The organism is Roseiarcus fermentans, assembly GCF_003315135.1.
GTDB lineage: Bacteria > Pseudomonadota > Alphaproteobacteria > Rhizobiales > Beijerinckiaceae > Roseiarcus > Roseiarcus fermentans.
In genome coordinates this window covers 69,328-126,998 of sequence record NZ_QNRK01000019.1, presented here as the reverse complement: position 1 = coordinate 126,998, position 57,671 = coordinate 69,328, and the positions used below count along the sequence as shown (strand labels likewise).

Below are 57,671 nucleotides of genomic sequence, written 5' to 3'. Positions count from 1 at the left end.
CGGCGTCGGTGACGGCTTTCCAGCCGCGGACCTGATCGTCGGTATAGCAGCCCGGCGTATTCGCGTAGCCCTGCGCCTGGGCCGAGATCTGGGTGGCTTCGGCGATGATCAGGCCGGCCGTGGCGCGTTGTGCGTAATATTCAACGGCAAAGGGACCCGGCACCAGGCCCGGACCGGCGCGATTTCTCGTTAGAGGCGCCATCACGATGCGGTTGGCGAGTTTCATTACGCCGGCTTCGGCGGGTTGGAAAAGAGCCCGGGCCGTGCGGGTCTCGTAAGATTTCTTCATCGTCTCTTGTCCTCGATCAATGGTCGCCGCAACGGATATCAACGGTTAGCGCGGACGGCGTTTTGCAACTGCCCGCCCGTCCAGGAACCCGTCCGCGATCGTAATGCGTCATGTTCAAGAGCCTCCAGAAACGGACGGTTTGATAGCCTCGGAAACTACTCATCCCCCACCCGACGAAGGCGATGACGATTGGCGCCGAGACGACAGGCGCGGCGACGCGACGGAAGCGCCACGGGCGCCGCTATCCTCTGAGTAGATTCCGAACCTTATGTTCCGCGCGCCTTCACGGCTAACTGATGGCGATCGGCTACGAAGCGCCATGCGTTCAAAGCCACGACGACCCGTCGGGGCAGACGGCTGCGCCACTCCTCATCGCGGGAGGAGCCTGAACATTGAGAGAGCAGCACGTGGGGAACGGCGTCGCCAAAAGCTGCGGCACTTCCCGCGCATACGCGCTCGGCGCGACAGGCAGCCTGACATGAGCAAAGACGACAACCAGATTTTGGCTCCATCGAGCCCATCGCCGGACGACAAAGTCAGGCGTGGCGACGTGCTGCCGCCTTCCGACCATGGGGTCGCACCCGCACTTCCGGCGCTGCCTGCCGCTCCGGCGGTCGTCCCTGCGCCGCGCGTGCGATCGAGATGGAAGACGCTGGGTCTTCTGGCGATCGTCATTCTCGGCGCCTGTGGCGGCAGCGCCTATTGGTGGCACAGCCGGCAGGGCGGCCTCCCCTTGGGGATCGTGTCGGGCAACGGAAGGATCGAGGCGGACGAGATCGATATCGACACCAAGTTCGCCGGCCGCATTATCGAAATGGACGCGGACGAAGGCGACATGCTGAAGCCACAGCAGGTTGTCGCCCGCATGGACACGCGGGACCTTGAGGCCACTCTGGAGAAATCCGAGGCTCAGGTGCAAGGCGCGCAGCAGAGCCTCGATGCGGCGCACGCCGAAGTCGTCCAGGAGACGACCCAGGTCACCCTCGCCCAACAGCAGTTCGACCGCACCAGCACGCTGGTCAAGCAAGGCTTCGCCACCAACGAACTGCTGGACGAGCGAAGGCAGACGCTCAACGGCGCCGGGGCCGCCCTCACCGCTGCGAACGACCGCGTCGGCGAAGCGGCGCGAACGCTCGACGCCGCGACCCACGACGTCGAACTCTACAAGGTCAACATCGCCGACAACACGCTCGTCGCGCCGCGCAACGGGCGCATCGAGTACAGGGTCGCGAATATCGGCGAGGTCATGCCCGCCGGCGGCAAAGTCTTCACCATGCTCGACATCGAATACGTCTACATGGACATTTATCTTCCTACCGACCAGGCCGGAAAAGTGGAGATCGGCTCCGACGCGCGCATTGTGCTCGACGCCCTGCCCGCAATTGCGATCCCGGCGAAGGTCGCGTTCGTCGCGAGGCAGGCGCAGTTCACGCCGAAGACCGTAGAGACGAAGGACGAGCGCGATCTTCTGATGTTCCGCGTCCGGGTGAAGATCGATCCGGAGCGATTGCGCGAGCACGCAGCCTCGGTCAGAAGCGGCCTCCCCGGGGTCGGCTACGTCAAATATGATCCCACGCTCGCCTGGCCAACCAAATTGCAAGGGGACGTCGCGCCGTGAACGGCCCCGCGCGCCCGGTCGCGCGGATCGCGGGCGTCACTCAGAGATACGGCCATGTGATCGCGCTGGACGACGTCTCGATCGAAATCCCAGCCGGTTGCATGGTCGGCTTCATCGGGCCCGACGGCGTCGGCAAGTCCACGCTCTTGAGCCTGATCGCGGGTTCGCGACAGATCCAGTCCGGGAGCGTTCTGGTCCTCGACGGCGACATGGCAAACGCCGCCCATCGGTCGCGCATCTGTTCGCGCATCGCCTATATGCCCCAGGGTCTGGGCAAAAACCTCTATGCCGACCTCAGCGTCCGGGAGAACATCGAGTTTTTTGGCCGCCTGTTCGGGCAATCGCGTTCGGAACGGGACGATAGAGTCGGCGACCTCCTGGAAAGCACGGGGCTCGCGCCGTTTTCCGACCGGCCAGCGAAGAAGCTTTCCGGAGGAATGCGGCAGAAGCTCGGACTCTGCTGCTGCCTCATCCATGATCCCGATCTCCTGATCCTCGACGAGCCGACCACTGGCGTCGATCCGCTGTCGCGGCGGCAGTTCTGGGTGTTGATCGACCGCATGCGCTCTCGCAGCCAGGGCATGAGCGTGCTCGTCGCTACAGCCTATATGGAGGAGGCGGAACGGTTCGAATGGCTGGTCGCCATGAACGCTGGCAAAGTGATTGGGACCGGCTCGCCCACGGAACTCAAGGCGAAAGCCGGCGCGGCCACCCTCGAGGAGGCGTTCATCGCTCTGCTGCCGGTTGAGGAGCGCGGCGATCACAAGGCGTTGCACGTCCCGCCGCGACACATTGGCGAGGGCGAGCCGATTATCGTCGCGCGCGATCTCACCTGCCGCTTCGGCGACTTCACCGCGGTTGACCGCGTCAGCTTCACCATCGAGCGCGGCGAGATCTTCGGCTTTCTCGGCTCGAACGGCAGCGGCAAGACGACCACGATGAAAATGCTGACCGGCCTGCTGGCGCCGACCTTGGGCGAGGCGCTGCTGTTCGGGAAACGGCTGGAGCCTGGCGACATGAGCTCGCGCTATCGCGTCGGCTACATGTCGCAGTCGTTCTCGCTCTATACGGAATTGACGGTCCGGCAGAACCTCGAGCTTCACGCCCGCCTCTATAACCTCCCGGCCGACAAAGCGAAGGCGCGCATCTCCGAGCTGATCGCATGGTTCGGTCTGGCGGACTATCTGGATCAGCAAGCCTCTGACCTGCCGCTGGGTATCCGACAGCGCCTTTCGCTCGCCGTCGCCATTGTCCACGAGCCCGAGATTCTCATTCTTGACGAGCCGACTTCGGGGGTCGATCCGCTTGCGCGGGATCGCTTCTGGGAGGCGCTGATCGATCTTTCGCGCAGGCAGGACGTGACGATTTTCGTCTCGACCCATTTCATGAACGAAGCGGAGCGCTGTGACCGCATATCTCTCATGGATTCGGGTCGCGTCCTTGCGACCGGCACGCCGGCGCAGTTGGTCAAGTCTCGCGGCGCAGCGACCCTTGAGGATGCCTTCATCGGCTATCTCGAAGAGGCGACGGGAACAGGCGCCTCCGCGACGAAGCCCCTCGCGCCGACAAGCCAGACAGTCCGGCGGCCACGGTCCGCGATAGAGGCGCATTCAGGGTTCAGCCCGCGGCGCTTGTTGGCCTACACGATCCGCGAGGCCCTCGAGTTGCTGCGCGATCCGATCCGGCTCGGTTTCTCCCTGTTCGGCACCACGCTCCTCATGCTGGTGTTCGGCTTTGGCGTCTCGACCGACGTCAACAATCTCTCCTTTGCCGTGCTCGACCATGACCAAAGCACCGAAAGCCGCGCCTATCTCGAGGAACTCAGAGGCTCGAGTTACTTTACCGAGAAGCCGCCTCTCGCCGACTACGGCGTGCTCGAGAATCGGATGAGAAGCGGGAACATCAGAGCCGCGGTCGAAATCCCGGCCGGCTTCGGCCGCGACATCAAGCGCGGACGTCCCGCCTGGGTCGGCGCGTGGGTTGATGGCGCAATGCCGTTCCGAGCCGAAACCATCCGCGGCTACCTGCAGGCGATGCACGCGCTCTATCTGACCGACCCGGCGGTGATAACGACGGTTCCGACCGCGCCCTTCCCCGCGGATATCGAACTCAGATTCAAGTACAACCAGGACTTCGACAGCATCTATGCGATGGTTCCGGCGAACATTTCTCTGCTTCTGGCGATATTCCCAGCGATCCTGATGGCGCTCGCCATCGTTCGGGAAAAAGAGCTTGGGTCGATCACCAACCTCTACGCGACTCCGGTCACTCGGTTCGAGTTTCTGATCGGCAAGCAGCTTCCCTACGTCGGGGTCGCTCTCGCCAATTTCACCTTGATGTTTCTGTTGGCGATATTCGTCTTCCAGGTGCCGCTCAAGGGCAGCTTCACTGCCCTGCTGCTCGGCGTGCTGATCTACGTGATCGCCATGACGGCCTATGGCATGCTGATCTCCGCGTTCACCAGGACCCAGATCGCGGCGCTTTTCGGCGCCGCCATTTTGACGGTGCTGCCGGCTACCCAGTTCGCGGGCATGATGACCCCGGTGTCGTCGCTCGGCGGAGGGGCGCAGATCCTCGGTCGCGCGTTCCCGATGACCTACTTCGTGCCGATCAGCGTCGGCGCTTTCACCAAGGGGTTAGGCTTTCTTGCGCTCACCCCCGACCTCGCCGCGCTCGCGGTGTTTGTGCCCGTCCTGACGCTGATGAATGTTCTCTTGCTGCGCAAGCAGGAACGCTAGCCGATGCGCAAGCTTGCGAACATCTACTGGCTCGGCGTCAAGGAATTGCGGAGCTTCCTGCACGACTATGTGCTCTTGGGGCTCGTCGTCTACTCGTTCTCGCTGGCGGTGGTGATTCAGGCCCGGAGTAATTCGCAAGAGTTGCATAACGGCTCGATCGCCATTGTCGACGAAGATCGCTCCGAACTCTCGCGCCGAATCGCGCATGCGTTCATGCCGCCGCTGTTTCAGCCGCCGCAGATGATCGCCGAACGCGATATCGTTCCCATGATGGACAAGGGACGATACACATTCGTCGTCGATATTCCTGCGAACTTCGAGCAAGACGTGCTCGGCGGACGCCGGCCGGGGCTGCAAATCGACGTCGACGCGACCGCTATGGTGCAGGCGGGCCTCGGTTCTGGCTACGCGCAGTCGATCATCACGACCGAGATCACCGACTTCCTCTCCAATTCGGAGGGGGTTCCGCTGTCGCCAGTCAATCTCGACGTGTTGATCTCTTTCAATCCGAATATCACGACCGCGTGGTTCACGAGCGTCATGGGAATCATCAACAGCGTGACGATGTTGGCCATCATTCTGTCGGGAGCGGCGATCGTCCGGGAGCGCGAGCATGGGACCATGGACCATCTTCTGGTCATGCCGCTGACGCCGTTCGAGATTGCGATGTCCAAGATTTGGGCGAACGGGTTGGTGATCGCCGTGGCGGTCGGTCTGTCGCTTTACCTTGTCGTGAGACTGATTCTTGGCGTTCCCATCGCCGGATCGATCCCGCTGTTCATGGCGGGCGTCGTGATCTACCTATTTTTCGCGACTGCGATCGGCATTTTTCTGGGGACGGTGGCGCGTTCGATGCCGCAGCTCGGGCTGCTCTTCATGCTCGTCTTTCTGCCCATGAACATGCTTTCGGGCAGCAATACGCCGCTCGAGAGCATGCCGCCGTGGCTCGCGACGGCGATGCAAGTCTCGCCCTCGACCCATTTCGTGTCGTTCGCGCAATCGATCCTCTACCGCGGCGCGGGCCTCGACGTGGTGTGGCCGGAATTCCTTGCGGTGGCGGGAATCGGCGGGCTGTTCTTCGGGCTTGCGATCCTGCGCTTCCGGTCCGTCACCGCGCAGGGCTCTTAAGAGAGTTCGCAAATCACACCAGGCCGAAGAGGTCCTTGACGCGCTGGCCAAGCCGCGTCGCGAGATTTTCGTCGGGCTTGTCGTGATCGGCGAATTGCTCGAGCCGCGCCTTTCCGACCGCCACCCGCCGCGCGAGGATCTCGCCGAGCTCAGCGGCGATTGCGGGCCTCTCCTCGAGGATCGGGGCAAGATCGAGCTTGGCGATTTCGTAGACCGTCGCCTTGGTCAGCGCACGGATCGTGAACATGGTCGCGGCGCCGGCCAGCAACCCGGCCTCTCCAAAACTGTCTCCGGGAGCGAGGCGCATCGCCTCCTCCTCAGCCGCCCCGTGGCTCTGAATAGCGACCAGGACGCCTGAGGTCAGTATGAAGAGCGCCTGAGCGACGCTGCCCTGCTTGACGAGGACATCGCCGGCCTTGTGGCTTCTTCGTTTCATTTTCGGCGCAAGTTGGATGCGCTCCTCCTCGGACAGCGGGGCGAAGATCGGAAGGTGATCGAGCAGGCGCCGCGGCATATCGGAGGCGTCTGCGCGGGCGGCGCGCGGCGCGAGCGGAGCAGGACTCCCCGATGGCGGGGCAAGGCGGATGCCCGCCGATGCGCAGTGCCGGAAAACGAGATCGAAGAGTTCGGTCTGCGCGTCAGGTCCCTGTTCTACGTTGGAAACGAAAAACTGAATCTCGTACTCCATCGCGACGGCGTCGAGGCTTCGAACGACAACCGTTGGGGCAGGAGTCCTGAGAATCCGATTGCAGCTCAATAGCGCGGCCTGCAGCGCGGCGCGGCCGCCGGACGGCGCAACGGTCGGCTCGAGCCTGATGAGGATCGTCAGACCGTGCGCCCTCATGGGCTGGCTTGCGTTGATCAGCTTGGCCTTGGCGATGACGCTGTTCGGTATGATCGCAAGGTCGTTATCGGGCGTGAGGATATGCGTCGCGCGCCAGTCGGTCTCGACCACGCAGCCTTCCGTGCCGCCGTCGAGGATGATCCAGTCCCCGGGATGATAGGGTTTTGCGAGATTGAGCACGATGCCGGAGAAGACGTCGCCGAGCGTGCTTTGAAGGGCGAGGCCGAGCACGATGGCGACGACGCCAGAAGCCGCCAGCAAGCCTCCGACCGGCATATCGAAGACATTGGCGACGATGGCGAGGCCGGCGGCGGCGTAGATGACGCCGACGAAGAGATCCTGCAGGAACCTCGTATCGCGCGGCTGTCTCTTGAAGACGAGCACTGCGCGGAAGAAGCCGGCAAACAGCCAGGACGCCGCGAGCCACCAGACAATCTTGAAGGCGCTGATGACGATAGACGCGTAGACTGGGCCCTCTCTGGGCGTCGGTTCGGACGGCAGGACGCCTGTCGCCAGAAGCATGGCGGTAAAGCCGCCGAAAGACGCTATCTGACAGAGGAACCGTGCGATCGGATTTTCGCGAAAGGCGAGCCGCGTTACCAAAAAGCCGGCGACAAGAAACAATCCGGCAAGAGCCAAGGCGTTCGGCAGTCGGGAGATGAAGGCAACAAACTCCGCGATCATGCGATCGATCCTGAACGCTTGGTGAGATTCGCCGACATCGCCTCGGGGCCGGCTGCCCTGCCGCGCGCCGCCACCAACGCGATCCCTGAGCTGAAACCCAGCGACGCCTGCGGTTGGAAACGGCGAAGGAGACAAGCCGGGAAGACAATCCGGCGCGCCACGCCTTATCGTGTGGCTCGATAAACAGATCGGCGAGCCAAACTGCGCGCTGTTGGAGCTTGCGCCGGTATAGACGCGATTAGCAGTTCCAACTGCTTCGGCCGAAGAAGTTTCAGTTGCCGCGCTGATGATTGATTGCGGGCTTTCCCCGCCGGTCCGAATGTCAGACCGGCGAGGATCGGGTCAGTTGGACACGGTGATGGCATTATCCACGGAAATCGCTCCCGGAGCAGACCAGGCCGTCGATCCCGCGAGCCGTCTGGCGTTCCACGTGGTGACCTTTCCAGTGAGTTTGATCTTTCCGCCCTGTGCGTTCACCTGAATCGTGTCCGGGTCGTAATACCAGGACCGATGCAGAGCCTGCTCGATGTCATTCTTGACATTCGTTGCGCTGATCGTTGGCCTTACCAGGACCTGATTGGAGACGCCGACAACGCCCGAAAGCGCTCTAATATCTTGCTCGGCCTCCTCTTTCTCGAAATGCCAGTCCACCGTTCCGGCCAAGGTCACCCAGCCCTTTTCGACTTTGACCTGGATGGCGTTGTCGGGGATCGACGAATTCCAGCTGATACGATCAATCGCAGCCAGCGCGATATCCTCATCGCTGCGCTTGATGTCGTAGGGCAGTTTAACCTCGATTTCCTCGACCACTGCCTTGACACCCTTAACCCGGCTCGCCGCCTTTTCCGCGCCAAGCTTATGCGTGTAATTGGCGACGTGCCCGGTCAGAGTGACCACACCGGCATTTGCGGTGACCCCGATATGGGCCGCGTCCACGCTCGGCTCCCAACTCAATTCATCCAGAACAGCCTTTTTGAGATCGCTATCTGTTAACATGATTTTCTCCAGGTTCTGGCGATGTTGCGCGTCGAAAGCGACAGCCCGTTTTCGTCTACCGATCAGCGCGAGATTTGCCGCGACATGCGGCTGCTGAAAACATCGCCACACGACATCGGGCGCTTTCGCGGCCGAACAAGAAAGGGTCGGAAATTACTCAGGGCTGCTCCAGACTCGATGTGCGGCCCGCCGCCCGCGCCCGAGAGTTCGCAGGTGGCGCGGGCGCGAAGTCGCGGGCTCGCCAGTACATATGAAAACGACGCGGCAGCGATGCAGGACCGAAGCATCCGTGCCTTTCCCTCGCCATGTGTGAGTCAGCGGAATGACGATGCGGCCCGGGCGCCGGCCCGACAGGACCAAAGCGTTTCCCCGTGTCGAAAAAAGATCTGCAGGGGCATCGTCCAAGCATCGATCATCGGCCTCTCGGCTTCAGCTTCCGTTCGATTCCATGGTCGAGGAATATTGGCCTTTGCGCGCCGCGCGATTGCATTTGGCGCGATGGATCAGGGCTTGCTGTGCGGCGGTTCGATTGGCGTCCTTGCCCGCCCATATCTCCAGGGCCGGCTGCTGGATCGCGCGGGCGAACGAAAAGGTCAGGGTCCACGGCGCTGCGGCGCTGGGCGCCTTGAACTTCGAATTCATCGCGTTCAGGCGTTCCGAGGCGAGCACGCCGCTCTGTCCACCGGACAGAAACGCAATGCCCGGGAGTTCCGGGGGAACGACGCGCCGCAAGACGCCGACCGTCGCTTCGGCGACCTCAGCGGGCGTCGGCTGCTCTGGATACGTCAGGCTTGGCAGCGCCATGTTCGGCTTGAGAATCATCCCCTCGAGCGCTACGCCTTGAGCTGCAAGTTGATCGAAAACCGAGCGCAAGATGCGCTCGGTCGCTTCCCGACACTGCGCCAGGGTATGGCCGCCATCCATCAGCACTTCTGGCTCGACGACGGGAACGAGGCCACACTCCTGACAAAGGGCGGCGTAGCGGGCCAGCGCATGCGCGTTGGCGTCGATGCAGGCGGGGCTCGGGAGGCCGTTGCCGATCCCGATCACCGCGCGCCACTTGGCGAACCGCGCGCCTATCTGGAAATAGTCGCGAAGGCGCTCCCGCAGTCCATCGAGCCCCTCGGTGATCTTTTCCCCGGCGTGGCCGGCAAGATCCTTCGCGCCGACGTCGACCTTGATGCCTGTGATGATGCCTGAGTCGGCAATGATCTTGACAAGGGGCGTCCCGTCCGCCCGCGCCTGTCGGATCGTCTCGTCGTAGAGAATGACGCCGCTGATGCATTCCCGCAGACCGGGAGTCGTGATGATCAATTCGCGATAGCGGCGCCGCGCCTGCTCGGTCTGTTCGATCCCTGCACTGGCAAACCGCTTGTTGCAGGTGCCGTTGCTCTCGTCCATCGCCAGCAGCCCTTTGTGATCGGCGAGCATGAGCCGGGCAGTCTCCATCAAATGATTCATGTTTTTTATCCTCGCAGAGTTAGCCTTCGACCTCTTCGCTCAACCATTCGCGCGCAGCGGCATATTGAGTGGCGTCGAAATACCGGGTCTTCGCCTTGGTGAAAGGTTTGATCAAAGCGGCCAGGGCGTGTTCCCATTTGCTGTCTCCGACGGTCGCGACGCGCTCGAAGTCATCGGCATGCTTGAGGTCGAATTTGATCTCGTCCCACAGCGCTGTCGCGTCCCAACCCTCAAAACCGATCATGTCGAACAACAGGCGCAACTTTCCGAGGCGTTGCGAGCGTTCTGCAAATCGGGGCAGAAAGCGCTCATAATCCGCCTTTGCGAGCTTCCCCCAAACGTGAACGACGAGGAATTGCCCGCCGCTCACCTCGTTAATCTTGATGGGCATTTTTGACGGTCCTACTCGACACGCAGCGTTGGGCTCGCGCCCCAAACCCAGTTGCGGATCTCGGGCAAGTCCTCGCCATGTTCGTCGATGTAGTGCTTGTGCTCGATCAGCTTGTCGCGCATCGCCTGTTTTAGATACGCGCCCTTGCCGCCGAGATCCGGAAGCTTATCCACCACGTCCTGCACCAGATGGAAGCGATCGATGTCGTTTTGCACCCGCATGTCGAACGCCGTGGTGATCGTGCCCTCCTCCTTGTAGCCCCGGACATGGAGGTTCCTGTTGGCCCTGCGATAGGTCAGCCCATGAACCAGGGACGCATAGCCGTGAAAGCCGAATATGATCGGCCGATCCCTGGTGAAGAGCGCGTCGTAGTCGGTTTCGCTGAGGCCATGCGGGTGCTCGGCTGAGGGTTGGAGGCGCATCAGATCGACGACGTTGACGACCCGAATCTTCAAATCGGGCAGATGCTCGCGCAGGATCGAGACGGCCGCCATAACTTCGAGCGTCGGGGTGTCGCCGCATGAGGCCATCACCACATCGGGCTCCGCGTCCTGGTCGTTGCTCGCCCACTGCCAGATGCCGACGCCCTCGGTGCAATGGATAACCGCCTCCTCCATGGTGAGCCACTGCGGCAAGGCGTGCTTGCCCGCTACGACCACATTGACGTAATGCCGAGAGCGCAGACAATGGTCGAACACCGACAGGAGGCAGTTGGCGTCTGGCGGCAGATAGACCCGAACGATGTCCGCCTTCTTGTTGATCACGTGATCGAGGAAGCCGGGGTCCTGGTGGGTGAAGCCGTTGTGGTCCTGCTGCCAGACGTGTGAGGCGAGCAGGTAGTTCAGGGACGCGATCTTGCGGCGCCACGGCAGTTCGAGCGTGACCTTCAGCCATTTCGCATGCTGGCTGAACATGGAGTCGACAATGCGGATGAAGGCCTCGTAGGAGTTGAAGAGGCCGTGGCGCCCCGTCAGCAGATAGCCCTCGAGCCAGCCCTCGCATTGATGCTCGCTGAGCATGGAGTCGAGCACGCGGCCCTGGGGCGCCAGAAACTCGTCGTCGTCGACTCTGCGGGCGTCCCACTGACGATTCGTGACCTCGAAGACGTCGCCGAGCAGGTTTGAAAGCGTCTCGTCGGGACCGAAGATGCGGAAGTTCCGCCTGTCCTCGTTGAGGAGCGTCACGTCGCGGAGGAACTTGCCAAGCACGAGTGTGTCTTGCGCACTGACCGCGCCGGGCGCGGGAACGGAGACCGCGTGATCGCGAAAGTCCGGCATTTGCAGATCGCGCAGCAGAATTCCGCCGTTCGCATGCGGGTTCGCGCCCATTCGGCGCGCGCCGTTCGGCGCGAGCGCGGCGAGCTCGGGTTTCAGAGTTCCGTTCGCATCGAAGAGCTCCTCCGCTCTGTAGCTCTTCATCCAGTCTTCCAGGAGCTTGACATGGTCGGGATGCCCGGAGTCGACAAGCAAAGGGACCTGATGCGCCCGAAACGTGCCTTCGATTTTCAGGCCATCGACGACCTTCGGGCCGGTCCAGCCCTTGGGCGATCGGAGAACGATCATGGGCCAGCGGGGCCGCGCGGGGTCGTTGTTCTTTCGCGCGCTCTTCTGAATGGCGTGGATCTGGCCGATCGCCTTTTCGACCGCCGCCGCCATTAGGCGATGCATCGTTTCCGGGTCATCGCCTTCGACAAAGAGGGGTGTCCAGCCGCAGCCGCTGAAGAATTGTTCCAATTCCTCGTGCTCGACGCGGGCGAGCACGGTCGGGTTGCTGATCTTGAAGCCGTTGAGGTGCAGGATGGGTAAAACCGCCCCGTCGGTGATCGGATCGAGAAATTTGTTGGACTGCCAGGCCGTCGCCAACGGACCCGTTTCGGCCTCGCCGTCGCCGACGATGCAGGCGACGATCAGCCCGGGATTATCGAACGCGGCGCCGAAGGCGTGGCTCAGCGAATATCCGAGTTCGCCGCCCTCGTGGATCGAGCCCGGCGTCGTCGGCGCCACGTGGCTCGAAATGCCGCCAGGAAAAGAGAATTGCTTGAAAAGCCGCTTCATCCCGGCTTCGTCCTGGCTGACGTCGGGATAGATCTCGCTGTAGCTGCCCTCGAGGTAGGTGTTGGCGACCAGCGCCGGACCGCCGTGGCCGGGGCCGGCGATGTAGATCATGTCCAGATCGTGCAGTCGGATCGTCCTGTTCAGATGGACGTAAATAAAGTTCTGCCCTGGCGTCGTTCCCCAGTGTCCGACCACCAGCGGTTTGACATGGGCCAGCGTGAGGGGCTCGCGCAGCAGCGGATTGGCGTAGAGGTAGATCTGACCGACCGAGAGGTAGTTTGCGGCGCGCCAGTAGGCGTCGAGCTGCCGCCATTCGGTGGGGTCCAGTACCCCCATTCCCGCAGCGGCTGAATCAACGGGCACGGGCAAGTCTCGCGGTGAAACGGGAACGTTCATTGTCGTTTTGCCTCTCGCTGTGTCGCAGGTCGAGCCGTTCTCTCCGCAATCCAGCCAACCGGGCCGGCGTCGCCGAAGCGATCCAAGCGCGGTCGCATCGGAGATGTTTTACGGCCGCCATGCGCGACCAATCAGCCTCGGAAACTACTCACGTAGCCAATGCATCGCGGCTGAGTAGTTTCCGAGGGTCGCCGTGACGACCTCTTGACACCTATGTTTCCGCTCAGCGCCGCGGCACGCACGGTAGCGGGAGTTGTCGGCGATTCGGCATTCGCCGCGCTATTTGCAAGGGATGGTCGCCATGAGCGCTTCGGCTACGACCAAGGCGTGATCTCGGGCGCCCTGACGGGCATCAAATCAACGTTCGCGCTCACTCCCTTCCTAGTCGAGGTCGTCACGAGCTGGGTCACTCTGGGCGCTCTTCTTGGCGCGCTCGTGGGCGGGGAACTCGCCGACGGCGTCGGTCGCAAGCGAACCGTGTTGATCGCCGACGTGCTCTTCACTGTCGGCGCGGCGGTTCAGGCCTTTGCTCCGGCAACCATGGTTCTTGTGGTCGGGCGCCTCATTATCGGCGCGGGTGTCGGAGTGGCGGCGGTGGCGGCGCCGCTCTATGCGGCCGAGCTCGCGCCTGCTGCGTGGCGCGGCCGCTTCGTGTCAGCCTATCAGCTCGCGATAACGATAGGCATTTTCTTGGCCTATCTCGTCGATGGCTGGCTGTCCGCGAACGCCGGCTGGCGCATAATGCTTGGCGCCGCCGCCGTACCTGGTCTGTTGCTATTAGTCGTCGCTCTGATCGCGCCGGAATCCCCGCGTTGGCTGATGAAGATGCATCGCCGCGACGGCGCTGCGATCGAAATGAAGAAGATCGCTCCCGCTGGGGCCGACGTAGACGCTGACCTCAATGATATTGCCGCGGCCTTGAGTCACGAACCGAGCGGAGGGGCCTGGAGCGAAGTGCTTCGCAGCGAGTGACGCCGCCCGCTCATGATCGGACTGGGACTTGCGATCTTCCAACAGGTAACCGGCATCAACGCCATCATCTACTTCGCCGATCAGATTTTTGGCGCCGCCGGCTTCGCCACCGAAGCATCGCGAACGACGGTGACAACGTGGGCGATCGGCGGGGTGAACGTGCTCTCCACCCTGATCGCGGTCGTCTTCATCGATCGACTGGGTCGTCGCAGACTTCTCCTTACCGGGCTGATCGGCATGGCCGTCAGCCTTGTGGGCGTCGGCGGCGCGTTTGAGTTCATCGCCTCTCCGGACCGGGCCTCGTCAGCGACACAAGCGTTCGGCCCAAGCGACGCTGGGCTTCTCACGCTGTTGGGTCTGATCGCCTTCATCATCTCGTTCGCGTTTTCGCTGGGGCCCGTGGTGTGGACTGTGATCAACGAAATTTTCCCCGGACGCATCCGCGGCTGCGCCGAACAGGAATTTCACGGTCGACCAGCGCGCGCATGGCTAGTTGAGAACTCGGCGGACCGAAAAGGCCCCATTAGCTTCCGACTCCCCCACCTCGATCGCCTGGACTTTCGCGAGGCGGCGCAAGTGGCGATCGGCGCCGCTGAAGCGAGCCGACAAAATCGTCTGGACCAGCTGCAGCGCGAGCCCGTCGCCGATCACTCTTCCACCGAGGCAGAAGACATTCATGTCGTCATCTTCGACGCCCTGGCGCGCGGAGAACACGTCGTGGATCAGCCCAGCGCGAACGCCGGGGATCTTGTTCGCCACGATGCTGGCGCCCACGCCGCTGCCGCAAATCGCGATGCCCCGTTCGCTATCGCCGGAAACGATCGATCTGGCGAGAGGAATCACGTAGTCTGGATAGTCGTCCGCAGGGCTCAGCACGCGGGCGCCGAAGTCCACGACCTCATGTCCCAAGGTGCGCAACGCCTTGGAGATTTCGACCTTGAGTGCGAAGCCGCCATGGTCGGAGGCGATCCCAATGCGCATAGCGGCTGTACTCCTGATATTGGATTCGCGGCAAGGATGCGCCGAAGACACGCCCGCGCGTCCCTTAGTCTTCGGCTTCTCGCAGGGCCGCCGCCGCAGCGTTGGAGATGACCGCGCCAAACTCCTCGCCCCTCGGTTCGGCGGTTCCACCAAGACCGCGGCCGACCTCGGTCAGCGCGAGGATCGCGCGCGCGTAATGGACCCATTCAGTGTTCCACTGGGCCTTCCAATGGCGGCGCGGCTTTGCCCGCCCCGTTGGGGCGGGGCATCGAACGGTCCGCTTTCTCGATGATGTCGAGGAACGGCTTCATGATGTCGATCGGCATGGGGAAGACGATCGTCGAATTCTGCTCGGCGCCGATTTCGGTCAACGTCTGGAGGTAACGAAGCTGCATCGCCGCAGGAATGCTGCCGAGGATCTTGGCGGCGTTGACGAGCGTCTGTGACGCCTGGAACTCGGCTTCGGCATGGATCACTTTTGCTCGCCGATCGCGCTCCGCCTCGGCCTGTTTGGCGATCGCTCGAACCATGTTTTCGGTGAGCTCGACGGTTCTGATTTCGACATTGCTGACCTTGATGCCCCAGGTCTCCGTTTGCGCATCGAGAATGCTCTGCACGTCGGCGCTGAGCTTCTTGCGCTCGGAGAGCATTTCATCGAGTTCGTGCTGGCCGAGCACGGCGCGTAGCGTCGTCTGGGCCAACATGTTCGTCGCCGGGAGATAGTTCTGGACCTGGATGATGGCCCGCTCGGGATTGACGACATTGAAATAGAGCACCGCATCGACCTTCATGGAAACATTGTCATGGGAGATGACGTCCTGGCTCGGGATCTCGATGACCTGAATGCGCAGGTCCACCCGCACCATCTCCTGGATGAAGGGTATCAGCAGGACGAGCCCGGGGCCCTTGACCTTCTGAAAGCGCCCGAGAGTGAAGACGACCGCGCGTTCGTATTCGCGCAGGATGCGCACGGAGGCGCCCACGCAGATGACGATGGCGAAAAGAGCGAAAATGACGATCAAGGCTTCAATAGAAAACACGATCGGAAATCCTTCTCCTGATTGGTTTCTGCGGACGGCCTGGCCGGCTCCATCGGGCTGGAAATCGTCACGAATGATGACGGCTGAGTTCCGCACGGACGGCTAAGCTAGCGACAACGCACGCTGAGGAGGCAGCCTCGGATTCTACTCAGGAGCGAAAAGCTTTGGCGACGAATGGCCTCGACGCTGAGTACTCAACCGAATTGCAGCTCGTCCGGAAGTTGGCCGGATGGCAGCGGCAATGGAGTCGCCGCTTCGGGGCGGTAAACGCGGCCGTCACTGGCGCTAAATGTGGGCCGGCCACGCGAGCGCGTTGGGCAGCGCCTGACCAACGCTCGCGGCGAACGAGGACGGTGAGCCGCTATTCCAACCGCCCTGAATTGTCGGCGACAGCGCGACGCCAACTCCAACAAGATAGACAATCGCAACCAAGGCAATCAGCATACGCATAGTGGTCGGTCTCTAGTATGGCTTGTGAAAGAACGGTACTTCGTTTCGATCTTCAACCGACAGGGGTGGAAACTACCTACACAATCAACTCGGCCGCGCGCGGCGCGGGTTCGACTCCCTTTCGAGCCCGGCCGGAGAGGGCGCCAAGGAAGAGCGAATCTCGTTTCGACGACATGCCTCGTTCGGTCGGGCTGGCATTCGCGGTGACGGCGACCTCGACAAACATCGCTCGAAAGGCGTCGCTGGCGCCGACAAAGCCGCCAACCACCGGCACGATCTGACGAATGGACGCGAGCGACGCCGACCGGAATGAGATGAATCCCCAGCCCCCCAATTCGTCGGATCAAAGCTATCCATTCCGCCCCGAACGTAGACTTCCGCCCAGGCGTGCGTCGATCCGGAGCGCGACGTACGATCCTGCAAGGTTCCCGATCGGATTGAAGAGACACCCGGAACTCTCGACTTCCGTTTACACCAAGGGCGTCAGCCCAGTCGCACGTCGACGCGTCGCCGGCCGCCGTCATCCAGGAGCGGCACGAGGAGTGGGCGTTCGGAGATCTCGACTCCATCGATCGCCGCAAAGATAACGCCGCGACTGACCCCTTTTGGGTTCTCGACGAAAATCGAATATCGAGAGGTTCGAAAATTCATCGTCGCCTCGTACCGACCCCACGCCTTTGGTATGCAGGGGTCGACAGACAGGAACGGTCCGCGGAGTCGCAGGCCCAGGAGGCTTTCGACGCCCGCTCGCTGCAACCACCCTGCCGAGCCCGTGTACCAGGTCCAGCCCCCGCGCCCCACGTGCGGCGCCATCGAGTAGACATCGGCGCACACCACATAGGGTTCGACTTTGTAGCGATAGGCGTCGGCCGGGGTTCGCGAATGATTGATGGGGTTGAGCAACGAGAAAAGCTCTGCCGCCTTGTCGCCCTCGCCGAGCGCGGCGAACGCCATCACCGACCAGGTCGCCGCATGCGTATACTGGCCGCCGTTCTCGCGGACGCCTGGCGGGTAGCCCCTGATATATCCTGGATCGGGCGCCGTCTTGTCGAACGGCGGCGTAAATAGCAGGGCGAGATCGTCATCGCGCCTGATCAATTGCTTATCGAGCGCGGCCATCGCACGGGCAGCCCTTTCCGGCGTCGCGGCGCCCGACAAGACCGCCCAAGACTGAACAATGGAATCGATCCGACACTCCTCGCTCGTCGCGGAGCCGAGCGGCGCACCGTCGTCGAAATAGCCCCTGCGATACCATCCGCCGTCCCAGGCCTCGCGCTCCATCGCTTCCTTCAGCGCGGCCGCATGCGCGGTCCATGTTTCCGATCGCCTCGTGTCATTGCGCCCCTGCGCCAGCTGGGCGAAGCCGGTGAGCGCCGCATGAAGGAACCATCCGAGCCAGACGCTTTCACCCTCGCCCTTTTCGCCGACACGGTTCATGCCGTCGTTCCAGTCGCCCGTACCGAAGAGCGGAAGCCCATGCCGGCCGACCACCAGGCTTGCATCGAGCGCGATGGCGCAATGTTCGAAGAGCGTGACACTCCTTTGAGAAACCGTCGGCTCAAAGAAGCGATCTGTTTCGCCTGTTTCGAGGGGCGCGCCCTCGACAAAAGGAATCAATTCGTCAAGCACCAGCGTATCGTTCGTTGTCTCGACATACTGAGCGACTGTGTAGGCCAACCAGGCGCGATCGTCGGATATGCGCGTCCGCACCCCTTGTCCGGAATGCGGCAGCCACCAGTGCTGCACGTCGCCCTCGACGAACTGGCGCGCGGCCGCGCGCAGAAGATGCTCGCGCGTGAGATCGGGTCGCGCGGCGGCGAGCGCCATACCGTCCTGCAACTGGTCGCGAAAACCGTAGGCGCCGCTGGCTTGATAGAAGGCGGAGCGCGCCCAGATCCGGCAAGCCAGCGTCTGGTAAATGAGCCAGCCGTTGAGCATGAGGTCCATCGCACGGTCGGGGGTCTTGACCTCGATCGCGCTCAAGGTCTCGTCCCATGTGCGCGCGACGTCTGCTTCCAGGGCGTCGAGATCCGCGGCGCGAAAGGCCAGGATCGCGGCGCGGGCGTCCTCGCGCGTCGCCGCCTCCCCCAGAAAGAAGACCACTTCGCCGACGCCGCCTGGCTGCAAAGCGAGCTTGGAGCGCATCGCGGCGCATGGGTCCAGCGCCGCGCCCACAGTGTTGGAGAGTGGCGAGCCGCTCGAGAGCGCGGCCGGATTGGCGAGTGTCCGGTTGCGGCCAATGAACTCGCGGCGATCGCCCGTCCAATCGCTCTGGGCGCCTCGCATATCGGCAAAAGCGACCCGCGAGCCGAAGCCCAAACTCGTGGGATTGCGGGCGAAGATCGCGCCCGTCTCGGCGTCGCGCTCGGTTTCGACAAACGCGAGCGTGGCGGATCTCGATGCGCCAAGCGCCCACTCGACATAGGCGGTGATGCTGAGATGGCGGGCGAGGTTCGACGTGTTCGTCAGGCGCAAGCGCGATATCTTTATCGATCCTTCGACCGGTACGAACTGAAGAAGATCGGAGTCAACGCCGTGCGCGCTGTGCTCGAAGCGGCTGTAGCCCCGGCCATGACGGGCTATGTAGACTCCAGAAGGATCGCGGATCGGAACCGCCGTCGGACTCCACACGTCGCCGGACCTGTCGTCCCGCACATAGAAGGCTTCTCCTGGGGGGTCGCTGACCGGATCGTTCGACCAGGGCGTGAGCTGGTTTTCGTTGCTGTTGGCTGACCAGGTGTAGCCACCGCCTTCGGCCGAGGTCTGGAAGCCGAAGCTCGGATTGGCGACGACATTGATCCACGGCGCTGGCGTCGATTGGCCGGGTCCCAGGATCGTCACATATTCCTTGCCTGCGGCCGCAAATCCTCCCAACCCATTGAAGAATTCGAGCGCAGGCGTACGAGGCGCGGCGAGCCGCTCGGGGCGACCCAATGGATTTTCCTTGCGGGGACGCGGGGGCTCGATCAGTCCGGCGACCCGCTCCAGTTGGTCAAAAAGGCTTCCGTGTTGCGCCACAAGCACAACGCGGGCGGTCGAAACAAGCAAGCTCCGAGTTTCGGGAGCGATCAGGTCCGCGCGAAGGACAAAGACCCGGCCCAAATGGCGATCAATCTCGGGAGTGGGACGCGATTGACTGGCGCGCACCAGCGTCTCGATCGCCGCTTGAAGGTCCTGCGCATATGACGATCTGCGCTCGTTGAGAATAACGAGGTCGACGGCGAGTTGCTTCATCCGCCAGTATTCATGTGCTTGCAGAACCTGCCGGGCGACATGGAGGGTTTCGATCTCGCCAATTCGCAACAGCATGATCGGCAGATCGCCGGAAACGCCCAGCGACCACAGCCCTGATTGCGGACCGGAACCTTGCCGAATGACATTCGAAGACGGGCGCAAGTCGCGTCCAGCAAAGATGACGTGACTTGCGAGGCGTTGAAACAGCCCAGCTTCGTCAGGCGTGACGCCAAGGTGATGGAGTTGGACCTGCGCCTGGGTCCAGGCCAGCGTCGTTGCGCGCTCGTACGCCGAATCGTCCCGATGTTTGTCGATGCAATCCAGCAGCGCTGCGCGGGTCCTTGCCGCCATGGTCCAGAAGGCGACGCGAACGGTCGCCCGCGCCGCCACGCGGACACGCCGGCGCAACGCGAAGATCGGATCGAGCACGGCTCCGATCGAATTGGTCAGCCGCCGCGTGTCCGCCATCGCGATCGGCGCGCTGACGCCCTGTCCACGTCCGAGGAAGCGCGCCCTGTCCGTTTCGAACTCCGGCTTGCCGACAGCTTCCCCATTGGCGACGCTCAGATGCGCCGCCCAAAGCTCGGGCTCCGAAGGCGTCCGCTTTCGGCGGGTCGCGAGGATTGCGCCAAAGTCCTCGAGGTATTCGGTCTCGACGAACATCTTTGCGAAGGCCGGATGGGCTAGGTCTGCGCCTTGCGGCCCCAAAGCAAGTTCGGAGTAGGATGTGATCTCGATGTCGCGCGCCCGACCTCCAGCGTTGAAGATGGATACGCGACGGACTTCGGCGTCGTCCTCGGCCGAAACAAGCACCTCGAGCGTCGTCGTCAGAGTTCCATCGCGCCGGACGATCTCGACACGATCCTCGTTGAGATCGACGGCGTATTGGTCTGGCTCGACGCCAGTCGGCTGAAAGCCCGCGGACCAGACCGCGCCGCTCTGCGTGTCCCGCAGAAAAATATAGGAGCCGCTATCGTCTCGCGTCGCGTCTTCGCGCCATCTCGTGATCGCGACGTCGCCCCATCGGCTGTATCCGGAGCCGGCGGCGGTCAGCATCACGGCGTAGGTTCCATTGGAAAGAAGTTGTGTCGCTGGAGCGGATTGATGAACGGAAACGATCCTGCGCCCGCCGGAGGGATCCGCGTCGCTCGCGCGCACGCCAGACTTCACCTCTGCCGCCCATGCCCGCGCCGATGCAACCTCGCGAGGAACCCGCTCCTGCAACAAGAGTTCTGTCGCCTGAACAATCGGTTCGGCATGGAAGCGCTCCCGCATCGCGCCGTCAAAGACCGCATTGGCGATCCCGGCGATCGTCATGCCTTGGTGATGCGCCATGAAGGCGCGGACAATAGCGAGGGGTTCGCCTTCCGGAACCCGGATAGGCGTGAAATCCACGGCCTCATAGAATCCATACCGACCCCGGGCGCCTATTGCCGTCAGCCGTTCGAAATTTGCGGCCGAGGCCGAGGGATCGACCATGGTGGCGAGGCCGGTCGCATAAGGTGCGATGACGCGATTTTCCCCCAGGCCCCGTTTCAGCCCGAGGCCCGGCACGCCAAAATTGGAGTATTGATAGGTCAGTTCCAGATCGCGGGCATTGTAGGCGGATTCGGAAATCCCCCACGGCAGCCCGATTTCTTCGCCATATTCGATCTGCCGGAGCACGACGAGCCGATCCGTCTGCTCGAGCAGACTCCTCGCGGGCGCGCGCATGACAAGCGGCGGCATGAGATACTCGAACATTGAACCCGACCAGGAGATCAAAGCTGTACCGTGAGTGACCGGGGTCTCGGCGCGTCCGAGCCGGAACCAATGACGGGCGGGAATGTCTCCCTTTGCGATCGCAAAGAAGCTGGCCAGACGGGCTTCCGACGCCAGGAGGTCGTAGCAATTGGGGTCCAGAGTGGAATCGGATATGAGAAATCCAATCGAGAGCAGTTGGCGCGTCCGGTCGAACAGAAACCCAAACTCCATCGCCATCGCCATCGCGCGGAAGGCGTTCTCCAGGACGAGGAGCCGGGCGTGACGGGAAGCCGCTGTCTCAACCGCCGACTCGTGATCCGAACGATGCGCCTCGGCGGCGCTCAGGTTCGCCCGCGCCCAGTACAAAAGATCAGCTCCGCTTCCATCGCTGCGCTCAAGGGCGATCGCGCTCGCGAAGTCGACTATGATTGAGGCCTCACATGCAAGTGCCGTCAATTGGATCGCGAGCGTTTCCTCCGAGAAGGAAGAGCTTTCGAGCGTCTTGGTCATCGCCGCAAGCGAATCCTCCAACTGGCGAGGCGTCACGGTTTGAGTTCGACGCCCGAGGCGCAGGTACACGGCCTGCTCAGCGGTCAGGGCGAGCGCATCCGCGATCCCGGCGCGTCGCGTCGCGCCGGACATCGGCGATTGCCTCCACTCCCTGCAAGAATTGGCGATCGCGATGAGATGCCCGGCCAGATTGCCGCTATCGACGGAGGAGATGTATTTGGGCTCGAGCGCCTTGAGGTCGCGGGTGTCGTACCAATTGTAGAAGTGGCCGCGAAAGCGCGGCATGCGGGCCATCGTCGCAAGCGTCGCTTCCAGCCGCTCGATGGTTTCGGCCGCGCCGATCCAACCGAAGTCGCGAGCGCAAACGACGCACAGCAGATACAATCCGATGTTGGTTGGCGAGGTTCGGTGGGCGACCTCGGACGAGGGGTCCTCCTGGAAATTGTCCGGCGGCAGCATATTGTCGTCTGCCGTCACAAACGTCTCGAAGAAGCGCCAGGTCCGGCGTGCGATCTGACGTAGCGCGAGGGACTGCCCCTCCGAGATTTTCGCGATGGTCTCGATGCCCGAAGAAAAGCTGACGTAGCGCGCGACTGCGGGCGAAATCAGCCACAGCGCGACGATCGGCGTCGCAACCGGCCAGCTTCTGTGTCCGAGCAGGATCGCCAGCAGCAGCGCAGTCAGGGCGAGGACAATCGCGCCTGACATTCGGACAGCGAACCCTTGGAGATCGAGACGCTTTGCAGCTGCGCTCTGCGCGGCGGGAGTCCATTCAAGCAAGTGTCGGCGACTGACGAAAAGCCGCCACAGCGTCCGCGCGATCGCGTCGCCCATCAACCACGCCTGATCCGCCAGGAAAGTAATATTGAGCGCGGACAATGTCGCGGCGAGGCGGAAGTCCGCGCCGAGCGCTCGCAAATGCCCAGACATCGCAGCGCCCGGACGCCGGCCGGGAATTGCCGAGATCACGGGTATAAGGCTCGGCAAAATAATGGTTGCGAGCACAAACGTCGTCCAAACGAGCGCCGGTTCCAATGGCAGCGTCCAGCCGATCGCCAAGGCGAACACGCAAGCGGGCGCGCTGAGCGTCCGGCGCAGGTTGTCGATCATCTTCCAACGACCAATCCGCGGCAGTTGGTCCTTTAGGCTTCGCGCCCCGCTGTTGCTGGCAAAACCGAGAATCCACGGCAAGAGCTGCCAGTCTCCGCGCGCCCAGCGGTGATGACGACGAGCGCTCACGTCGTATCGGGAAGGGAATTCGTCCACGACTTCAACATCGGAGGCGAAGGCCGCCCGCGCGAAAGTCCCTTCGAAAAGGTCATGGCTCAGCAATGTCGAATCCGGAGCCCTTCCCCAAAGGACGCTCTCGAAAGCATCAACGTCGTAGATGCCTTTTCCTGCGTAAGAGCCCTCACAGAAGAGATCCTGGTAGACCTCGGAAACAGCCGCAGCATAGGGGTCGATGCCGCTCGAGCTCGAGAAGACGCGCTGAAACAGCGAACCCTCCCCGCCATTGGGCAGCGAGGCTGTCACCCGCGGTTGAAGGATCGCGTAACCCTCCACGATCGCGCCTCGCTCCGCGTCGTAACGCGGGCGGTTGAGCGGATGCGCCATCTTGCCGATCAGTCGCCGGACAGTGTCACGCGGCAGTCTCGTGTCCGAGTCCAGCGTGACGACATAGCGGATGTTGATCGGCGGAGAGGGCGCTGCGCCGTCCGTGTCCATGAAGGTGGTGTCTGTCACCCCTCGCAATAGGCGGTTCAATTCCTGGAGCTTGCCGCGTTTGCGCTCCCACCCAATCCAGCGCCTCTCACTCTCGTTCCAAACGCGTCGGCGGTGCAGCAGGAGGAAGCGCGGGCCCGCAGGCGCGGGGCCGTATCGTCGGTTGAGGCGCGCGATGCCGTCGCGGGCGGCGCTGACAAGTTCTTGATCGCCTTCCGCTTGCTCGACGTCAGCGTCGACCCAATCCGTCAGGAGAGCGAAATGCAGATCGCCCTCCGGACTCGCCAGATGGTGGATCTCGAGCCGCTCCACCTGCTCTGCGATGTCTTCGGGCGTGGTCAAGAGCGTCGGCACGGCCACGAGCGTTCGTAAGGATTCGGGAACCCCGCTGCGAAGCTCGAGGCCCGGCAACGCGACCGGACGAATAAAAACCGCGACCCCTCGATTCACAAGCGCCAAGCCTGCGTCAATCGCGCAAATGGCGCCGAGGGCTGCGAGTATTGTGAGCGGAGTCGGGCCAAGGCCTAGCTTGGCGAGCGCGATCAGGGGCGCGGCCAGAACGATTGCGGACGCAACCAAGATCGCCGTGGCGTAGGCGTCGAAAATCGTTCTTGGAGTGCGGCGCGCGGGCCAGCCCCGAAACCACCGAAGGCCGACGGAGGCCTCGAATGCGAGGCGTCCTCCGGTGAGCAAATGGTAGCCGGGATCGCTGCGTCGCAACTGCTCCGAAGGCTCGCAAGAGGGATCGCGCGCTTGCCCCGCCGCGACCGCGAGGCGGGCGATCTCGAGCTCGTCGTGGTCCGAACGCCGGGCCAGGTCCTCAATTGCGCTTCGGTAGAGATTGCGAGTCGCAAAATCCATATCGTGAAATGCGCAATGTGAGGCCAGAACGTCGTCGACGAGACAATACCGTTCGAACAGGACCTGCCAGTCAACCTCGGCAATCATCCTCAGGCTTGTCACAATGTTGCGAACGGTCACGTTCGCTGCCCCTTGGCTGCGATGGACCTCGCGCACGGCCGAATCCGCAGTCAGGCCCTGCTTCGCGAGACGCTCGTCTAGCCAAGCCAGCGCTGGCGTGAACCTTGGATCTTGATCGCGAAGCCGGTGCACGAGTTCGACCGCGAAGGCTTCGGAAATGGGTTTGGCGCCACGTCCCGCGAAGACGACTGACGCCGGCTCGGAGGCGCGCCCGTTCACGCCAAGCAAACGATCGGCAAGGCGATCCGCTTCGTGGCGTGCGGTGCGGCTGCTCGTCAGGTTTTGCGCAAGGCGCCTGAGATTCTCGATCAAGACGATTTGCAGCGTTATCGAGACCGCCCAAAGCTCACCGATCGTGAGAGGTTGAGCTTTCTGATACGCGTTGACGTAGGAAACTAGGATATCGGCATCGAAACAGCTGTCGGTGTGGGCGACAAAGGCCCAAGCCATGCCGAAGACGCGTGGGTAATCTGCGAAAGGCCCGGTAACGAGTTTCGGAAGCTGGCGATAGTAGCCCGGCGGCAAGTCCGTGCTGATCTGACGGATCTGCCTTTCCACCAAATGAAAGTTGTCGATCAGCCACTCTCCCGCCGGCGTGATCTGACGCCCGTCGTCGATCGCCTTCACGATCGATCGATAGGAAGACAGCAGGACCGCGCCATTTTCGGCAAGTCGGGCAGTGAGAGAACGGCCCCTCGTCGGTCCGGAAGCGACCGTCTGAGCGATCGCAAGACTCTTGCCATGCGCTTCAAGACGATCGACGCTGAACAATTCCTCGCGGATCGGCTTTTCGCTGTCCCAGGGTGATTGCCCCTTGAAAAATCCGCGGAAGCGATGGGCCGGGATAGTGGGCTTGGCCGTCAACTCAAGGTTCATCAATGCCGGTCTCCCGGGGATGAGCTTGGGCGGCGAGACGTGTCGCGGAGTCAGAAAGAGTGGCGACCCTTTCAACGGTCTTCGAACACGCCGGCGCTTGGCCGACACAGCTAATCACCTCACATGAGTGCCCGCGCTCAGTGGGCCCGCGCGTGGCCACATTCGTGCTGCCCAAGTTTTTACCGGGCTGTTGGCCGGGAAAGGCAGCCTCGGAAATTACCTACGCCGAGTATCGTGAACACCGATAACCGCGGCCTCGACGAACTTGCCCATCACAAGTTCGAGTACGATCGCGCCTCAAGCATCCAGGGAACGGGAGACCAGAACTTTTCCAGCGCCCGCGCGAACGCGTGCGCGCTCACATCGGCGATCGCATTCGGGCCGAATGCCCGACCCCGTCGATCGGCTTCCGCACTGCTGAGCCCGACTGGGGACTCCGCGTCTGCGTTTTTCGCCGGCGCCTGGAGCCAAGTCTTTTCACTCGCACTTGGCTTGTCATAGGCAGGAACCAACTGGTTCCGCTCGTCATCGCCCGCGCTGCGACGACGAGGCGTGAGGATTCGAACGAAGGGCCGTTGGTTCAATTCCTTGACGATCCGACCCTGGCCCAAGTTGCTTCCAAATCATGGAACGATCTCTCATACGCCGCCTTGGCGCTGTCCCAGCTGTCTTCGCCGGCGACATCGAGCGCGCTTGAAGCTCGTTCGACATGGTCCCAGGCGCCTTGGATTTCGCGTGACGCCGCCTCGTCGGCCGCTGTCGCTTTCGCCTGCGTTCGCGTCGCGAAGTCGTCGATCGTGCTGCGCCATTGCGCCATCCCGGCGTCCTTTGTCTGGACGTAAGTCTTTCGGTCCGTCGGGTTTTCGGCGGCTGCCAGATGAATCGTGCTGGCAATGCCTCGCAGCGGATTCGATGGCGTGCTTCCAGCCTGGGCGGTTCCCGCCAAGACAATGGGGCCGATAACCAATGCGGCAAGCATGATTTTCATTTCGAAATCCTCGTCTCGAGCCGATCGTTCGACGTCGCAGGTCCGTGAACGAAATAGAACAGAAAGGTAGCCTAAGCGCTCGCCGCAATCCCGAAAGGTTCGGAATCTACTCAGGTCGAATCCGAGGGCCGAAACCTGAAAACAATATTGTCGTTCAATGGCGCTCGCGGTCGAAGCGACAATAGGTCGATAGGTAGTTTCCGACGATGGGAGGCCCTGCTCATCCACGCTAGACAGAAGGCTCTAACGCGGTTCTTGGAAAGCCATGAAGGCGCCAAGCTTCGCTGTTGGACAAAACCTAACGAGGACATGAGGCAGGTCCAATGGCTTCCGTTGTTTCGGTGATCGGACAGAAGTCCGAGTTTGACCCCTTTCTCTATGCGCCGGTCGGCGAGGAGCGAAACGGAATGTCGCTGAGCGTACTGTCAGCGCTGGCGCGCCTGGATGTGGATCCGTGGAAGGAGGCGGCGACTTTGACCAAGATGCCGGCGCCGGCCGCGACGCTGCGATTGACATCGCTGCTTTCGTCGCTGCCGTCCGATGCGGCGGCCCTGCTGGCGCCGAGCACCGTCCTTCGTCTGCTCGCGCTGTTGCCGAACGAGCCGCTGCGCGACAGTCGGCCGCGGGAGACATTTAGCGTGACGGCCCGCTATTGGATTGTTGCGATCTACTTCTTCATGACTTTCGTCCTGATGTTCGCCGAGCAGATGGGCGAGAAGCGTTTCGCGCCCGCTTCGGCGGAAGGCTCCCCGGCGGCGCATTCCAGCGAGGCAGGGCCTTCGCCGAAGGCGACTCCCAATCCCGCCGACGGAAGGTGACGCCCTGATTGCTATCGACACCCGACTCCGCGGGCCTGACGCAGCGAGGGACGGTCCGTCCAGGCTGAGGGCTTGGTGGAGGGAACGTGCCTTGTCAGATCGAAGCGATCCTGTGATGGCTCAAACGTGAATGATCATGAGCTCAGTTGCGATTTCCTCGATGCGTTGCAACGTGAATCGTTCGACTATTTCGTTTACGAGGCGAATCCGCTCAACGGACTGATCGCGGACAAAAACGAGGCCAGATCGCCCGCGAGCATCGCAGCTGTCGGGTTTGCCCTGTCGTCCTATCCTGTCGGCGTCGAGCGCGGCTTCATGCGTCGCACTGACGCGATCACGCGAACTCTTGCGACCCTGCGCTTTTTCCACACCAGCGTTCAGAGCGCCGACGTCGACGCGACCGGATACAAGGGACTCTATTACCACTTCCTGGACATGGAGAGCGGAAGGCGGGTTTGGAACTGCGAACTGTCGACGATCGACAGCGCCATCCTCATTGCCGGCGTGTTGACCGCCGCCGCCTACTTTTCCGGCGACGGCGAGGACGAGCGCGAAATCCGAGCGCTGGCCGACGCGCTCTACCTGCGCGCGGACTGGAACTGGGCGCAAAACGGCGGCGTCACGGTCAGCCATGGCTGGAGGCCAGAGCGGAGCTTTCTCCGCTACCGATGGGAGGGCTATTGCGAGGCGATGATTCTCTACCTGCTCGGCCTGGGCTCGCCGACCCATCCGCTGCCTCGCGAAAGCTGGGCGCGATGGACCTCCACCTACCATTGGCGAACGCTCTACGATCACGAGCTTCTTTATGCGGGCCCGCTCTTCATCCACCAGTTCTCGCACATCTGGATCGATTTTCGTGGCATTCAGGACGACTATATGCGCGGCAGGGGGATCGACTATTTCGAGAACAGCCGCCGCGCAACCTATGTCCAGCAGCAGTATGCGATCGCCAATCCAGCTCGATACGACGCCTACGGCGAAAACTCGTGGGGTCTCACCGCAAGTGACGGTCCAGGGCCGGCGACTTGCATGATCGAAGGAAAGAAGAGGCGCTTCTTCGGCTACAGGGCTCGGGGCGCGCCTGACGGCCCCGATGACGGCAGCATCGCGCCTTGGGCGGTCGCCGCCTCTCTTCCCTTCGCGCCTGGGATCGTGCAGCCGACGCTGGCGCATTTCGAGACGCTGAAGCTGCGCGAGAACAACGCCTATGGCTTCAAAGCCACATTCAACGCCACCGCGGCCTCCAGACGCGGTCCGTCGCGTCTATGGATATCGCCGTTCCACTTCGCCATCAATCAGGGGCCGCTTCTCCTGATGCTCGAGAACCACCGCACCGGCCTGATCTGGAATCTCCTGCGTCAATGCTGCTATCTCGTCGCCGGGCTTCGCCGTGCGGGGTTTTTGGGCGGATGGCTCGGAGCGTAAAATTCGGCGGGCGCGAAATAGAGAGCGGAACGATCCTCAGCTCGCCATCTGGCGATGGCTCTCCCCGGTCTCAAGGCACGCGCAGATCGCTTCGACGACACGCTTCGTTTCATGCGGGTCGCGCACTCTGATCGACTCGGCGCCCGCCTGCTCCGCGGGATAGTCGTTTCCACCGGGGAAGAGCGCGTCGCCAACGAAGATCATGTCGGCAATGGCGATGCCGAGGGTCTCGTGGAGCTTCCGGACGCCATAGGCCTTATCGATCCCCGGTCTGGTGACGTCGATGGAGGTGGAGCCGCCCAAATGGACCGAGAATGCGGGAATCAGCGGCGCAAGAATTGCCTCTATCGCCTTGCGTTTCGCGAAGTCGGGGTCCCACTTTTGCTTTTCGTCCAGGGGCGCCGCCTGACCCAGAGCCGAGAACGTGATCTGGCTGTCCCGGTCTTCAATCGGCTCGCCCCAATGCTTTGCCGCCGTGAAGCCGGCCTGCTCCACCGCCTGGTGTAGCGCGGCGATGATTCTTCTCTTTTCGTCGGCGTTGAAATCTTCGGAGTAGAGTTTCTTCCATGCGCCGTCGAAGCGGTAGAATTTGGTGCCGCAGGTTGGTAGAAGGGACAGCCTTTTCAGTCGTTCGTCATGCGGCAGAAAGGCGAGCACCTGCTTTTCAAACTGTCCCCAGGCGCCGCCGGAAATGATCGCGACGTCGACGGTCCCGAGCAACCGGGCCAGAAGCGTCGCCATCTCGCCGTCGAGATCGGATTTGCTCTCGGCGAGCGTTCCGTCGAGGTCGAAGATGATCAGACTTTTCATGCGACCTCCAGGGAGGCGATTCCCAATCGTGGCGCAACCCAATCCGAGACATACCGATGTGATCGGGCCCTTTGAAACCCCAACAGCGTCGCGCAACGGAAAGTGGGGGCCATCCGACAGCAGGAGTCGGCGCAGATAAAACCAAGACGCCACGAACTCATCGGGCGCGCCGTCACTTGGTCAGCTCCTTGCGGATCGACTGCAGCTCATGCTCACGGTCTGCGCTTGTCTTCGGATAGCTCATCTTGAGCCCCTCGAACGTGTCGAGGACGATTTGGGAGACAATGAGCCGCGCGTTTTCCTTGTCGTCGGCGGGAACGACAAACCATGGCGCGTCATCAGTGCTCGTCGCGCTAAGGCACTCCTCGTAGGCCTTCGTGTAATCGCTCCAGAATTCGCGCTCCTTCAAATCCGCGTCACTGAATTTCCAGTTCTTCTCCGGATCGTCGAGACGCTCGAGAAAACGTTTGCGTTGCTCCTCCTTGGACAGGTGGAGATAGATTTTGACGACGCGCGTTCCATTGACACCGAGGTGCTTCTCAAATTCGGCGATCGATCGATAGCGCTCGTGCCAGACCTTCCGGTCATGGTGAGGCGCGTCCGGGATGGCTTCGCGGTCCAGAATGTCGGGATGCACGCGGACAACCAGCACTTCCTCATAGTAGGACCTATTGAAAATCGCGATCCGTCCGCGCGCCGGCAAATCCTGGGAGGTGCGCCAGAGAAAATCATGCTCCAACTCGGCTTCAGTGGGCTGCTTGAACCCGTAGACCCGGCAGCCCTGCGGGTTCACGCCTGACATCACGTGCCGGATGGCGCCGTCCTTTCCTGCGGCGTCCGTCGCCTGAAGGATCAGCAAGATCGCGTGACGATTGGATGCGTGATGAAGACGCTGCATCGTGCTGAGCTTGGCGACGTGCTCCTCTAGCAGGCTCTTGTATTGATCCTTGGATTTGTAGACGGGATCGACCTTCGTCGGCCACTTCTCGAGATGGACCTTGTCGCCTTCCAGCACGCGAAAGTCCTTGGTGTCGATTCTCATTTCGCTCCTTGCCGCGGTTCTCGCAGACTGCTTTGTTGCGTCAACGGACTCTCGCCCGTCCGTGGTGTCATTTAGGGTGGCGCGCGGGCCCAGGCTTGCCCTTGGGGCTCGGCTTGGGATGTCGACTCGGACCCGGCTTTGGCTTCCGGCTGAGCCTCGGGTTTCGGGACGGTCTCGGGCTCGGCTTTGATTTCGCGAGTTTGTGTGAGCGGGATGGCGGCGCGGCCTCAGCCTGGGTAACGGCCTCAGCGACAATGCGCTCCACGCTTTTCGGGTCTTTGGCCAAGCCTGTGAGGAGGACGTCGCCGAGCGTCATATGCATCAGGTTGGTGAAACCGGCATTGGTCTCCGCCTCGGGCTGAACGCTGACGTCTGGCTTGAGTTCGGCGGCCTTTGCCGCGTCCGGCTTGGCGGCGCCGGCCTTCGGGACTGCCGACGCGGAGTTGTCCGCCTTGACGTCAGGTTGCGGGCCGGATGCGGTATCCGGCTTGGCCTGAGCGGGCTTCGCCGCCTCCGGTGGAGCCGCGCCGCCTTTGGCGCTGTTGGGATTGGCGCTCTGCGCCTTTACGCCGTCCGCCTTGGCGTCGGGTCGCGGCCCGGATTTAGCGTCGGGCTTGGCGGCCGCGCTCTTCGTTGCGTCCGGCTTGGTAGCGTCAGCCTTGGCGCTCTCCGCCTTTACATCGGGTTGCGGTTCGGATGCTGCGACCGGCTTGGGTTCGGCGGTTTTAGCCTCGGCCGGGTTGGCGCTGTCGGGCTTGACCGTGTCGCCTTTGGGCTCGGCTTCGCCCTTGGGAGCGGCTTTTTTCGTAGCGTCAAGAACGCGATAGGCGAGCAGCTTGATCGGATCATTCACGAGGAACCAAGCCAGGGCGTAGCCCCAGACGAACAGCGCCCAGCCCCAGCCAAGCGGCGTCATGAAGAGCCCATAGACCGCAATCAGGGTCGCGACCGCCTGCGTGCCCAGCACCGCAAGGAACAATATCCAAGCAGGACGTATGGACCACCAGGGACCCCGAGTGCGCGTCAGGAAGATCGTAAGGTGACCAGCTACCGACAGCTTGAGATACATCAGCGTCTGGATATGGGCGCGGTCGAGATGGAAGACGCGCTCGCCGAGATAGAAGAGGCCAAACGCGGCGACGACGCCAACGACTCCCAGCACGGTCGAGACGCCCAGAACCGTGCGCATGTCCCAGGCTTCGGGCTTGTTCCTGTAGATGACGTTGTCATAGGCGATCGACAGGATCGCGCCGTCATTGAGCAGCGCCAGCATGACGATCATGATCGCTGTCACCGGATAGAATTTGAAGACGACGATCGCCAGCGTCATGAACAGGAGAACGCGAAGCGTCTCGGCGATGCGATAGATCGCGTAGCTGTTCATCCGCTGGAAGATGCGCCGGCTTTCCTTGATCGCGTCGATGATCACCGAGAGTCCCGGCGTCAGAAGCACAATGGCCGCCGCTGCGCGCGCCGCGTCGGTCGCGCCGGAGACGGCGATGCCGCAGTCAGCTTTCTTGAGCGCGGGCGCGTCGTTGACCCCGTCGCCGGTCATGCCAACGATGTGGCCATGCTTCTGCAGAACGTCGACGATATGGAACTTGTGTTCGGGAAACACCTGAGCGAAGCCGTCGGCGTCTTCGATGGTCTTGGCAATCGCCGGGGATTCCTCCGTCTTGGAGTCGCCAAGAGTGTTCGCATCGAGGATGTTCGAACCCATGCCCAATGTCTTGGCCATCTCGCGGGCGATGGCCAAAGCGTCGCCCGTCACCATCTTGATCTTCACGCCCATCCGGGCGGCGGTCGCCACGGTGGATTTGGCGTCTTCGCGCGGAGGATCGAAAAGCGGCAAGACGCCGAGGAGGAGCCATTTGCCGTCGCCTTCCGCGCGAGCGACCCCGAGCGCACGAAAGCCGCGGGCGGCGAAGTCGTCGACCGCCTTGTCGACGGCGGACTTCACCGCGGCCGCGTTCGCCGACAGAGCCAGGACGACCTGTGGCGCGCCCTTGGTCACCTTGAATGTTTTTCCGTCCGCGCCCTTGACCGTGGCCTCGGTTCGCTTGTGCACGGGGTCGAACGGCGTGAAATGCAGAATCTGATAGGGCTTCAGCGCCTCCTTGTCCTTCAGGCCGCCGAGAACCGCGAGATCGATCGTATCGTTGTTCGCCGCTTGCGAGGCCAGTGCGCCGGCGAGGATGAGCTCGTCGGCGGTGATCGCATCCAGGCAGAAGGGATCGCCGAGCGTCAACTTGTTCTGGGTGAGAGTCCCGGTCTTGTCGGCGCACAGGACATCCACGCCGGCGAGTTCCTCGATCGCGACCAGCTTGCTCACGATCGCCTGTTTCTTGGCGAGCAGGCGAGCGCCGACCGCCATCGTCACCGACAGGACCGTCGGCATGGCGACCGGGATGGCCGCGACCGTCAGCACGAGCGCGAACTGCAACAGGGTCAGGATCGGCTCGCCGCGATAGATTCCGAGGCCGACGATCACAGCGACCAGGATGAAGGCGAGGATGATCAGATAGTTGCCGATCTTCAGCACGGCTTTCTGGAAATGGCTGACGGTGACCGCCGTCTCCACCAGTTCCGCCGTCTTGCCGAAATAGGTTTTGCCGCCTGTCGCATAGACCAGCGCGCTGATTTCGCCGCGCCGCACGATAGATCCGGAGAAAACGGGGTCGCCGGATTTGCGCGTGGCGGGCAGGGACTCGCCGGTCAGCGCCGACTGGTCGACGGATATCTCGTCGCCCTCCAGCAAGCGCGCGTCGGCCGGCACGATGTCGCCGAGACGCAGGCGGATGGCGTCGCCCGGCACGAGCTCGCGTGCCGCCGGGTTCACCCACTTGCCGTCGCGTTTCACCCGGGCCTTGATCGCCAGCGTCGCCTTGAGGGCGGCGATGGCGTTGCCCGCCTGATGTTCCTCCCAGAAGCCGACCACGGCGTTGGCGAGCAGCAGAACCAGGATGACGCCAAAATCCGGCCAATGCCCAGCAGCAGCCGAGAGGATCACTGCCGCTTCGATCATCCAGGGAATCGGTCCCCAGAAGTAGGAGAGGAACTTCAGGATCTCGTTGGTCTTCTTCTCCGCGATCTCGTTCGGCCCATATTGCGCCAGCCGTTTCACTGCCTCGGCAGCGGTCAGGCCGACCGGTGACGAGCCCAGTTCCTTCTCGACCTCGGCCAGGGGTAGGGTTTGCAGATTTTCTGCAGGCTCGGGATCGGGAGCCTTTGGCTGACGCGCGTGAAACCACATCGCGAATTTCCTTTTCGTCCTGCCGCTGCGGCGACTTGTCCCGCCGCGGCGCGCCGGAGAGGCGGCCCGGACCCAATCCTCGGTAGGCGTTGCGAACCCGCTTAAACAGGATCGGAAACTACGCACTCGGCTCGCGGCAGAGTCTCGACCAATGACCCGTAGAACGGTCGAAATTTAGTGCCCGGCGAAAGGCGCGCCCGGGAACGATGGTCCCGCTAACGCGTCGTCCAGTGGACGGTGCGGGAGGAGCCTACGCGTCCGCGGAACGCCAGCCGGCGATGATTGCGAGGGCCGCATCCGGCCGCTCCTGCACCACCGCAAGCTTTCCCGCGTGCACGGCGCCGGTATTGCCGTCGAGCGCCAACATGTCGCCCTCGTCGAGCAGCGTGTCCCCTATTCGGCACTGGCGCCGCTCCAGGTCGATCTCGAGGCGTGGGCAAGCGACCAGGCACACCTTGCCGAGTTGACGCGCCACCACGGCGGCATGCGACGTCCGGCCGCCCGACCCCGTCAGGATTCCGACGGCCTGCGCCATGCCCACGATGTCCGAGGTCACCGTGTCCCGGCGCACAAGGATTGTCGGCACCCCGGCGGCAGCCAGGCGAACGACCGCCGCGGTGTCCAGCGCGATCGCGCCGCTCGCGACCCCAAGGCTCGCCACCAGCGCGATCGCCAGCGTCGGCGGAACCGGGGGCGCGAAGCTGGTGCGGACGACCGATCCAAGGTCGATGCCGGCGATCTGCGTGAGCGCCGCCTTGGGCGTCAGCACGCCTTCCGCCACCATGTCCGCTGCGATCGCCAGCGCCGCCCAATCTGTTCGCTTGGCCCGCCGCGTCTGCAACAGGAACAGCTCGCCGGACTGCACGGTAAACTCGAAATCCTGGGCGTCGCCGAACAGCGTCTCCAGCGTCCGACAGGTCTCGTTCAGCCTCGTCCATATGGCAGGCAGGGTACGACGCAGCCGGTCGTGGTCCGTCAGGTTTCGCCGGCCGCCGACAACGTCCTCGCCCTGTCCGTCGAACTGGAAGTCAAAATAGAACTCGCGCGCGCCCGTGGCGGGGTTGCGGGTGAAGCCGACCCCGGCGCCGGACGCGCCGCCGGCATTGCCGAAGACCATGGTCTGCACCGTGACCGCCGTGCCGGCCGCATCGTCGATCCGGTTCAGGCGGCGGTAATCGACCGCCTTCTCCGCGTTCCAGGACCGCAGCACGGCTTCGGTCGCGGCGAGAAGCTGCACGCTAGGATCAGCGGGGAAATCTTCTCCCGCCAAGTCGGTGTAGCTCGCCAGCATCGCATGGGTCAGCGTGCGCAGATCGCGATGGTCGAGCTCCCGCTCGCTCTCCGCGTGGGCCGTCGCAACCGCCGCCGCGACCAGGGCGTCGAACGGCGCGGTTTGAAAACCCGCGCCGACCTCCGCGTAACCCTGCACCAGCCTCCTGTAGCTGTCCCAGGCCAAACGTGGATTGCCGGTGCCGCGTATGAGCGCTTCGACCGTGTCGGCGTTCAGGCCCACGTCGAGCACCGTCTCCATCATGCCCGGCATGGAAACGGCCGCGCCGGAGCGCACCGACACCAGCAGCGGTCGGCGCGAGCCGCCGAACGTGCGACCCGTGGCGCCTTCGAGCAACTTGACGCCTTGGGCGAGCGCCGGGGGCAACTTCGCCGCGGCGTCAGCTCGGCCGCACCACGCCGTCGGCAATACGAAGGCCGGGGGAACCGGCAGCCCAGCCCGCGCCATCCGCATCAGGTTCCAGGCCTTGTTGCCGACCTCTTCGGCGCCCCCTGGGGCAAGCGCAGACCCCCGCAGAATAGGGTAGAGTTCGGCCATCCTTACGTTCTCCTGCGCGTCAGCCATCGACCACGTGCTCCAGCACCTGCTCGCGCAGGATCAGGCTCGCCTTCTTGAGTGCGTCTGCCGCGCCCTCAAGTTTGTCGCCCACGGCGGCAAACAGATGCATTTGGCGGAAATCCCCCGCATGCTGAATAGCGTTTGCCGCCAATTCACGCTCCGCGTTGTCAGCCTCGTGTTCCAGCTTGCCGATGTTGGCGATCGCCGCCAGGAAGTCCTCGGATTCGGCGATCCCCTTCGCTCGGCCGATCTGACCGGCATGGCCGACCGCCTTGACCCATTCCTGAGACGCTGCGCCCAGCAGGTCCGCGAGCTGCTGCAGCGCGTCCAGCGCCTTGCCCTGCAGTGGTTCGAGCGCCAGCAAGAAGGCCGCATCCTCCAGCGCGTCGGCAGCTTCATCGGCCGCCTCCAGCAGCGGAAGGAACACCGCGTATTCCGGTCTGCGACGGACCGCATCCCGCGTGTCGACGACAATTTGATCCGCATCGTGCTCGAAACCGCGGGCGCGCCGGGCGCGCTTCGCACATTGCGCCCCATCCTCCCGCACGCCGTCGCGCACGAGCGTCGCCAGTTCGAACACGAGCCCGGCATGCTCCGCCGCGCGGTTCAGCAGCTGCTGCTCCTCGTTGCTGAACTGCGCCGCCAGCGCCACCCGGACCCGATCCTGAATCAGCGCATGAGACTGGGACGAAAGCATCCCATCCGTCGCAGCCCTGAATACGAATTGCAGGAACGCCGTCGTCTCCGCGTCGCCGAGCACGTCGCACAGCCGATCGCCGAACCGCATCGCCGATCCTGCGGTCGCCTCGATGGCGCGATTCACCAGAACCGCGCCGCCGAGCTCGAGGAAGCCGCGATGACCCGTCTCCGTCTCCGCGGCCCAGGACAGCAGCGCGATACGGTCCGCCCCACGCTGAAAACCCCGCAGCTGCTTGCGCGCCCGGTTCCAGTCGATCAGGAACACCAGCCGCGATCCGAGGAACTCCAGGTTCGCCCCGCAGGCTTCATCGTCCGCGGCCTGGACCTGCCCCGTCGCGAGATAGAACGGCGACCCCGCCGTCAGGGTCCCCGTTCGCCCAGCCTCCCAAGTAAAGCCGCGAGGCCTGAGCATCGACTGGAAGAACGCGAGGCGCTCGGGATGCACATCTGTGTATGTGATGCTCACCAACCGGTCCTGCACGTGAACGACGATGACGTGAGCGTCGGTTTCGCCGATGTCGTTCTGGATTACGAGACGTCCAGCAGTCCGCGTGGCGGTCGTCGCAAGGCCCGGGTGGTTGAACTTCAGCTGCGAAGTGCGGTTCACCCCGGACATGAAGGCCGACACTAGGGGGCGGTCTGCAGCGCCCAGCCCGTAGACCGCCGCGCCGTCCAACGTCTCCTGCGCCATGGCGGCCTGCATCGAATTCAATCGCTTGTGCAGGTCCATCACGAGGCGATGCAGGCTGTCTGGTCCCTTCCCGACGTGAGTCATTGCGGATATCGCTTCGGGATCGACCAGATCGTCCTTTGCGGCGGGACGGGCGGCCAACAAGGCCGCCAGCCGATCTCCGAAACCGGACCCGTCTGATGCAAGCGGCGCGGCGAGCGCCGGCGCCGCCATCAGGCGCATGTCGTCCTCGACCCGATCCAGAATGCCGGCGGCCCCTGGCACACGGACTTTCTTGTCCACGACCTGAGCGCTAGCGACAGCGTCGTCGAGGCGCGCGTCGTCTATCCCCGCTGCCAAACGTTCCCTTTTCAAGCTCGGGGGCGGCTGCTCGGGATGGCGCGCATGTTCGATCGCCATCTGCAGCAGAGAGAAGTCGTACTTGATCCTGTCGTTCGCAGCGAGCCCGGCGTTTAGAGCGCTAGCTTGTTGAAGGCCACTCTCTCCCAGCGCCGCCAGAATCTGTGTCTTCATTGGAGCACCCCATCGGTCGACGCACGTTTAAGTGGTCGCCCGCCCCGCGTGGAGACTCGGAAACTACCCATGGTCCCGTCGGACGCCCCTGATATCTTCTGCGTGAGATGCCGCCGTCTAAGCCATGGTCCGATAAAAAACGGCCGCCTCGATCCACGCTGGCGCGCTGCGCTCTATCGGTGGCATACGGCGGAAACGGGATTTAGGTCCTGGCGTCGAACCTCAGGGCAACATGTTTCGAATGCAGCGCTCGATATCCTCGACGCGGAAGGGCTTTCTCAAGATTTGCGCGCCCGCCAGCGAAGCGGGTAGGACGCTCGCGCCGTCGTAACCCGAGCTGAAAGCGAACGGGATCCCGCGCTCTTTCAGCAAGCTCGCGACGTCCCACGACATTTCGCCGTCGAGATTGACATCGAGGAATGCCGCGTCGAACGACTCGGTGCGGGCCAGATGCATGGCATGTGTCAAGCGGGTCGCCGGCCCGACAACGTCCCAACCCAAATCCTCGCACATCTCTTCGAGCGTAACGATGAGAAGATAGGAATCCTCGACAAGAAGCAGTCGGGGTCGCCGTGCGTTTTCGGCAGGCGCCTGATTGACCAAGTCGTCGACGGTTGGCGATTCGCTAGGACCGGCGGATTTCGTCACCACCGATGTCGGCGGCAGCGATACTTCGCAAACCACGCCGCCGCGGTCGTAGTGGATTTTCGCGGCGCCGCCTGTTTCTAGCGCCAGCGCGCGTTCGATGAGGCTGGATCCGAAGCCGCGTCGCGTTGGCGCCTCGACGGCCGGTCCGCCCGACTCTAGCCAAGTCAACTCCAAACCGTCATTTCTGTCGATCCAGCGCCAATTTACGTCGACGCGGCCGGACGATTTCGAAAGCGCGCCGAATTTGGCCGCGTTGGTCGCCAACTCGTGAAGGGCGAGCGACAGCGCCAGCGCCGATTTCGATGTGAGCACGGCGTTGGGGCCGCCGAACGCCACGTTCGCGCCCGTCTGGCTGTAGGGCTCGAGTTCCTCGCGCACCAAGGTTTCGATTGACACCCCTTCCCAACGGCTTTGCGTCAATAGGCTATGCGCCTTGGCCATCGCGTAAAGCCTTTTGTCGAGGCCGTGGACAAAGGACGTAAGCGATTCCGCGTGGCGGCTGGAATGGACCACCAGCGCCTGGATGTTGGCCAGCGTGTTCTTCACGCGGTGGTCCAGTTCGGCCATCATCAGTTTGTCCCGATCATGGGCCCTGGCGCGCTCGCGCGCCGCGACCTCAATCCGGCGCAGGATGATCTGCAGCAGCGAAACGCGCAGATCCAGCGCGGCGTCGAGCTCAGCTGGGGTCCATGCGATCGAGCGGCCGCGCACCGTCTGCTTCCAGGCGTCGAAGGACTTCCGTGGCAGCAGACGATCTGGGGTCGCGCCTGGTATTGCGGATTTGGCTGGATTGCCCGCCCATGACGTCGTTTCCAGGAGTTCGGGACGAAACCACAGGATGAGGTCCGAGGGATCTCGCGTTACCGAGATGACGAGGAGTCCGGAGCCGTGGGCCGAGAAGTCCTGGGCCGGCGCCCAGATCTCGCCGAGCCGATCGGTCGCGAAGACGCCGTCGCCCTCCGACATATGGGTCGTCAACCAGTCGCTCAGAGATTCGATCTGCGCCGGGTTCGGCGTCACACCCAGGAACGTCAACGCGCCGTCGACGCGCACCGCGACCCCACCCAGACTCTTGCCATCCGGCGACAAATCGCCGCCGTGAATGTAGTCCAGAAGATTGGGCGATTGTTTGGTCAGCCCGAGGGCGTAATCCTCGACATTGGCGAGATTGACCATCAGCTTTTGCAAGACCGCACGGCTTGCGAGCCGCGCGGCGAACTGTTCGCTTTTCTCGCGCGCCTCGATCTGGAGCGAAAAAATCGAACCGAACAATTCGCAAACCGCGCGCAGATGGCGGGGCAGTTGGCGCGGGCTATTGTGATGGCACGCAATGAGCCCCCAGAGCCTTCCATCCACGATGATCGAGATCGACATCGAGGCGCCGACGCCCATGTTGCGTAAATACTCGCGATGAATCGGCGAGACGTCGCGCAGGACGGCGTAGCTCATGTCGAGCGGCTTTCCGGACCTGGGATTAAACTCGGGAACGAGGGGCGCGGGATCGTAGTCGACCCGCGCGATCAATCGCAGCCACGATTTGAGGTAAAGAGCGCGCGCCTGTTTTGGTATATCCGCGGCGGGGTAGTGCAGGTCGAGAAACGGTTCGAGCTCGGGATCGCGGCTTTCCGCGATCACCCAACCCGAACCGTCTTCCATGAACCGGTAGATCATCACCCGATCGTAACGGGCGACGTGGCGCACGCTCTCGGTCGCCAATTGACACAATTTGTAAAGGGAGGCGGCCGATCCAAACCCCTCGACCATAAGCTGAACGGCCGCGAGTGGCTCCGCGGCGAAGGCATCGCTGATCTCCGCCGCCTCGAACTCGAGGACCAGGCCGCCATCGACGCGATGGGCGCTGGCGTCGAGCGGGACGCGGTTGCTGATGCGCAGCTGAGGATCCAGCAGATGCCTCGGCTTGACGAGGTCCGGCTCGCCGGCGAGACCGCGCAGCCGAAACACTTGCTCGGAAGAGAAAAGCCGCTCCGCCGGTTGTCCCAAGAGAGCGTCGACCGATAGACCAAGCAACGCTTCCGTGTCACCCGCCGCCTGCAGGACCTGCAAATCGACGCCGTCCAAAACCAGCATGGCGCCGTACGGAAGTATCGCTCCGGGGATATGGATCGGCTCTCGGTCACATGTGGTCAGGTCGGTCATGAGCGGGTCCCGATCTCGTGGCATGGCATTGCGTTGGCAGTGGCGGCCCAGGCAGGATTGTTCGGACTCTCGCGGGGGCCCGATCGCCTTGGCAATGAACCGACCGGAAGTGATGCCGCGGCGCACTTGGACTCGTCGGCCGCTCTTTTCGCTTCGCGTCCTGGCGCCACCGCCATTTGGGCTCCCAGCTTTGTCGAAAGCGATACGATGACTGGCATGAGGCACCCGGCCAAAATTGGGTGCTACCAGTGAGAGCAGTGGCGCCGCGAGACTCGGAATCTACTCATGCCGTGGTTCGCGGTGACGGAGTCGGATGGACCCAAAGCGCAGTCGCTCGAAAAATGCGGAGTGAGCATTCGGCCGGAGGCGTTTCACGGGTGGCTCTGGCTTGGCGGCTGAAGGCTGATTGACGTCGGTCCGCGACGTTCGATCGCGTAGTCGCGTAGAATGATAGCCCGCTAGAACCCATGCCGACTGAGCGATCCGCCGCGCAAGCGGCGCTCATGCGCGCTGCCGGCCACCTCACCGAGACGGAACGCATCTCCAACGCCGGCATCGGTCAGCCCCCTTTCCTCTTCCCTCGAAGACGACTGGAGGGCTGCTATGCCAGCATCAATGGCGCCCCCAGTAGAGGATGCGTTCTCGCTCTATTTCGCTGCGCTTGGTCGCGTTCCCGATGTGAAGCGATAGAATAGGAGCTTCGATATCTCGACCAGTCCGAGGTAAGCTAAGGTCGCAATCACCAGGAACACGAAGAAACTCGGCGGAGGCGCGACGAAACCAAACCAGACGCCCACACCCCAGGGGAGAAACGGAAGACCGATAGCCACGGCTACCGCCGCTATGTTCATGACGGTCAGAAACTCGCCCGGCTTGCTGCGAAAGAATAGCCGCCTCGTTCGGATACAAAAAACGACTAATGTCTGGGTCACTATCGATTCGATGAACCACCCGGTCTGGAACAGAGCCTCACCGGCGTGAAAGAAGAACAGCATCGCGTAAAAGGTAATGAAATCGAAGATTGAACTGACGGGACCGAAAACGAGCATGAAGCGTTCGATCAGTTTGATGTCCCACTTAATCGGGTTGACCACGGTCTCCGGGTCGACGTTGTCGAACGGAATCGCGACCTCGGAAATATTATAGATCAGATTGTTGAGCAAGATCTGGATCGGCAGCATCGGGAGGAAGGGCAGGATCAAGGTCGCGCCAGCCATGCTGAACATGTTGCCGAAATTCGAACTCGCGCCCATCAGCACGTACTTCGTCACGTTCTGGACCGCGGCGCGCCCAGCGGCGACAGCGTCGCCGACCACTGCGAGGTTCGGCTCCAACAAAATCAAATCGGCGGCGGCGCGAGCCACGTCGGCCGCGCCTTCGACCGAAATTCCGACATCGGCGGCGTGCAGCGCCGGCGCATCATTGATCCCATCGCCCAGGAATCCGACCACATCGCCGCGTCGCTTAATGGCCAGCAGGATGCGATGTTTCTGCTGCGGATTTATCCGGCAGAACAGATTGGTCCGGGGTAGCTGCCCGATCAGCGCCTCTTCAGAAATTCGGTCGAGCGCTTCCCCGGTCAGCACACCGGTGACCGGCACTCCGATCTCAGCAAACACATGGCGGGAGACCAGTTCATTGTCGCCTGTCACCAGCTTTACGGCGACGCCAGCCTTTTCCAGGTCCCGGATCGTCGCGCCCGCGCTCGCTTTCGGGGGATCCAGGAAGACCGCGAAACCGGCGAAAACCATATCGGTTTCATCGGTGATCACCGCGCGATCCTGGTTCGCAGTGGCGGCGGTCGAATCCGCCAGCCGGCTCGCGATACCTAGCGCGCGGAAGCCTTGAGCACCCAGTCCATCGAGGGTCGCCTGAATGTCGGCGCGCCTATCGGCGTTGAGACCCTTCACCACGCCGTCGGCGTCCTGATATTGCTTGGACAGGCGAAGCATATCCTCGGGCGCGCCCTTGACGAACAAGCCGCGCTTCCCGCCGTGCTCCACCAGAACCGAAACTCGCCGCCGTTCGAAATCGAATGGCGCCTCGTCGATCTTTTTGAAGCCTGCCATGTCGAACGGACGAGCGGACAGGATCGCCTCGTCCAACGGGCTCTTTATGCCCGTCTCGAACTTGCTGTTGACATAGGCGTAGGAAAAGGCGTTCGGGCTCTCGGCGCCGCTGCCGTCGATCACGCGCAGCAGCTTGATCTTCGCTTCCGTCAGCGTCCCCGTTTTGTCGGTGCATAGAACATTCATGGCGCCGACGTCGTGGATCGCGGACAAGCGCTTCACGATCACCTTCCGCTTGGCCATCTGCATGGCCGAGCGGGCGAGCGTGACCGTAACGATCATTGGCAGCAACTCCGGCGTCAGACCGACGGCGAGGGCGACAGCGAACAGTATCGATTCCAGTACCGGCCGTGCGAGCCAGACGTTCACGGCGAGCACGAACACGATCAGCACCACCGTGAAGCGCATGATCAGCATGCTGAAGCGACGAATACCGAGGGCGAAGTCGGTCGCCGGCGGTTTCTCCGCCAGGCTGGTCGCAAGCTGGCCGAGCGCCGACCTGCTGCCGGTCCGGCAGATCAGGATAGTCGCGGTTCCGCTAATGACGGAGGTGCCCGCGAATACGACATTGGACGCGCCCGCCGGGTTTTCCTCGCCGGATGCGGTGTCGCTGACGGATTTCTCGGCCGGATAGGGTTCACCGGTCAGCAGAGCCTGGTTGACGTAGAGGTCTCGGCTTTCGAGCAAACGCGAATCCGCCGGAACGAGATCGCCGGCAACCAATTCGACGATATCGCCGGGCGCCAATTGGCTGATCGGAACCGAGACCGCAACGCCGTCACGCCTGACGGTCGCCTGCACGGACACCGACGCCCGCAGGGACGCGACCGCATTTTGGGCCCGTACGTCCTGGACGAAATCAAATACGACGCTCAACATCACGATGACCGCGATGACGACGAAGCTAGCCGCGCCGCCGGTTACCGCGGACACTCCGCTTGCGATCAGGAGGATGATGATCAGCGGATTTTCAAAACGGACGAGGAACTGTCGCCAGAGCGGTACGGTTTTGACGTCCGAGGCGTCGTTCGCGCCATAGAGGGCGAGTCGGGACCGAGATTCCGCTGTCGTCAGACCGCCAATTTTCGTCTTCAGCCGAGCCAACAAGCGGCTCGCTGATTCCTGCCAAATCTGATCTGGCCCGGGCTCGCCGGACCCGACAGCCGCCGGCGCAACGGGCGCGGCAGCGGTAGGGGGCGGAGGAATGACTGCCTTATTGTCGATTTCGAGGAGGGTCATCTGATAGATCCTTGATCACGCGCGCTTCCGCCGTCTTGCCCGCGTCCGCCGTGGTCTCGGCAACATCGATTTTCGCTGCTCTGCGTGTGGGAACGTCCCGTGCGGCCGCGTTCTTCGCCCGCCACCAGAGAGGGACCGGTTCCCACGTCAACCGCATCCCGGGTTCCGCCGAAAGGATCGGAAACTACGCATGCCCGCGTCAAAGCGTCATATAGTCAGGGGCCGATTCCCTCGGGCGTGGCTGGGTGAAAGAGTTCCGTTCCGCGATCGTCCTCAGGCGATAAGGGACGCTTGAGATGTGCGGTCAGAGTTCTCCACTTGGCCAAGATCGAGTGAGAACACGGCGAGGTGAATCGCCGTATTCCCGCTGGTTCCGCATGGCCGTCGTAGGATCACGCGCGCAGCGCCTCTCGAGCCAGATCCAATAGCTGGGGAGGGGTGATGCTGGAGAGATCCGCGACAACTTGCCGAACGATGCGTCGATACGTTTCGCTGTGATGCGATTTCAGATATTCGGTCAGGTGATGCGCGGCGTCGCTCTTGCCGGTTCCATGGCCCACCACGACGATTCTGCCGCCCGCGGCTACTGCGTTAGCGATTTCCTCATAGTAGGCGGGCTCTTCGGGCGCTCGTTGGCCCTGCTCCCGCAATTGGTCCTTGTGCACGAGGTGATGCAGGAAGTGATGCGGATCATAGGGCCTTATGACATGTTCCGAAGCGTCATTGGACGTGACGTCGACCTGGAAGATTTTCGCCCCGTGATGATCCACGACGATGAGCAGATTTGGAGCGGTTGGATCGGGATGGGCGGCTGCTTGGGACGAGTGCTCGGGCGAGAATCCGGCTTGCATCAGGAAATGGCGAATATCCATCACCTCGGAGCTCGTAAGATCCTTGGTGTGGGGTTTGTGCATGACGTGACGTTTGCCCCCGACTTCAAAAGCAAACTCACTGTTGGCCTTCTCGTGGGCGTCGCCGATTTCTCCGATCAGTCCGACCACGTCGCTCCATTCGAGATTGTGTGCTGAAGGGTGACGGAAAATCGCTTCAAGCGTACGACGATGCGCACCCGTCACGGATGAGAGGTTTGTGGCGGCCGTGCTGCCGCTATTGGCTTTTTGGGATGCTTTCATGATGCTTTCCTGACCGCTCGCGGGCCGTTTCTCGAGGGCAGCAGTGTGCGAGCTGCCCGTCGATATCTCGAAGACAATACGGTCGCCGACCTGGTCCATCAGGTTCGGAAAATGCGTAAGCGTTCAAGCTGACGGATCCAGATCGAGGGAAGGCCTTCGGCCGTAGCCTTGACGAAAGAGCTTTGCCCTCAGACTTTTGAAATTCGAGGCGGGATTGATCTCGGCTTCGCGCTGCGCCCGCAAAATGACGCTCACATGCCATCGCCATGTCGAAACGTCGATTAAGTCGGTCTCTGCGTTCGGACCGCTCCTCGCTGGAGGTACGGGTACCGCATCGTGTTTGATCATGAGCATCTCATTTCTTCGTTGCAATGAGTTTCAATCCACGTTGGACGCGACTTAAGGACGTGCGAGCGCCACTACAAATGCTGCCTCGCATGTCTCGCGGTCGATAGAGTCGGAAAACACTCAGGCCGTCGGACCTGTTGGTGGGATTCTCGGGTTTGCCAAGCCAACGGGCGTCAGACTCAGGGTCTGTGCCCATCAGACAGCGGAGGAGGCGGTGGCTGGTTCGCGTGTCCGGACGCATCTGACAGGGCTGCCCGAACGATGAGCAAGTCCGCTACGATAGCGACGGCATCTTCCGAGGCGTTCAAAGCTTCGCGTGGCGGTCGCGCTTCCCTACGCCGCCGATTGCGAAGTCAGGCCGCTCGAATGGCCCGGTCCTATCGGGCAACGTCGGCATGAGTAGATTCCGGCTCTGGCGACCCTCCGATCAACGGTTCATTCAGATGATGTGCGAAGCAGGAGGCATGCATGGACTGGCGTCAAATCGCGAACGGCTGGAAGCAGCTCGTAGCCAAAGCATTCCCGCGTGGCGTTGCGCAGGAGATCGACTCCCAAGCCAATCGTTCAAAGCTTGCCGCCCTCTCCGGCGAGGATGAATACGACGAGGGGCGAATTACGCCCTATATCCCTGACAACCACTGCGAACGAAACGATTCATCGCTACACTTGAGCTGCTAGCGATCTCGCGCGAGAAGCGGGCGGTTTGCTTCAATCCCGCTTTCTCCATTTCGCTCACGAGCGCGAACGCGCACCGTCGCTTTCGTGGAGGACGCGTTGTCCAAGCGTATGCGCGAGCCCCGATCGCCAACCGCAGCCGGAAGGGCCTCGAGGACCATCAGGAGTCCGCCACAAGGGACACCCGGACGAACAGAACATTTGCGAGCAGGGCGACACGGCCAATATCAAGCAAAACACGACGAACAAGGGCTACTTGCGCGGGAGACGGATGAAATAACCCTCCGGACGATCTGACATAGGCGTTCGCGCTTCGCTCTCATCAACTCGCTCGCGGAACTCGCCTCGAGGGCCTATCTGGGGTTCGAAGCGGCGGCCTGGACGCGAGATTTGCCCCCGAGGCTGGCGAGAGGAGGTGCGCATATTCGCTTCGATTGATCTCAAACAATCGTTCCGAACAATGCGCCGGCGCCCGCCGTGACGCCCATCGCCAGCGCGCCCCAGAAGGTGACCCGCAAGGCGCCTGGCGCCATCCGCGCGCCGCCCGTCCGCGCCGCCAGTGCTCCCAGGGCCGCCAGTACGACAAGTGACGACGCCGGGACGGCGTAAAGGACACTCGCCTGCGGAGCCAACGCCGCCACGATCAGCGGCATGGCCGCCCCGAGAATGAAACTCGCCGCTGACGCCAGCGCAGCCTGGATCGGACGAGCTTCCAGAGTCGGCGTGATGCCGAGCTCGTCGCGCGCATGCGCGCCAAGGGCGTCATGCGCCATGAGCTGATCGGCGACCTTTTCTGCGAGCGCGTGATCGAGGCCGCGATCAACGTAGATTTCCGCCAACTCTTCGTGCTCGCCTTTGTCGTTCGTTCGAAGCTCCGTGCGTTCGAGCGCAAGGTCGGCGTCCTCGGTGTCCTTCTGCGAATGCACCGATACATACTCGCCCGCAGCCATTGACATGGCGCCAGCGACCAGGGCGGCGAAGCCGGCGATGAGGACGCTGCTGCGGCTTCCGTGCGCCGCGGCGACGCCCAACACCAGGCTCGCGGTTGATAGAAGGCCATCGTTCGCTCCAAGGACCGCCGCACGCAGCCACCCGGTGCGCCCCGCTCGGTGGCGTTCGATCTGTCGGACATGCATGTTACTCGCGCCTCGCAATGAGAATGGACTAGCGCTCGACAAACGCGATCGCTGGTTTCAGGGGCCGCAGCCGCGACCCCGACAGCCGAGGTGATCGTTACAGCGTCCACGCCCGAAGGTGTTGGGCTGGTCCGATCGCTCGAGCGACCACGCTCTTGTTAAACGCTGCAAGGAGTGATTTCTGAGGCTGTCGTCACGCGCCAAGATGCGTCCTCTATGGCGGGTTCAAAACCCGGATAGGTTTGCCATCCAGGAAGGCCTCGGCATTCTCGACGCTCCGAGGATAGAAATCGTGCCATGTCTCGGCGACCCCGTACCCAAGATGGGGCGTAAGCAGCGTATGACCTGAACCGCGAAAAGGATGGTCCAAGGGTAGCGGCTCTTTGTCGTAAACGTCGAGCGCTGCAATGATCTTGCCAGCTTTGACGGCGGCGATGAGACCGGGCTCGTCGATCAAAGGGCCCGCGAGGTGTTGATCAGAATGGCGCCCTGCTTCATTCGCCCAACATCCTCGGCCCCGATGATGCCGCGGGTTCGAGGCGAGAGCACCATGTGCACGGAGATGGCGTCCGAACTGGCGATGAGATTCGATTTGCTGACGAGGCGGGCGCCGGCCTCACGAGCCTTGGTTTCGGTCAGGTTCGGACTCCAGGCGATCACGTTCATGTCGAGCGCCGCTGCGTATCGCGCCATGCGGGCGCCGAGGCGCCCGAGTCCCACGATGCCGAGGATCTTGCCGGCGAGGCCTAAGCCCACGGGCACGCCGCGTTGGAAGCCGCCGGCGCGCATGGTCCTATCAGCTGTCGGGATGGCGCGGGCCGCGGCGATCAACAGGCCAAGCGCCAGTTCGGCCGTCGCGAAGGGCGCGCCGGGAGCACCGGCCGTGTTGCAGACCGTGATACTCCTACGAGTGCAAGCCGTGACGTCCAGCAGCGCATTGGAAGCGCCGGTGACGCTGATCATGCGCAGTTTGGGTAGACGAAAGAGGAGTGTTTCCGGAAAGGCCGTGCGCTCCCGCATCGTGAGAAGAATGTCGAAATCCGCGAGCGCGACGGCAGCTTCGTCCTCCGTTGCAAAAGCCTCGGCGAAGAACACCAAATCGGCGCGAGCGGCCAGTTTCGACCAATCGGCGCTGCTCCGCGCGACGTCTTGCCAATCATCGAGGATTGCAATCTTTGTTGTGATGGGGACCTCCTCTTCGCGTGGAGCGGCGTGGCAGAACTTGACGCCGTCCGGATCATTGGGTCGCACATCGATCGCGACGACGAGCGCCGCAGCGCGTCTATAAGCGCGCCGGCAGGGCGTCCTCGCTTCACACAGGCGCTTCGGCCTCGACATGGCGGACCAGCTTCTTGTTCACGAACTGCTGGATGCCCATGTCGCCGAGTTCGCGGCCGTATCCGGAGTGGTTGATGCCGCCGAACGGCAATTCGGCGTCGGACCAAGATATGTTGTTGATGAACACCATGCCCGTCTCGATCCGGCTCGCCACCCGCTTGCCGCGCGCAAGGTCCTTGGTGAAGACGGAGCCGCCCAATCCGAAGTCGGAGTCATTGGCGAGCGCAATCGCCGCGTCCTCGTCTTTGACCCTGAAGAACATTGCGACTGGGCCAAAGAACTCGTCACGGAAGGCTGGGTTCTCTGGCTTGACGTCCGTCAGAATCGTCGGCTGCATGAACGATCCGGGGCGCTCGAAGCGCTTGCCGCCAATCAGGACTCTCGCGCCGTGGGAGACCGCTGTTTCGACCTGCTTCAAGAGGTCGATTAGCGCCGATTCCGACGACAACGGGCCGAGAGTCGTCTTCTCGTCCAGCGGATCTCCCGGGTTCAGGGCCGCGAGCGCCGTCTTGAATTTCTCCAAAAACGTGTCCGCGAGGCTGTCGACAACGATGAACCGCTTTGCCGCGCAGCAGGTTTGCCCGGTGTTGTACATGCGCCCCCAAACAGCCCACTTGATCGCATGTTCGAGATCGGCGTCATCGAGGACGATGAAGGCGTCGCTGCCGCCGAGTTCCATCGACGAGGGCTTCAGGTTCTGTCCTGCTCTCGCCGCGATGCTCTGGCCTGCTGCGACGCTGCCGGTCAGGGCTACGCCCTTGATCCGGGAGTCGTCCACGACCCGATCGGACTGATCATGCGAGATCAGAAGATTGGTGTAGAGCCCGACGGGGGCGCCCGCCTCGACCCAAAGCCTCTCAAAGGCGATCCCGCATTGCGGCACGATCCCGGCATGCTTCACCAACAGGACGTTGCCCGCCATCAGATGCGGACCGGCGACGCGGGCGAGTTGGTAGTACGGAAAGTTCCAAGGCTCGACGCAGAAAATGACGCCGAGCGGGCTCATCTCCATATGGCCCTCGCCAAGACCCGGATGGAGTTCGACATCCGCCAGGAAGCGCTCGGCGTTCTTGGCGTAGTAGGCGAGGATGGTCGCGCTGAATTCGACCTCTCCGCGCGCCTCATGGATGCGCTTGCCCATCTCGAGCGTCATGACGTGCGCCAGTTCCTCGACCCTCTCGTGCATGAGGGCCGCTGCCTTGGCGACGATTTTCGCTCGTTCTCGGTACGTCTTGCGCTTCCAGGTGTCGAAGCACCCCGCAGCGGCTGCAATCTTGCCCTCGAGTTCTTTGTCGGTCAGTTCCTCGAAAGTCTTCAGCACTTTGCCGTCAGCGGGGTTGACGCTTTGGTAGCTCATGGCTTTACCCTTCCGTTTTATCGCGCGGGGCCGCGCGATCAGGCTTTTGGCGACTTTGAGCGTCGGCGTGGCGAATCGTGTCGTCGGCGCAGGCAGGAATTCACGGTATCAGCACCGCGGCTCCGTCGAACTTGCCGGCCCGCAGATCGGCCAACGCCTGATTGGCCTCCTGAAGAGGGTAGGTCGTCGTTTTGACGGCGATGCCGATCTGGGGAGCCTGCGCAAGAAAATCGATCCCGTCCTGCCGTGTCAGGTTGGCGACGGAGACTAGCTGCCGCTCTTCCCACAGGACCTCATAGGGAAAGCTGGGGATATCGCTCATGTGAATTCCGGCGCAGACGGCACGCGAGCCCTTTCGGACCGCCTTGAGCGCCAGCGGCGCCAGAGCGCCGACGGTCGCATAGATGATCGCTGCGTCCAGCTTCTCGGGCGGCGTCTCGTCGGACCCGCCCGCCCACACTGCGCCAAGGCTCTTGGCGAACTCCTGTGTGCCGACGTCTCCAGGCCGGGTGAAGGCGAACACCTCCCGGCCTTGCCATCTGGCGACCTGCGCCACAATGTGCCCGGCGGCGCCGAAGCCGTAGATTCCGAGCTTCCTGCCCTTGCCCGCTATCCTCAGAGAGCGCCAGCCGATCAAGCCGGCGCATAACAGAGGCGCGAGCTCGACGTCGCTTCCCGTCTCGCCGAGGGGAAACGCAAATCGCGCATCGGCGATCGCCGCGGTAGCGTAGCCCCCGTCGCGCGTGTAGCCGGTGAACAGGGGGTGGTCGCACAGGTTCTCCTGGTGCTCCAGGCAATACGGACACGCGCCATCGACGTGGCCGAGCCATGGAATGCCGACCCTCTCCCCTACCCTCAAACTCGTGACGCCTTTCCCGATCTCATCGATCCGTCCGACGATCTCGTGGCCAGGGATGATCGGCGACTTGGCGTTCGGCAACTCGCCGTCGACCACATGCAAGTCTGTGCGGCAGACGCCGCAGGCGAGCACATGCACTCTGATCTCGCCGGGGCCGGGATGCGGGTCGGCCAGCTCCGTCCATTCGAGCGGCGTGTGCGGCTTTTTGAGCACCATCGCCTTCATCAAATTGCCCTCAGGCTCCTGCCGGAGCCGCATTGACTCAAGTGCGTTCGATGGCTCGCGTCAGGGAGTGGTGGCCGGGCGAGCATCTGCAGTTGTCCCGCCCGCCAACCGGGTTCGATAGTTGGCGGGAAATAAGCTCTTCAGCTGACGGTGATGTCGTTCTGCACAGAGGTCGTTCCTGGTGCGGCCCAGGCGGTAGAGCCTGCTTCCTCCCGTTCGAACGATGTGTCGACTGTGCCGCTCAGCGTCACCTTCCCACCCTCGGCGGTCACGTCGATCGTTGCACGGTCGACCCATGACCGGTCCAATGCGACCATGATATTGTCGCGAATGTTGGATGCGTTCGGCTTCGGCTTGATGGCGATATCGTTGGAAACCCCGGTGACGCCCCAGAGCCTGCGAACGTCGTTTTCGGCGGCGTCTTGCTGGTAGTGCCAGTCGACTTCGCCGGTCAAGGTGACCCAACCTTTTTCGACCTTCGCCTTCACGGCCCCCTTTGGAAATGCTGAGTCCCATTGCAACCGATTGGCTACCGCGGAGGCGATTTCCTCATCGCCGTGTTTGACATTGAAGGGCAGCCGGACCTCGATTTCCTCGGCGACAGACCTGACCTCGTTGACCCGACGCGCCGCCCTCTCCGCTGCGGATTTCTCAGCGAAATTTTCGACGTGCCCCATAAGCGTTACGATGCCGTTTTTCGCGGCGACTCCGATATGGGCGGCATTTACGCTCGGCTCCCACTGCAGCTCGTCGAGCACGGCCTGTTTTAGGCGCTGGTCGTCAGACATGGCCTTCTCCTGTTCGAGATCGGATCGATGACGTGGCATAAGCTCACCCCTAAATCCGTTACGAAGGGCGACGGCGCATGGATAGGCTCGGAAAGTACCCAGCCGTCCTTGGAAACGGCATTTGCGAAGTTGCGGACGGCTTCGACGCCCGAGGGAACGACCGTCCACGGTGTCGAGCGAAGCCCCGGCGCCATGGGCGCAGGTCTTCAACACGCTAAGGCCGGGCGACCTGACCTCGGCGTCGCGGACCGGGAGTGGGTAGTTTCCGAGTCTTGCAGCCTTTTCGCCGCACGTTAGCGTCGGGGGTCGAAACCGGCCCTGTTATTGAAGGACGTCCAGCTATGGCCAATCCGATCGTTGAGAACATCGCCAAAACCAATGCCGAGATCGCCAAGAGCAGCCGGGCTGCAGAAGCCGTCATGAAAGGCGGCGCCGCGGCTCTGACCGAGAGCGGCAATGCATCGAGGGCAGCTCTTCAGGAGTTGACAAAAGCGTATCAGGAACTGGCGACAAAAAACGCCAAGAATCTGACCACCGCGATTCAGGCGATATCCGCCGTCAAAAGCCCGACAGAGTTCATCGAGTTGCAGCAGAAACTCATCAAGGACGGCGTCGAAGCCGCCGTCAGCGATAGTCGTCTAATAGCTCAGTTGACCACTTCCGTTTTTACTGCCGCCTTCGCTCCTGTGAAAAAGCAGTTCGATTCGATGCAGAAGACCGCGCAAATCTAACGTCGCGGGAGCTTGTCCTCGGCTGCGTGGCGGACGGCCGTGGTCGTCCGCCACGGGGTCCCGATCACCAACCCCGGCGCGAGCGATCATTCCGGGCCGATTGAAATCGGGTTTGCGCCGTCAGAAAGGCTTGACCGACCCAATTAGGGCCAGCCCTCGACCGATCTTCTCATGAGAAAACCCTCATCGCCAGATACGATGGGTCACATGCCGTCCTCCGCCCGTCGCCGCCAGTTAAAACCCACGAGGGCGCTATCAGGAGGGACCCGTACCATGTTGTTTGCCGCTAGTGGTTTACGCGGATGCCCCGTGCGGGCAGGGGACGGACTCGCCGGCTCTGTCAAGGACCTCCTGTTCGACGACCGCAGTTGGAAAGTCCGCTGGATGGTCGTTGACACCGGACACTGGTTGCCCGGTCGACAGATATTGGTCCATCCCTCGGCAATCGCTCCGTTGGACCTCGCCCTTCCGGTAAAGCGCGTTCTGCCAATGATGAGTACGGGAGACACGCTGGTCGTGTCCGTTCGGCTGACCAAGGAGCAGATCGAGGCCGGCCCGGATGCGCGCCAAGATGAGCCGGTGACGAAGCAAATGGAGTCCGACGTCTACGACCATTATGGATGGGATCCAGCGTGGGGATCGACGTACTTTGGCGCAAGCGACATCGCTGCGCCGCTTTTGCAGCCGCTGATCTTTTCGGAGAACGCAGCGCGTCAGGAGTCAGATAGGGAAAGCCATCGCAGCGAGGGCGATCCGCATCTTCGCAGTGTCGCTTCTGTCAACGGCTATCACGTCCACGCAACGGACGGCGACCTCGGCCACGTGGAGAATCTCCTTGGCCGACGACGTTAAATGGGACATCCGCTATCTCGTCATTGCTACCCGGGACTGGTGGCCGGGAAAGCATGTCCGACTTGCGCCGTTTGCGGTGAAAGACATCGACTGGTCCGAACATCGAGTCAATGTCGAGGTCACGCGCGATAAGGTGAAATCCGCCCCGTCCTGGGATCCGCTGGCCCTGGAGGACCAACTCAGCGAGCAACAATTACACCGCCATTTCGGCTGGCCGGGTTACGGCTGGTAGCACGAGCTGAAGTTGGCGGACGTCGATTGAGCGGAGTGCGCCAAGGCTCTGTATGGCGGAGCGCAAAGCGACCGAGCCGCAATAGCGGCGTCTGTCAGGCGGGTTCGCGGGCCAGGCGCTCAAAAATTGCGACGGCCTCAGCCTCCGTCGCGCGATTGATTGCGTCGGCATCCACCTCCGCCTGGTTCCACATCCACGATCGCGCGGGATCGTTGCGCATCGCCCAGCCCGGAAACAGTCTCTCGGTAACGTTGCGGCGGCAGAGCAGTTTGACCTCCAGGTGACGACGATCCCTCTGGATTCGTTGATACGAAGTGTCGACCTTTTCTCGCGGTCCTTGAGCAACTGCAGATACAAATCGCTGCGGCAGATCAGCGCCCCGGTAATGCCATCGCGATTGTTGCGCTTCGCGCAACCGTCAGGATTGCGACGAGGGTGCCTTCGTCGAAATCGAACGGGCGTGAGGCGTAGATAAGTTGGATCATCGGCATCTGCACACTCCTTTCGCCGGCTCTTGTGCGTAATCGGATCAGCCACGTTTTTTTGAGAAGAGGAAGAATCGCCCAGTTTGACATCGCTACCAGCTGCGCGGGCCTGCTCGAACTCTCATCGCTCGGCCCGAGGCGGCCGGGCCGAGATGCTTGAGCGATTTGCCCGGCGAGAACCGATGACCTGCGGGACGACGACAATCGACAGCGCCTTGAAATGTTAGTCCGTTTGACGTACATATTTGGCTGGAGGCGTTCCATGGCCACAACAGCAAAGCGCGATCGGCGATTTCGAGAGGAGCGGCTCGGCTTTCGCGTCGACGAACCGACCAAGGCTCTGATCGAGCGGGCGGCCCAACTCGAGCGACGCAAGCTGACGGACTTCTGCATGACGGCGCTTACGGATGCCGCCCGGCGGACTATCGCCGCGCATGAGACGCTCGTCCTGTCTGAACGGGACCGGGCTGTCTTCTTCGACGTCCTGGTCGCTCCCCCTGCCCCGAGCGAGCGATTGCAGCGGGCGTTCGCGGATCATAAGCGCCGGGTTGCCCGGTGAATGGCCAAGAAGAGATCCGGGGAATTTCGGGTCGCGCTCCTCGACGAGCAGCATGATCGCGACAGCTTCACTTGTGGCGCTGAAGGCCTGGATCGCTATCTCAAGACTCAAGCCGGGCAGGACGTCCGCCGGAAGGCGAACGCCGTGTTCGTCCTGACCGAGGTCGCCGAACCGGCCCGTATCCTGGGCTACTACACCCTTGCCGCTATGGCGGTGTCGCAGGGCGACGTTCCAGAGGCGGCTCGAAAGCACATCCCTCGCTATCCGCTCGTGAGCGCGACCTTGATCGGTCGACTGGCCGTGGCGACGGAGCGCCAAGGACAGCGTCTGGGTGCGGTTCTTCTCGCAGATGCGCTGCAGCGGGCGTTCGAGAGCGCCAGCACCGTGGGATCCTCGATGGTGGTCGTCGACGCACTCGACGAAGCGGCGGCCGGCTTCTACGCGGCGCACGGGTTCGTCAGATTGCCCGACTCGCTGCGGCTCGTGCTGCCGATGCGCCTCGCAGGCGGGAAGACCCAACGATGAGCTTCGCCGTGTGGCTCGCCCTCGGCGCCGGAGGCGATCCCGCCGCCGTCGGCCGCGGACCGCACGTATTTGAGCATCCGAGCATGTTCGACAAGAACCTGCCGAAGCGAGTGCTCCCTGAGCCGAACTCGATTTCGATGACGTCCTCTCGTCGCCGGAAAGGAACTTCCCTCATCTACTCCCGTATTTATCCTCATCGGCTGCGCTTTGCGGATTGGACACAGAGGGAAGAAAAAGGATGATGACGCTGCTTTGGCTTTGGCTAATCCTGGCCCCTTCGGTCTGGTTTGTCGCAATGAGCCGTGAGCCGACCTTTACAAAGGTGATATCGATGACAAGCCCTGTTGGTCGCACGTCCTCCTCGGGTGAGGCCCGAACAACCGAGTGAGTCAGCGGTGTTAAGTGGTCGCCGCGAACCGGCGGACCATTTCGGGTAACCGGGTCGAGTTGCGCCTCAGCGTATCCCCAGACGCGACATCGCCCGCTGCCAGTCGTCTCTCAGATCGAGCTCCGGCTGCGAGATCGTGCGCGGTACGCAAAGTTTGTGGGATGCCCGCAACTAGGCCCGCAGACAGAAGCGGCGCGCGGCAGTCAGTTCAGCCTTGCGCGGCCCCCCGAGTTGCGCAGCTAGCGGCGATGCCCGACGCCGATCCCTGTCACCAGCGCCTTTTGCCTGATGGCGCCTTCCGTCCTCTTCATCGCCTTCGCGATCTTTGACCCGGCGTCCTCGCTTTCGAGTGGACCTTGAGTTCGCGCACGTCCTCTTTTGTCCAAGGAGTGCGATGCGCGGTCTTCTTTCTGGGCATCTTTTTGCTGTTTCCTTCGCAGAGTGTAGTCGATGCAAGCTGGACCTGTAGCGATCTCATCGCAAGGGTGGGCGACCCCAGAAGGGGCCGGCGACTCCGCGTGAGTCGCCGGCCCCTTGCGGCGCGACAATCAGGATGAGAATGGCGCGACAATCAGGATGAGAATGCGCCGCCCCGGGGATTGCGAAGGAAGGGCGTAGCCCGACCGTAGAAATCCCCGGGGCGGCGGCGAGCGCCCAAGTGGCCTCGTCTGGCGGTCACGGCGGTTGGAATAGCATCGGGCTTCTCTGTCGAGAGGACCGACGTTTTGCCCGGCCGACACGTCACCGATCGTCAGATGAGGCTATTCATGAACTTGCGTCGCAACCATTCGCCGGCGATTGCCGGCGCGAAGTCCGGATTCAGCACGGCAACCGGCTACCGGTTCGAAACGGATCCCCGGCTTCCCAGCCAGAAGAAGGCGCGCCGAGAACGACGGCGAGCCGATCCCTTCGCCGATGTTTGGGACAATGAAGTCGTCCCGATGTTGAAGGCGGCGCCCGGACTGAGACCGATCGCCGTTTTCGAAGAACTCTGCCGCCGCCATCCAGACCTCGGCGCCGGAACGCGGCGAACCCTCGAGCGCCGCATCCGGGTTTGGCGGGCGGTGAACGGCCCGGATCGGGAGGTCATCTTTCGCCAGGAGCATCCGCCGGGCCGGATGGGACTGTCGGATTTCACGGAAGTGGACGATCTCGGCGTCACCATCGCCGGCCAAATCCTAGACTGCCGACTTTATCACTTCCGCTTGCCGTTCTCGGGCTTCGAACACGCTCATGTCGTGCTCGGCGGCGAAAGCTTCGTCGCGCTGGCGGAAGGGCTCCAGAACGCCCTGTGGGCGCTGGGCGGCGTTCCCGAGCAACATCGCAGCGACAGTCTCTCGGCGGCCTTCCGTAATCTCGACGCCGACGCCAGGGAGGATTTGACGAAGCGCTACGAAGCGTTCTGCGCTCATTACGGCATGACGCCGACCCGCAACAATCCCGGCGTCAGCCACGAGAACGGTTCGATCGAGAGCGCCCACGGCCATCTCAAGAGAGCGCTCGCCGACGCTCTCATGCTGCGCGCCTCGCGCGACTTTGACGATCTTCCGGCATGGCGCGGTTTCGTCGACGACATCGTTGGCCGCGGCAACCTCCGCAACGCCAAGCGCATCGATCAAGAGCGGATGGCGTTGAACAAGCTGCCGGTCCGCAAGACCGCCGATTACGAGGAGGTCAACGTCGACGTCACCAGCTCCAGCGCCTTCACGCTGCGCAAGGTGTTCTACTCGGTTCCCTCGCGACTGATCGGCCATCGGCTGCGGGTGCGCCTTTATGACGATCGGCTCGAATGCTTCCAGGGCTCGACGCCTATCGTCATCTTGCGGCGCGGTCGGCCCCAGCCGAACGGCAAACATGGCCATGTCGTCGACTATCGTCACGTCATCCACTCCCTGCGCCGCAAGCCGATGGCGCTGCTCAATCTGGTCTATCGCGATCAACTCTTTCCCCGCCGAGCCTTTGCCCTGGCGTTCGACGCCTTGCTCGCCGATCTCGGTGAGAGACCCGCTTGCCGCGCCATGGTGGGGATACTCGCGCTCGCCCACGAGCGCGCCTGCGAGGCCGAACTCGCCCTCGCGTTGCAGGCTGCTCTCGACGACGGCGGCCTTCCCGATCTCGCTGCGCTGATCGAACGCTTCCGGCCAAAGGACGCCCCATTGCCTGTCGTCGTCGTCAAGCTGCCCTCTCTCGCCATCTACGATCAGATCGCGACAGGCGTTGGAGAAGCGGCATGAAGGCGACCGACAAGATCGACGCCGCGCGCGTCGACCTGCTGCTCGGCGAGCTGCGACTGCCCGGCATCAAGCTGATCTGGGCCGCCCTGGCGGCGACCGCCGACAAGGAAGGCTGGCCTGCCGCCCGCTTCCTGGCGGCCCTCGCCGAACAGGAGATGGTGGAGCGAAACCGCCGCCGCTTCGAACGGCATCTGGAGGAAGCGCGATTGCCGCCCGGAAAGACCCTCGACACCTTCGACTTCACCGCGGTGCCGATGATCTCGAAGGCGCAGGTGCAAGCGCTCGCGGCCGGCGACGCCTGGCTCGAAAGGGGAGCCAATCTGTTGTGCTTCGGGCCGCCCGGCGCCGGGAAATCCCATCTCGCGGCGGCGCTCAGTTTGGCCTTGATCGAGAAGGGCTGGCGCGTCCTGTTCACCCGTACCACCGACCTTGTGCAAAAGCTTCAAATCGCGCGCCGCGATCTCGCCCTCGAAGCCGCGATCGCCAAACTCGACAAA

The 57,671-nt window shown here is 62.7% G+C and carries 39 protein-coding genes and 3 pseudogenes (2 of these 42 only partly in view); 16 read left to right on the top strand and 26 right to left on the bottom strand.

Annotation, left to right across the window (positions count from 1 at the left end; genetic code table 11):
• Positions 1-289 carry the 5' end (the start) of an alkene reductase gene (locus DFR50_RS17435; protein ID WP_113890548.1) on the bottom strand. 860 nt of this gene lie to the left of the window's left edge, so 289 of the gene's 1,149 nt are visible here — the first part of the coding sequence; it begins with the start codon at positions 287-289; its stop codon lies beyond the left edge, outside the window.
• Positions 290-608: 319 nt separating this feature from the next.
• Between DFR50_RS17435 and DFR50_RS17430 the strand changes: the two genes are divergently transcribed.
• From DFR50_RS17430 to DFR50_RS17420, 3 genes are read left to right on the top strand one after another with little or no spacing between them, the layout of a single operon-like run.
• Positions 609-1,907, top strand: coding sequence for an HlyD family secretion protein (locus DFR50_RS17430; protein ID WP_342634570.1), 1,299 nt, complete (start codon positions 609-611; stop codon positions 1,905-1,907).
• Positions 1,904-4,645, top strand: coding sequence for a ribosome-associated ATPase/putative transporter RbbA (rbbA, locus tag DFR50_RS17425; protein ID WP_113890546.1), 2,742 nt, complete (start codon positions 1,904-1,906; stop codon positions 4,643-4,645). Before DFR50_RS17430 ends, rbbA begins: the two co-directional genes overlap by 4 nt.
• Before the next feature lie 3 nt (positions 4,646-4,648).
• Positions 4,649-5,773, top strand: a complete 1,125-nt coding sequence (locus DFR50_RS17420; RefSeq protein WP_113890545.1) for an ABC transporter permease — start codon at positions 4,649-4,651, stop codon at positions 5,771-5,773.
• A 13-nt stretch (positions 5,774-5,786) separates the two neighbouring features.
• Here DFR50_RS17420 and DFR50_RS17415 read toward each other — a convergent pair whose 3' ends face one another.
• The 5 genes from DFR50_RS17415 to DFR50_RS17395 form a co-directional block, all read right to left on the bottom strand.
• Positions 5,787-7,139: a cyclic nucleotide-binding domain-containing protein gene (locus tag DFR50_RS17415; protein ID WP_170153259.1), complete on the bottom strand. Its 1,353-nt coding sequence runs from the start codon at positions 7,137-7,139 to the stop codon at positions 5,787-5,789.
• Positions 7,140-7,643: 504 nt separating this feature from the next.
• On the bottom strand, positions 7,644-8,297 hold the full coding sequence (locus DFR50_RS17410; protein WP_113890543.1) for a BON domain-containing protein: 654 nt from the start codon (positions 8,295-8,297) through the stop codon (positions 7,644-7,646).
• A gap of 429 nt (positions 8,298-8,726) precedes the next feature.
• Positions 8,727-9,758, bottom strand: a complete 1,032-nt coding sequence (locus DFR50_RS17405; RefSeq protein WP_113890542.1) for a class I fructose-bisphosphate aldolase — start codon at positions 9,756-9,758, stop codon at positions 8,727-8,729.
• A gap of 19 nt (positions 9,759-9,777) precedes the next feature.
• The gene (locus DFR50_RS17400; RefSeq protein ID WP_113890541.1) at positions 9,778-10,149 is read right to left on the bottom strand and encodes a SpoIIAA family protein; all 372 of its coding nucleotides are present in this window, start codon (positions 10,147-10,149) and stop codon (positions 9,778-9,780) included.
• 11 nt (positions 10,150-10,160) lie between these two features.
• Entirely contained in the window at positions 10,161-12,599 is a 2,439-nt protein-coding gene (locus DFR50_RS17395) for a phosphoketolase family protein (protein WP_113890540.1), read from the bottom strand.
• A 213-nt stretch (positions 12,600-12,812) separates the two neighbouring features.
• On the opposite strand from DFR50_RS17395, the pseudogene DFR50_RS17390 reads away from it, so the two are divergent.
• Positions 12,813-14,012, top strand: a pseudogene (locus DFR50_RS17390) (sugar porter family MFS transporter); the annotation flags it as partial.
• A 48-nt stretch (positions 14,013-14,060) separates the two neighbouring features.
• Here DFR50_RS17390 and DFR50_RS32155 read toward each other — a convergent pair.
• From DFR50_RS32155 to DFR50_RS17355, 6 genes are all read right to left on the bottom strand, one after another.
• Positions 14,061-14,552 (bottom strand): RpiB/LacA/LacB family sugar-phosphate isomerase, encoded by a 492-nt coding sequence (locus tag DFR50_RS32155; RefSeq protein WP_113890538.1) that lies wholly within the window; start codon positions 14,550-14,552, stop codon positions 14,061-14,063.
• Between the two features lie 206 nt (positions 14,553-14,758).
• Positions 14,759-15,583, bottom strand: a complete 825-nt coding sequence (locus tag DFR50_RS17375) for a slipin family protein (protein ID WP_113890558.1) — start codon at positions 15,581-15,583, stop codon at positions 14,759-14,761.
• A gap of 294 nt (positions 15,584-15,877) precedes the next feature.
• On the bottom strand, positions 15,878-16,042 hold the full coding sequence (locus DFR50_RS32150) for a hypothetical protein (protein WP_170153258.1): 165 nt from the start codon (positions 16,040-16,042) through the stop codon (positions 15,878-15,880).
• A 483-nt stretch (positions 16,043-16,525) separates the two neighbouring features.
• Positions 16,526-25,108 (bottom strand): glycoside hydrolase family 94 protein, encoded by an 8,583-nt coding sequence (locus tag DFR50_RS17365; protein WP_113890536.1) that lies wholly within the window; start codon positions 25,106-25,108, stop codon positions 16,526-16,528.
• 272 nt (positions 25,109-25,380) lie between these two features.
• Complete coding sequence (locus tag DFR50_RS33615) at positions 25,381-25,620, bottom strand: cation-transporting P-type ATPase (protein ID WP_425376079.1); 240 nt, start codon at positions 25,618-25,620, stop codon at positions 25,381-25,383.
• A 68-nt stretch (positions 25,621-25,688) separates the two neighbouring features.
• On the bottom strand, positions 25,689-26,096 hold the full coding sequence (locus DFR50_RS17355) for a hypothetical protein (RefSeq protein ID WP_113890534.1): 408 nt from the start codon (positions 26,094-26,096) through the stop codon (positions 25,689-25,691).
• 323 nt (positions 26,097-26,419) lie between these two features.
• On the opposite strand from DFR50_RS17355, the gene DFR50_RS17350 reads away from it, so the two are divergent.
• Positions 26,420-26,914 carry a hypothetical protein gene (locus DFR50_RS17350; protein WP_113890533.1) on the top strand — a complete coding sequence of 165 codons (495 nt, stop codon included), beginning with the start codon at positions 26,420-26,422 and terminating at the stop codon, positions 26,912-26,914.
• Positions 26,915-27,040: 126 nt separating this feature from the next.
• Positions 27,041-28,339, top strand: a complete 1,299-nt coding sequence (locus tag DFR50_RS17345) for a glucoamylase family protein (protein ID WP_113890532.1) — start codon at positions 27,041-27,043, stop codon at positions 28,337-28,339.
• A 36-nt stretch (positions 28,340-28,375) separates the two neighbouring features.
• Here DFR50_RS17345 and DFR50_RS17340 read toward each other — a convergent pair whose 3' ends face one another.
• The 8 genes from DFR50_RS17340 to DFR50_RS31475 all read right to left on the bottom strand — a co-directional run bounded on the left by DFR50_RS17340 (position 28,376) and on the right by DFR50_RS31475 (position 44,541).
• The gene (locus DFR50_RS17340; protein ID WP_113890531.1) at positions 28,376-29,149 is read right to left on the bottom strand and encodes an HAD-IIB family hydrolase; all 774 of its coding nucleotides are present in this window, start codon (positions 29,147-29,149) and stop codon (positions 28,376-28,378) included.
• A gap of 172 nt (positions 29,150-29,321) precedes the next feature.
• Positions 29,322-30,191 (bottom strand): ADP-polyphosphate phosphotransferase, encoded by an 870-nt coding sequence (locus DFR50_RS17335; protein ID WP_113890530.1) that lies wholly within the window; start codon positions 30,189-30,191, stop codon positions 29,322-29,324.
• Positions 30,192-30,258: 67 nt separating this feature from the next.
• A complete protein-coding gene (locus tag DFR50_RS17330; RefSeq protein ID WP_245427884.1) occupies positions 30,259-33,444 on the bottom strand; it encodes a plasma-membrane proton-efflux P-type ATPase in 3,186 nt (1,061 codons plus the stop codon).
• Positions 33,445-33,694: 250 nt separating this feature from the next.
• Positions 33,695-35,272, bottom strand: coding sequence for a PEP/pyruvate-binding domain-containing protein (locus DFR50_RS17325; protein WP_210208948.1), 1,578 nt, complete (start codon positions 35,270-35,272; stop codon positions 33,695-33,697).
• A 19-nt stretch (positions 35,273-35,291) separates the two neighbouring features.
• Positions 35,292-37,196, bottom strand: coding sequence for a DUF47 family protein (locus DFR50_RS17320; protein WP_113890528.1), 1,905 nt, complete (start codon positions 37,194-37,196; stop codon positions 35,292-35,294).
• 222 nt (positions 37,197-37,418) lie between these two features.
• Entirely contained in the window at positions 37,419-40,001 is a 2,583-nt protein-coding gene (locus DFR50_RS17315; protein ID WP_210208947.1) for an HWE histidine kinase domain-containing protein, read from the bottom strand.
• Positions 40,002-40,648: 647 nt separating this feature from the next.
• Complete coding sequence (gene mgtA / locus DFR50_RS17310; protein WP_113890526.1) at positions 40,649-43,309, bottom strand: magnesium-translocating P-type ATPase; 2,661 nt, start codon at positions 43,307-43,309, stop codon at positions 40,649-40,651.
• Between the two features lie 392 nt (positions 43,310-43,701).
• The gene (locus DFR50_RS31475; RefSeq protein WP_147262798.1) at positions 43,702-44,541 is read right to left on the bottom strand and encodes a hypothetical protein; all 840 of its coding nucleotides are present in this window, start codon (positions 44,539-44,541) and stop codon (positions 43,702-43,704) included.
• A 717-nt stretch (positions 44,542-45,258) separates the two neighbouring features.
• On the opposite strand from DFR50_RS31475, the gene DFR50_RS31470 reads away from it, so the two are divergent.
• Positions 45,259-45,468, top strand: a complete 210-nt coding sequence (locus DFR50_RS31470; protein ID WP_147262797.1) for a hypothetical protein — start codon at positions 45,259-45,261, stop codon at positions 45,466-45,468.
• Between the two features lie 437 nt (positions 45,469-45,905).
• Here the strand turns inward: DFR50_RS31470 and DFR50_RS17300 are convergent, their stop codons facing one another.
• From DFR50_RS17300 to DFR50_RS17280, 5 genes and pseudogenes are all read right to left on the bottom strand, one after another.
• The gene (locus DFR50_RS17300; RefSeq protein WP_113890524.1) at positions 45,906-46,601 is read right to left on the bottom strand and encodes a VIT1/CCC1 transporter family protein; all 696 of its coding nucleotides are present in this window, start codon (positions 46,599-46,601) and stop codon (positions 45,906-45,908) included.
• 214 nt (positions 46,602-46,815) lie between these two features.
• Positions 46,816-47,939: pseudogene (locus DFR50_RS17295) on the bottom strand (D-2-hydroxyacid dehydrogenase family protein).
• Positions 47,914-49,296, bottom strand: a complete 1,383-nt coding sequence (locus tag DFR50_RS17290; RefSeq protein ID WP_113890523.1) for an NAD-dependent succinate-semialdehyde dehydrogenase — start codon at positions 49,294-49,296, stop codon at positions 47,914-47,916. Before DFR50_RS17290 ends, DFR50_RS17295 begins: the two are co-directional and overlap by 26 nt.
• Before the next feature lie 100 nt (positions 49,297-49,396).
• On the bottom strand, positions 49,397-50,380 hold the full coding sequence (locus DFR50_RS17285; protein WP_113890557.1) for a zinc-dependent alcohol dehydrogenase family protein: 984 nt from the start codon (positions 50,378-50,380) through the stop codon (positions 49,397-49,399).
• A 140-nt stretch (positions 50,381-50,520) separates the two neighbouring features.
• The gene (locus tag DFR50_RS17280; RefSeq protein ID WP_113890522.1) at positions 50,521-51,168 is read right to left on the bottom strand and encodes a BON domain-containing protein; all 648 of its coding nucleotides are present in this window, start codon (positions 51,166-51,168) and stop codon (positions 50,521-50,523) included.
• 341 nt (positions 51,169-51,509) lie between these two features.
• Here DFR50_RS17280 and DFR50_RS17275 point away from each other — a divergent pair, with 341 nt between their 5' ends.
• The 4 genes and pseudogenes from DFR50_RS17275 (at position 51,510) to DFR50_RS17265 (ending at position 52,983) form a co-directional block, all read left to right on the top strand.
• Positions 51,510-51,899 (top strand): phasin family protein, encoded by a 390-nt coding sequence (locus DFR50_RS17275; protein WP_113890521.1) that lies wholly within the window; start codon positions 51,510-51,512, stop codon positions 51,897-51,899.
• A 171-nt stretch (positions 51,900-52,070) separates the two neighbouring features.
• Positions 52,071-52,271: pseudogene (locus tag DFR50_RS33470) on the top strand (hypothetical protein); the annotation flags it as partial.
• 12 nt (positions 52,272-52,283) lie between these two features.
• The gene (locus tag DFR50_RS17270) at positions 52,284-52,751 is read left to right on the top strand and encodes a hypothetical protein (RefSeq protein WP_210208946.1); all 468 of its coding nucleotides are present in this window, start codon (positions 52,284-52,286) and stop codon (positions 52,749-52,751) included.
• Positions 52,735-52,983, top strand: coding sequence for a hypothetical protein (locus tag DFR50_RS17265; RefSeq protein WP_113890519.1), 249 nt, complete (start codon positions 52,735-52,737; stop codon positions 52,981-52,983). Before DFR50_RS17270 ends, DFR50_RS17265 begins: the two co-directional genes overlap by 17 nt.
• A 94-nt stretch (positions 52,984-53,077) precedes the next feature.
• Here the strand turns inward: DFR50_RS17265 and DFR50_RS17260 are convergent, their stop codons facing one another.
• The gene (locus DFR50_RS17260; protein ID WP_245427882.1) at positions 53,078-53,398 is read right to left on the bottom strand and encodes a BLUF domain-containing protein; all 321 of its coding nucleotides are present in this window, start codon (positions 53,396-53,398) and stop codon (positions 53,078-53,080) included.
• A 302-nt stretch (positions 53,399-53,700) separates the two neighbouring features.
• Here DFR50_RS17260 and DFR50_RS17255 point away from each other — a divergent pair, with 302 nt between their 5' ends.
• The 5 genes from DFR50_RS17255 to istB form a co-directional block, all read left to right on the top strand.
• Complete coding sequence (locus DFR50_RS17255) at positions 53,701-54,027, top strand: type II toxin-antitoxin system TacA family antitoxin (RefSeq protein ID WP_245427880.1); 327 nt, start codon at positions 53,701-53,703, stop codon at positions 54,025-54,027.
• Positions 54,028-54,552, top strand: coding sequence for a GNAT family N-acetyltransferase (locus DFR50_RS17250; RefSeq protein ID WP_113890517.1), 525 nt, complete (start codon positions 54,028-54,030; stop codon positions 54,550-54,552).
• Positions 54,549-54,794, top strand: coding sequence for a hypothetical protein (locus DFR50_RS31465; RefSeq protein WP_147262796.1), 246 nt, complete (start codon positions 54,549-54,551; stop codon positions 54,792-54,794). The genes DFR50_RS17250 and DFR50_RS31465 overlap by 4 nt, the downstream gene beginning before the upstream one ends.
• An 871-nt stretch (positions 54,795-55,665) precedes the next feature.
• Positions 55,666-57,174 carry an IS21 family transposase gene (istA, locus tag DFR50_RS17245; RefSeq protein WP_113890516.1) on the top strand — a complete coding sequence of 503 codons (1,509 nt, stop codon included), beginning with the start codon at positions 55,666-55,668 and terminating at the stop codon, positions 57,172-57,174.
• Positions 57,171-57,671, top strand: the 5' portion of a protein-coding gene (gene istB, locus DFR50_RS17240) for an IS21-like element helper ATPase IstB (RefSeq protein ID WP_113890515.1). It continues 309 nt past the right edge of the window; the window shows 501 of its 810 coding nt (coding positions 1-501); it begins with the start codon at positions 57,171-57,173; the stop codon falls past the right edge of the window. The genes istA and istB overlap by 4 nt, the downstream gene beginning before the upstream one ends.

Excerpts from the sequence above, each read along its gene's own strand:
- DFR50_RS17430 (WP_342634570.1), top strand. The coding sequence starts at position 609 with ATGCGTTCAAAGCCACGACGACCCGTCGGGGCAGACGGCTGCGCCACT.
- DFR50_RS17420 (WP_113890545.1), top strand. The coding sequence starts at position 4,649 with ATGCGCAAGCTTGCGAACATCTACTGGCTCGGCGTCAAGGAATTGCGG.
- DFR50_RS17415 (WP_170153259.1), bottom strand. The coding sequence starts at position 7,139 with ATGCTTCTGGCGACAGGCGTCCTGCCGTCCGAACCGACGCCCAGAGAG.
- DFR50_RS17410 (WP_113890543.1), bottom strand. The coding sequence starts at position 8,297 with ATGTTAACAGATAGCGATCTCAAAAAGGCTGTTCTGGATGAATTGAGT.
- DFR50_RS17405 (WP_113890542.1), bottom strand. The coding sequence starts at position 9,758 with ATGAATCATTTGATGGAGACTGCCCGGCTCATGCTCGCCGATCACAAA.
- DFR50_RS17400 (WP_113890541.1), bottom strand. The coding sequence starts at position 10,149 with ATGCCCATCAAGATTAACGAGGTGAGCGGCGGGCAATTCCTCGTCGTT.
- DFR50_RS17395 (WP_113890540.1), bottom strand. The coding sequence starts at position 12,599 with ATGAACGTTCCCGTTTCACCGCGAGACTTGCCCGTGCCCGTTGATTCA.
- DFR50_RS32155 (WP_113890538.1), bottom strand. The coding sequence starts at position 14,552 with ATGCGCATTGGGATCGCCTCCGACCATGGCGGCTTCGCACTCAAGGTC.
- DFR50_RS32150 (WP_170153258.1), bottom strand. The coding sequence starts at position 16,042 with ATGCGTATGCTGATTGCCTTGGTTGCGATTGTCTATCTTGTTGGAGTT.
- DFR50_RS17365 (WP_113890536.1), bottom strand. The coding sequence starts at position 25,108 with ATGAACCTTGAGTTGACGGCCAAGCCCACTATCCCGGCCCATCGCTTC.
- DFR50_RS17355 (WP_113890534.1), bottom strand. The coding sequence starts at position 26,096 with ATGAAAATCATGCTTGCCGCATTGGTTATCGGCCCCATTGTCTTGGCG.
- DFR50_RS17350 (WP_113890533.1), top strand. The coding sequence starts at position 26,420 with ATGGCTTCCGTTGTTTCGGTGATCGGACAGAAGTCCGAGTTTGACCCC.
- DFR50_RS17340 (WP_113890531.1), bottom strand. The coding sequence starts at position 29,149 with ATGAAAAGTCTGATCATCTTCGACCTCGACGGAACGCTCGCCGAGAGC.
- DFR50_RS17335 (WP_113890530.1), bottom strand. The coding sequence starts at position 30,191 with ATGAGAATCGACACCAAGGACTTTCGCGTGCTGGAAGGCGACAAGGTC.
- DFR50_RS17330 (WP_245427884.1), bottom strand. The coding sequence starts at position 33,444 with ATGTGGTTTCACGCGCGTCAGCCAAAGGCTCCCGATCCCGAGCCTGCA.
- DFR50_RS17325 (WP_210208948.1), bottom strand. The coding sequence starts at position 35,272 with ATGGCCGAACTCTACCCTATTCTGCGGGGGTCTGCGCTTGCCCCAGGG.
- DFR50_RS17320 (WP_113890528.1), bottom strand. The coding sequence starts at position 37,196 with ATGAAGACACAGATTCTGGCGGCGCTGGGAGAGAGTGGCCTTCAACAA.
- DFR50_RS17315 (WP_210208947.1), bottom strand. The coding sequence starts at position 40,001 with ATGACCGACCTGACCACATGTGACCGAGAGCCGATCCATATCCCCGGA.
- mgtA (WP_113890526.1), bottom strand. The coding sequence starts at position 43,309 with ATGACCCTCCTCGAAATCGACAATAAGGCAGTCATTCCTCCGCCCCCT.
- DFR50_RS31475 (WP_147262798.1), bottom strand. The coding sequence starts at position 44,541 with ATGGACCAGGTCGGCGACCGTATTGTCTTCGAGATATCGACGGGCAGC.
- DFR50_RS31470 (WP_147262797.1), top strand. The coding sequence starts at position 45,259 with ATGGACTGGCGTCAAATCGCGAACGGCTGGAAGCAGCTCGTAGCCAAA.
- DFR50_RS17300 (WP_113890524.1), bottom strand. The coding sequence starts at position 46,601 with ATGCATGTCCGACAGATCGAACGCCACCGAGCGGGGCGCACCGGGTGG.
- DFR50_RS17290 (WP_113890523.1), bottom strand. The coding sequence starts at position 49,296 with ATGAGCTACCAAAGCGTCAACCCCGCTGACGGCAAAGTGCTGAAGACT.
- DFR50_RS17285 (WP_113890557.1), bottom strand. The coding sequence starts at position 50,380 with ATGAAGGCGATGGTGCTCAAAAAGCCGCACACGCCGCTCGAATGGACG.
- DFR50_RS17280 (WP_113890522.1), bottom strand. The coding sequence starts at position 51,168 with ATGTCTGACGACCAGCGCCTAAAACAGGCCGTGCTCGACGAGCTGCAG.
- DFR50_RS17275 (WP_113890521.1), top strand. The coding sequence starts at position 51,510 with ATGGCCAATCCGATCGTTGAGAACATCGCCAAAACCAATGCCGAGATC.
- DFR50_RS17270 (WP_210208946.1), top strand. The coding sequence starts at position 52,284 with ATGGTCGTTGACACCGGACACTGGTTGCCCGGTCGACAGATATTGGTC.
- DFR50_RS17250 (WP_113890517.1), top strand. The coding sequence starts at position 54,028 with ATGGCCAAGAAGAGATCCGGGGAATTTCGGGTCGCGCTCCTCGACGAG.
- DFR50_RS31465 (WP_147262796.1), top strand. The coding sequence starts at position 54,549 with ATGAGCTTCGCCGTGTGGCTCGCCCTCGGCGCCGGAGGCGATCCCGCC.